This window comes from Ruegeria sp. SAZD011, assembly GCF_059612545.1.
On the sequence record NZ_JBXWQU010000029.1, the window covers coordinates 1 to 55,970 of the forward strand.

At 62.9% G+C, this 55,970-nt stretch carries 55 protein-coding genes, 2 tRNA genes and 1 pseudogene (1 of these 58 running past the window's edge); 46 read left to right on the forward strand and 12 right to left on the reverse strand.

What is annotated here, in order from left to right:
• Positions 1 to 96 precede the first annotated feature (96 nt).
• Positions 97 to 173 (forward strand) — tRNA-Met (locus tag AC2FLM_RS15125).
• Between the two features lie 114 nt (positions 174 to 287).
• The gene (locus AC2FLM_RS15130) at positions 288 to 542 is read left to right on the forward strand and encodes a hypothetical protein (RefSeq protein WP_496859114.1); all 255 of its coding nucleotides are present in this window, start codon (positions 288 to 290) and stop codon (positions 540 to 542) included.
• 194 nt (positions 543 to 736) lie between these two features.
• Here AC2FLM_RS15130 and AC2FLM_RS15135 read toward each other — a convergent pair whose 3' ends face one another.
• Positions 737 to 1,675 carry an alpha/beta hydrolase gene (locus AC2FLM_RS15135; protein WP_496858999.1) on the reverse strand — a complete coding sequence of 313 codons (939 nt, stop codon included), beginning with the start codon at positions 1,673 to 1,675 and terminating at the stop codon, positions 737 to 739.
• A 145-nt stretch (positions 1,676 to 1,820) separates the two neighbouring features.
• Here AC2FLM_RS15135 and AC2FLM_RS15140 point away from each other — a divergent pair, with 145 nt between their 5' ends.
• The 12 genes and pseudogenes from AC2FLM_RS15140 to AC2FLM_RS15195 form a co-directional block, all read left to right on the forward strand.
• A complete protein-coding gene (locus AC2FLM_RS15140) occupies positions 1,821 to 2,450 on the forward strand; it encodes a TetR/AcrR family transcriptional regulator (protein WP_496859000.1) in 630 nt (209 codons plus the stop codon).
• Between the two features lie 218 nt (positions 2,451 to 2,668).
• Positions 2,669 to 4,303: a flavin-containing monooxygenase gene (locus AC2FLM_RS15145; RefSeq protein ID WP_496859001.1), complete on the forward strand. Its 1,635-nt coding sequence runs from the start codon at positions 2,669 to 2,671 to the stop codon at positions 4,301 to 4,303.
• A complete protein-coding gene (locus AC2FLM_RS15150) occupies positions 4,296 to 5,186 on the forward strand; it encodes a 3-hydroxyacyl-CoA dehydrogenase family protein (RefSeq protein ID WP_496859002.1) in 891 nt (296 codons plus the stop codon). The genes AC2FLM_RS15145 and AC2FLM_RS15150 overlap by 8 nt, the downstream gene beginning before the upstream one ends.
• Before the next feature lie 9 nt (positions 5,187 to 5,195).
• Entirely contained in the window at positions 5,196 to 6,371 is a 1,176-nt protein-coding gene (locus AC2FLM_RS15155; protein ID WP_496859003.1) for an acyl-CoA dehydrogenase family protein, read from the forward strand.
• 26 nt (positions 6,372 to 6,397) lie between these two features.
• Positions 6,398 to 7,912: a long-chain-fatty-acid--CoA ligase gene (locus tag AC2FLM_RS15160; protein WP_496859004.1), complete on the forward strand. Its 1,515-nt coding sequence runs from the start codon at positions 6,398 to 6,400 to the stop codon at positions 7,910 to 7,912.
• Positions 7,909 to 8,685, forward strand: coding sequence for a hypothetical protein (locus tag AC2FLM_RS15165; protein WP_496859005.1), 777 nt, complete (start codon positions 7,909 to 7,911; stop codon positions 8,683 to 8,685). The genes AC2FLM_RS15160 and AC2FLM_RS15165 overlap by 4 nt, the downstream gene beginning before the upstream one ends.
• Positions 8,682 to 9,458, forward strand: coding sequence for a crotonase/enoyl-CoA hydratase family protein (locus AC2FLM_RS15170; RefSeq protein WP_234219824.1), 777 nt, complete (start codon positions 8,682 to 8,684; stop codon positions 9,456 to 9,458). Before AC2FLM_RS15165 ends, AC2FLM_RS15170 begins: the two co-directional genes overlap by 4 nt.
• A gap of 65 nt (positions 9,459 to 9,523) precedes the next feature.
• Complete coding sequence (locus tag AC2FLM_RS15175; protein WP_496859006.1) at positions 9,524 to 10,651, forward strand: C4-dicarboxylate TRAP transporter substrate-binding protein; 1,128 nt, start codon at positions 9,524 to 9,526, stop codon at positions 10,649 to 10,651.
• Positions 10,652 to 10,669: 18 nt separating this feature from the next.
• Complete coding sequence (locus AC2FLM_RS15180; RefSeq protein ID WP_496859007.1) at positions 10,670 to 11,227, forward strand: TRAP transporter small permease; 558 nt, start codon at positions 10,670 to 10,672, stop codon at positions 11,225 to 11,227.
• Entirely contained in the window at positions 11,220 to 12,524 is a 1,305-nt protein-coding gene (locus tag AC2FLM_RS15185) for a TRAP transporter large permease (RefSeq protein WP_496859008.1), read from the forward strand. The genes AC2FLM_RS15180 and AC2FLM_RS15185 overlap by 8 nt, the downstream gene beginning before the upstream one ends.
• 28 nt (positions 12,525 to 12,552) lie before the next feature.
• A complete protein-coding gene (locus AC2FLM_RS15190) occupies positions 12,553 to 13,737 on the forward strand; it encodes an acetyl-CoA C-acyltransferase (RefSeq protein ID WP_496859009.1) in 1,185 nt (394 codons plus the stop codon).
• A gap of 489 nt (positions 13,738 to 14,226) precedes the next feature.
• Positions 14,227 to 14,301, forward strand: a pseudogene (locus tag AC2FLM_RS15195) (electron transfer flavoprotein subunit alpha); the annotation flags it as partial.
• A gap of 60 nt (positions 14,302 to 14,361) precedes the next feature.
• Here AC2FLM_RS15195 and AC2FLM_RS15200 read toward each other — a convergent pair.
• Both AC2FLM_RS15200 and AC2FLM_RS15205 read right to left on the reverse strand, forming a co-directional pair.
• Positions 14,362 to 14,652, reverse strand: a complete 291-nt coding sequence (locus tag AC2FLM_RS15200) for a DUF6473 family protein (RefSeq protein ID WP_275671869.1) — start codon at positions 14,650 to 14,652, stop codon at positions 14,362 to 14,364.
• Between the two features lie 34 nt (positions 14,653 to 14,686).
• Positions 14,687 to 14,763: transfer RNA gene (locus AC2FLM_RS15205), tRNA-Arg, on the reverse strand.
• 116 nt (positions 14,764 to 14,879) lie between these two features.
• Here AC2FLM_RS15205 and AC2FLM_RS15210 point away from each other — a divergent pair.
• Both AC2FLM_RS15210 and AC2FLM_RS15215 read left to right on the forward strand, forming a co-directional pair.
• The gene (locus tag AC2FLM_RS15210; protein WP_011049362.1) at positions 14,880 to 15,905 is read left to right on the forward strand and encodes a LacI family DNA-binding transcriptional regulator; all 1,026 of its coding nucleotides are present in this window, start codon (positions 14,880 to 14,882) and stop codon (positions 15,903 to 15,905) included.
• 3 nt (positions 15,906 to 15,908) lie between these two features.
• Positions 15,909 to 17,123, forward strand: coding sequence for a winged helix-turn-helix domain-containing protein (locus AC2FLM_RS15215; protein ID WP_496859010.1), 1,215 nt, complete (start codon positions 15,909 to 15,911; stop codon positions 17,121 to 17,123).
• A gap of 89 nt (positions 17,124 to 17,212) precedes the next feature.
• Here the strand turns inward: AC2FLM_RS15215 and AC2FLM_RS15220 are convergent, their stop codons facing one another.
• The 3 genes from AC2FLM_RS15220 to hpaD form a co-directional block, all read right to left on the reverse strand.
• Positions 17,213 to 17,983: an HpcH/HpaI aldolase family protein gene (locus AC2FLM_RS15220; protein WP_496859011.1), complete on the reverse strand. Its 771-nt coding sequence runs from the start codon at positions 17,981 to 17,983 to the stop codon at positions 17,213 to 17,215.
• Between the two features lie 66 nt (positions 17,984 to 18,049).
• Entirely contained in the window at positions 18,050 to 19,459 is a 1,410-nt protein-coding gene (locus AC2FLM_RS15225) for a pyridoxal phosphate-dependent decarboxylase family protein (protein WP_496859012.1), read from the reverse strand.
• A 21-nt stretch (positions 19,460 to 19,480) separates the two neighbouring features.
• Positions 19,481 to 20,461 (reverse strand): 3,4-dihydroxyphenylacetate 2,3-dioxygenase, encoded by a 981-nt coding sequence (hpaD, locus tag AC2FLM_RS15230; protein ID WP_496859013.1) that lies wholly within the window; start codon positions 20,459 to 20,461, stop codon positions 19,481 to 19,483.
• Positions 20,462 to 20,604: 143 nt separating this feature from the next.
• On the opposite strand from hpaD, the gene hpaR reads away from it, so the two are divergent.
• The 20 genes from hpaR (at position 20,605) to AC2FLM_RS15330 (ending at position 42,456) form a co-directional block, all read left to right on the forward strand.
• A complete protein-coding gene (gene hpaR / locus AC2FLM_RS15235; RefSeq protein WP_234142314.1) occupies positions 20,605 to 21,042 on the forward strand; it encodes a homoprotocatechuate degradation operon regulator HpaR in 438 nt (145 codons plus the stop codon).
• A gap of 467 nt (positions 21,043 to 21,509) precedes the next feature.
• On the forward strand, positions 21,510 to 22,544 hold the full coding sequence (locus AC2FLM_RS15240) for a cupin domain-containing protein (RefSeq protein WP_496859014.1): 1,035 nt from the start codon (positions 21,510 to 21,512) through the stop codon (positions 22,542 to 22,544).
• On the forward strand, positions 22,541 to 23,239 hold the full coding sequence (locus AC2FLM_RS15245; protein ID WP_234219836.1) for a fumarylacetoacetate hydrolase family protein: 699 nt from the start codon (positions 22,541 to 22,543) through the stop codon (positions 23,237 to 23,239). The genes AC2FLM_RS15240 and AC2FLM_RS15245 overlap by 4 nt, the downstream gene beginning before the upstream one ends.
• Positions 23,240 to 23,561: 322 nt before the next feature.
• The gene (locus AC2FLM_RS15250; protein ID WP_496859015.1) at positions 23,562 to 24,620 is read left to right on the forward strand and encodes a TRAP transporter substrate-binding protein; all 1,059 of its coding nucleotides are present in this window, start codon (positions 23,562 to 23,564) and stop codon (positions 24,618 to 24,620) included.
• 73 nt (positions 24,621 to 24,693) lie between these two features.
• Entirely contained in the window at positions 24,694 to 25,278 is a 585-nt protein-coding gene (locus tag AC2FLM_RS15255) for a TRAP transporter small permease (protein WP_496859016.1), read from the forward strand.
• Positions 25,275 to 26,774 (forward strand): TRAP transporter large permease, encoded by a 1,500-nt coding sequence (locus AC2FLM_RS15260; protein ID WP_496859017.1) that lies wholly within the window; start codon positions 25,275 to 25,277, stop codon positions 26,772 to 26,774. Before AC2FLM_RS15255 ends, AC2FLM_RS15260 begins: the two co-directional genes overlap by 4 nt.
• A gap of 71 nt (positions 26,775 to 26,845) precedes the next feature.
• Positions 26,846 to 28,633, forward strand: a complete 1,788-nt coding sequence (locus tag AC2FLM_RS15265) for a feruloyl-CoA synthase (protein ID WP_496859018.1) — start codon at positions 26,846 to 26,848, stop codon at positions 28,631 to 28,633.
• A 146-nt stretch (positions 28,634 to 28,779) separates the two neighbouring features.
• Positions 28,780 to 30,309, forward strand: a complete 1,530-nt coding sequence (locus tag AC2FLM_RS15270; protein WP_496859019.1) for a benzoate-CoA ligase family protein — start codon at positions 28,780 to 28,782, stop codon at positions 30,307 to 30,309.
• A gap of 3 nt (positions 30,310 to 30,312) precedes the next feature.
• The gene (locus AC2FLM_RS15275) at positions 30,313 to 31,128 is read left to right on the forward strand and encodes an alpha/beta fold hydrolase (RefSeq protein ID WP_496859020.1); all 816 of its coding nucleotides are present in this window, start codon (positions 30,313 to 30,315) and stop codon (positions 31,126 to 31,128) included.
• A 3-nt stretch (positions 31,129 to 31,131) separates the two neighbouring features.
• The gene (locus tag AC2FLM_RS15280; RefSeq protein WP_496859021.1) at positions 31,132 to 31,569 is read left to right on the forward strand and encodes a DUF309 domain-containing protein; all 438 of its coding nucleotides are present in this window, start codon (positions 31,132 to 31,134) and stop codon (positions 31,567 to 31,569) included.
• Between the two features lie 155 nt (positions 31,570 to 31,724).
• On the forward strand, positions 31,725 to 33,386 hold the full coding sequence (boxC, locus tag AC2FLM_RS15285; protein WP_496859022.1) for a 2,3-epoxybenzoyl-CoA dihydrolase: 1,662 nt from the start codon (positions 31,725 to 31,727) through the stop codon (positions 33,384 to 33,386).
• Between the two features lie 74 nt (positions 33,387 to 33,460).
• On the forward strand, positions 33,461 to 34,912 hold the full coding sequence (boxB, locus tag AC2FLM_RS15290; protein ID WP_234137044.1) for a benzoyl-CoA 2,3-epoxidase subunit BoxB: 1,452 nt from the start codon (positions 33,461 to 33,463) through the stop codon (positions 34,910 to 34,912).
• A 76-nt stretch (positions 34,913 to 34,988) separates the two neighbouring features.
• Positions 34,989 to 35,210: a hypothetical protein gene (locus AC2FLM_RS15295; protein WP_234142322.1), complete on the forward strand. Its 222-nt coding sequence runs from the start codon at positions 34,989 to 34,991 to the stop codon at positions 35,208 to 35,210.
• A complete protein-coding gene (gene boxA / locus AC2FLM_RS15300) occupies positions 35,207 to 36,391 on the forward strand; it encodes a benzoyl-CoA 2,3-epoxidase subunit BoxA (protein WP_496859023.1) in 1,185 nt (394 codons plus the stop codon). Before AC2FLM_RS15295 ends, boxA begins: the two co-directional genes overlap by 4 nt.
• A gap of 85 nt (positions 36,392 to 36,476) precedes the next feature.
• Positions 36,477 to 37,394, forward strand: a complete 918-nt coding sequence (locus AC2FLM_RS15305) for a helix-turn-helix transcriptional regulator (RefSeq protein ID WP_496859024.1) — start codon at positions 36,477 to 36,479, stop codon at positions 37,392 to 37,394.
• A gap of 193 nt (positions 37,395 to 37,587) precedes the next feature.
• On the forward strand, positions 37,588 to 38,763 hold the full coding sequence (locus AC2FLM_RS15310) for a substrate-binding domain-containing protein (RefSeq protein ID WP_496859025.1): 1,176 nt from the start codon (positions 37,588 to 37,590) through the stop codon (positions 38,761 to 38,763).
• A 72-nt stretch (positions 38,764 to 38,835) separates the two neighbouring features.
• Complete coding sequence (locus AC2FLM_RS15315; protein ID WP_496859026.1) at positions 38,836 to 39,600, forward strand: ABC transporter ATP-binding protein; 765 nt, start codon at positions 38,836 to 38,838, stop codon at positions 39,598 to 39,600.
• Positions 39,593 to 40,315: an ABC transporter ATP-binding protein gene (locus AC2FLM_RS15320; RefSeq protein WP_496859027.1), complete on the forward strand. Its 723-nt coding sequence runs from the start codon at positions 39,593 to 39,595 to the stop codon at positions 40,313 to 40,315. Before AC2FLM_RS15315 ends, AC2FLM_RS15320 begins: the two co-directional genes overlap by 8 nt.
• A gap of 60 nt (positions 40,316 to 40,375) precedes the next feature.
• Positions 40,376 to 41,407: a branched-chain amino acid ABC transporter permease gene (locus AC2FLM_RS15325; protein ID WP_234162879.1), complete on the forward strand. Its 1,032-nt coding sequence runs from the start codon at positions 40,376 to 40,378 to the stop codon at positions 41,405 to 41,407.
• Complete coding sequence (locus AC2FLM_RS15330) at positions 41,404 to 42,456, forward strand: branched-chain amino acid ABC transporter permease (protein ID WP_496859028.1); 1,053 nt, start codon at positions 41,404 to 41,406, stop codon at positions 42,454 to 42,456. Before AC2FLM_RS15325 ends, AC2FLM_RS15330 begins: the two co-directional genes overlap by 4 nt.
• Here the strand turns inward: AC2FLM_RS15330 and AC2FLM_RS15335 are convergent.
• Positions 42,453 to 43,598: a DUF3095 domain-containing protein gene (locus AC2FLM_RS15335; protein WP_496859029.1), complete on the reverse strand. Its 1,146-nt coding sequence runs from the start codon at positions 43,596 to 43,598 to the stop codon at positions 42,453 to 42,455. The genes AC2FLM_RS15330 and AC2FLM_RS15335 overlap by 4 nt on opposite strands.
• 136 nt (positions 43,599 to 43,734) lie before the next feature.
• Here AC2FLM_RS15335 and AC2FLM_RS15340 point away from each other — a divergent pair, with 136 nt between their 5' ends.
• From AC2FLM_RS15340 to AC2FLM_RS15355, 4 genes are all read left to right on the forward strand, one after another.
• Complete coding sequence (locus AC2FLM_RS15340) at positions 43,735 to 44,907, forward strand: MFS transporter (RefSeq protein ID WP_496859030.1); 1,173 nt, start codon at positions 43,735 to 43,737, stop codon at positions 44,905 to 44,907.
• Between the two features lie 83 nt (positions 44,908 to 44,990).
• Entirely contained in the window at positions 44,991 to 46,013 is a 1,023-nt protein-coding gene (locus tag AC2FLM_RS15345) for an aspartate-semialdehyde dehydrogenase (protein ID WP_234137539.1), read from the forward strand.
• A 470-nt stretch (positions 46,014 to 46,483) separates the two neighbouring features.
• Positions 46,484 to 46,663 (forward strand): hypothetical protein, encoded by a 180-nt coding sequence (locus AC2FLM_RS15350; protein WP_234142331.1) that lies wholly within the window; start codon positions 46,484 to 46,486, stop codon positions 46,661 to 46,663.
• Positions 46,664 to 46,700: 37 nt separating this feature from the next.
• Positions 46,701 to 46,892 (forward strand): hypothetical protein, encoded by a 192-nt coding sequence (locus tag AC2FLM_RS15355; RefSeq protein WP_234142332.1) that lies wholly within the window; start codon positions 46,701 to 46,703, stop codon positions 46,890 to 46,892.
• 121 nt (positions 46,893 to 47,013) lie between these two features.
• On the opposite strand, the gene AC2FLM_RS15360 is transcribed toward AC2FLM_RS15355, so the two are convergent.
• A complete protein-coding gene (locus tag AC2FLM_RS15360; RefSeq protein ID WP_234137057.1) occupies positions 47,014 to 47,664 on the reverse strand; it encodes a carbonic anhydrase in 651 nt (216 codons plus the stop codon).
• 158 nt (positions 47,665 to 47,822) lie between these two features.
• Between AC2FLM_RS15360 and AC2FLM_RS15365 the strand changes: the two genes are divergently transcribed.
• From AC2FLM_RS15365 to AC2FLM_RS15385, 5 genes are all read left to right on the forward strand, one after another.
• Positions 47,823 to 48,206, forward strand: coding sequence for a hypothetical protein (locus AC2FLM_RS15365; protein ID WP_234142333.1), 384 nt, complete (start codon positions 47,823 to 47,825; stop codon positions 48,204 to 48,206).
• 75 nt (positions 48,207 to 48,281) lie between these two features.
• Positions 48,282 to 49,661, forward strand: a complete 1,380-nt coding sequence (locus AC2FLM_RS15370; RefSeq protein ID WP_496859031.1) for a leucyl aminopeptidase family protein — start codon at positions 48,282 to 48,284, stop codon at positions 49,659 to 49,661.
• The gene (locus AC2FLM_RS15375; RefSeq protein ID WP_496859032.1) at positions 49,658 to 50,407 is read left to right on the forward strand and encodes a C40 family peptidase; all 750 of its coding nucleotides are present in this window, start codon (positions 49,658 to 49,660) and stop codon (positions 50,405 to 50,407) included. The genes AC2FLM_RS15370 and AC2FLM_RS15375 overlap by 4 nt, the downstream gene beginning before the upstream one ends.
• 52 nt (positions 50,408 to 50,459) lie before the next feature.
• A complete protein-coding gene (gene sseA, locus AC2FLM_RS15380; protein ID WP_496859033.1) occupies positions 50,460 to 51,314 on the forward strand; it encodes a 3-mercaptopyruvate sulfurtransferase in 855 nt (284 codons plus the stop codon).
• Positions 51,314 to 52,498, forward strand: a complete 1,185-nt coding sequence (locus AC2FLM_RS15385) for an amino acid aminotransferase (RefSeq protein WP_496859034.1) — start codon at positions 51,314 to 51,316, stop codon at positions 52,496 to 52,498. The genes sseA and AC2FLM_RS15385 overlap by 1 nt, the downstream gene beginning before the upstream one ends.
• A 51-nt stretch (positions 52,499 to 52,549) precedes the next feature.
• Here the strand turns inward: AC2FLM_RS15385 and AC2FLM_RS15390 are convergent, their stop codons facing one another.
• From AC2FLM_RS15390 to AC2FLM_RS15405, 4 genes are all read right to left on the reverse strand, one after another.
• Positions 52,550 to 53,191 (reverse strand): hypothetical protein, encoded by a 642-nt coding sequence (locus AC2FLM_RS15390; protein WP_496859035.1) that lies wholly within the window; start codon positions 53,189 to 53,191, stop codon positions 52,550 to 52,552.
• A gap of 5 nt (positions 53,192 to 53,196) precedes the next feature.
• Positions 53,197 to 53,706 carry an RrF2 family transcriptional regulator gene (locus AC2FLM_RS15395; RefSeq protein ID WP_496859036.1) on the reverse strand — a complete coding sequence of 170 codons (510 nt, stop codon included), beginning with the start codon at positions 53,704 to 53,706 and terminating at the stop codon, positions 53,197 to 53,199.
• A gap of 106 nt (positions 53,707 to 53,812) precedes the next feature.
• Entirely contained in the window at positions 53,813 to 55,141 is a 1,329-nt protein-coding gene (locus AC2FLM_RS15400) for an ammonium transporter (RefSeq protein WP_496859037.1), read from the reverse strand.
• A 35-nt stretch (positions 55,142 to 55,176) separates the two neighbouring features.
• Positions 55,177 to 55,515 carry a P-II family nitrogen regulator gene (locus AC2FLM_RS15405; RefSeq protein WP_234137066.1) on the reverse strand — a complete coding sequence of 113 codons (339 nt, stop codon included), beginning with the start codon at positions 55,513 to 55,515 and terminating at the stop codon, positions 55,177 to 55,179.
• 255 nt (positions 55,516 to 55,770) lie between these two features.
• Between AC2FLM_RS15405 and AC2FLM_RS15410 the strand changes: the two genes are divergently transcribed.
• On the forward strand, positions 55,771 to 55,970 hold the 5' end (the start) of the coding sequence (locus AC2FLM_RS15410; protein ID WP_496859038.1) for a transglycosylase domain-containing protein. It continues 1,948 nt past the right edge of the window; the window shows 200 of its 2,148 coding nt (coding positions 1-200); it begins with the start codon at positions 55,771 to 55,773; its stop codon lies off the right edge, out of view.

Below are 55,970 nucleotides of genomic sequence, written 5' to 3' on the forward strand. Positions count from 1 at the left end.
GCGCCAATGGTACTCGGGCTAAAGCCCCGGGAGAGTAGGTCACCGCCAAACCTAATAAATACTCAATACTCTCTAAAGCGATTACGAAACAACCGGCGCGGGATGGAGCAGCCAGGTAGCTCGTCAGGCTCATAACCTGAAGGTCGTAGGTTCAAATCCTACTCCCGCAACCAATCTTCCAAAATATTACAATGCCTGGATGCGATGGTATTCCCATACCGCCCACCTTCCCGCGTCTACATCAACGCAACATCAACACCAAAACAGAAAAACCGCTCCGGGAGGTGATGGCTGAGCTGGATGGCGCGGACATGTTCACAATGGATGATGCCCTCGGATGCCACCACCAGCCGATCCGGATAAACCCGCTAGCTGACCGGGCGATTGAAGACGTCGAGGCTGGATCAATCGTCAGAATCGTGGATGCCGGTCGAATGATGGATATGGGAGAACTGGCCAGGACATCGGGTATATCGGATCTCGCGACCGATGCGGGTGATCACCTGCAACGCATTGCTTCAAGGCTGCGCGAGGAGCGCTAGCGCGAAGTCGGCGTAAACCAACAGGTCCATGAGCGGTCTCCATTTGGAGAAGGACGGGTGGCTGGCTCGCAATGCGTGTCGCTACAAAAGCCAGCGACCGCGTTCATCGCGCCGGACAGTGACGGGCGACTGCGTATGACGCATATCGACCTGCTCGATGGAACTCCGAGCGTACGGCTACTGGCACGAGATGTTCAACTCGGGCCCGCCCCGGTCTTGAATGTGGCGCGCAGGCGCTGGCACAGTCCATCCAAAGCCGCATCTATCCGGTGCGACGTCGCAGGTAACGACAGGAAGCCGTGGATCATGCCGCGATGACACGTCAATTCGGCGTCAACTCCTGCGTCGGTCAATCTTTTCGCGAAGTGCGCACCCTCATCGCGCAGGACATCGAATTCGGCGGTAGCGATGGTCGTCGGCGGGAAGCCGGACAGGTCGCGCAGATCGCCCGGCAAGGGCACATCTCCAGGAGGCTTGCCGGGACCAAGATAGCATGACCAGAACCATTCCATGGCGGCCCTCGTCAGAAGCGGACCGTCGGCAAAGGTGTGTTGGCTCGGAGAGTCACAGGCCGGGTCCAGGGCCGGGTAGAACAGCCCGAGGTGTCCAAGGGGCAGGCCAGTTTGTGCCGCCAAAGCCGCGACACTGACACATATCGCCCCGCCCGCGCTGTCGCCGCACAGGGCAAGGGCATCTGGATCGAAGTCGTCGTCATCGGCGCGCCCATGCACCGCCTCCAGTACGCGCAGAACATCGTCCACAGGTCCCGGGAAACGCGTTTCCGGGGCAAGGCGATAGCCGACGCTGAAGACCGTAGCACCGGTCTTGGCCGCAAGCCTTCGGCACAGTCCGTCGTGCGTTTCAATGCTTCCCCACACGAAACCCCCGCCGTGGCAGAACACGATTGTGGGCAGACGCCCCATTTCTTTGGGACGATATTGACGGACGGGGATTGCTCGCCCCTCGAAAGTGAATTCCAGATCGCGCACGGACGCTATCACCGGCAACACGCCTTGCACCATGGCACTGTCGGCCGCCAGCCGGACCTTTTGTAGGGGAACATGGTCCGGAGGTGGGCGCACGGTGTTGCGCGGATCCGACAGAAGTTCGGCGAAGCAGGGATCGACAGGCATCAGGCCCGAATCTTTTCTGGAAAGTAACTATTGATACCAATAAGTATGACATTGAACTCAATATGGGCAAGCCCGGAAGTCGGCATTTCCCGGGAACGGCTCCAGCCGGCTTCACGAACCGCCCGACACGCACAGGAACACCATCATGGTCGACGGACAACGAACCAAATCGAGCCTGCGCGCAGAAGTTGCCGCCCTGAAACGCAAGCGCACTCTCGATGCGGCCACGGATCTCTTCTACGAGAAGGGCTATACCAATACTACGCTTGACGATGTGGCGACGCTGCTGGGCGTTACGAAGCCGTTCATTTACACCAATTTCGGATCGAAACCGGATCTGCTGGTAGAGATTTGCCGCGTCGGTGTTGGCAGCGCGCTTGACGAGGTGGAACGTGTCTTGGCCCTCGGCGAGCCTGACGCGGATACGCTGAGGCGGTTCATTCCACGCTACGTTGATGCGGTGCTCAGGCGGCAGAAAAATATCGCCATCAACATTCGCGAGGAAAAGAACCTGCTTCCCGAACATGCCGCAGAGCTGGCTGAGCTGCGGCACAGCTTCATGGCGCGAATCGAGTTGTTGCTGACGAAGGCCTGCGCCGCAGCCGGACACAATCTGCCCGACCCCAATGTTACCGCCTTTGCCATCGTTGGCGCGATCAGTTGGTCGACATTCTGGTACAGCCCGCAAGGCCGTCTGAGCGCCCAGGACTTGTCCGAAAAGATGACCGAGATCGTGCTCAACCTCGTTACGCACGATAGGATGGCACCTCGGTAAAGTCACGATAAGTCACTGTTTTATAACAGGCGTGCGGTCGTCCCGACTGGTGCGAGGTGCCGTCTGACCGAGGCGCTGTCGCTCCCGGAAAAGATCCTTCCGCTCCTGGAGAATTTTTCGAGGTGCAAGATTTTTCTTGAAAGATACTGATCAGTAGATTTATGTATCTATCAGTATATCCACGCGACGCCGGGTGTGGATCATTGGGAGGACGACCGATGGCGCAAACCGAAACGCTGATTGTGGGGGCAGGGCTGGCTGGCTTGCGGGCGCTCTATGCGCTGCGTGAAAAGGGGATCTCGGCGGTTGTGCTCGAAGCCTCGGATGAAATCGGCGGGGTCTGGAACCACAACCGGTATCCCGGCGCACGGTGCGACGTGGAAAGCTTCGACTACTCTTACAGCTTCTCGAAGGACCTTGAGCAGGAGTGGCGCTGGTCCGAGCGATATCCGACCCAGCCAGAGATTCTTCGCTACATCAACCACGTCGCCGACCGGTTCGATCTGCGCCGCGATGTCGTGCTGAACGCCCGGGTCAACGAAGCGGTCTATGACGAGGATCGGGCCGTCTGGATGGCCACGACGTCGGACGGCCGCACCTGGACGGCGAACACGCTGATGCTGTGCCTCGGCCAGCTGTCCGCACCCAAGATCCCGTCCTACCCTGGACAGGAAGACTTCGGCGGAGAGGTCATCGTCTCTGCCATGTGGCCGCGCCGCAAGGTCGACTTTTCGGGCAAGCGCGTGGGCATCATTGGCACTGGTTCGTCCGGCATGCAAATGACGCCGGTAATTGCGCAAACCGCCGCGCACTTGACCGTCTTTCAGCGCACCGCAAACTATAGTCTGCCCGCCGCGAATGCGCCCCTGACCGACGAGGAAGACGCCCGCGTCAAGGCGAACTATGCCGCTCGGCGGGACCAGATCCGCAACTCGCCTACGGGTTTGGGCTTTCAGCCCGGCAAGGTGAAGACCCTCGACGTGTCGGACGAAGAGCGCGAGGCCGCGCTCGAGAAATCCTACCACCGGCTTGGCTTCGGTTTTGCCCTGACCTTCCCCGACATTCTTCTTGACGCAAAGGCCAATGCTGTCGCCAGCGACTTTCTGAAACGCAAAATGGGCGAACGGGTTGCGGATCCGGTCCTGCGCAAGAAGCTCGTGCCCAACGATCATGGTTTCGGCACGCGACGCCCCTCGGTCGATGGCGGATATTTCGAGGCCTTTGCCCGTGACAACGTCGAACTGTCCGATATCCGGGAACACCCGATCGTCGCGTTCACGCCCGAAGGCATCCGTACGGACGAAAAACTGCACGAGCTCGACATCGTCATATTCGCGACCGGGTTCGATGCACTCACGGGTGCGCTTCTCAAGCCGCGCATCGTCGGGCGCGACGGTCGGACCCTAGCCGAGAAATGGGCGGACGGGCCGCTTACGCAGCTTGGGCTTGCGACAGCGGGCTTTCCCAACATGGTGATTGTCGCGGGCCCGGGCAGCCCCTCGGTTCTGTCCAACGTGATCGTCTCGATCGAGGAACACGCCGACTGGTACGCCCGGATGCTCGCCACGTTCAGGGCGCAGGGCATTGTGGAATTCGAAGCGACCGAGGTCGCCGAAAAGACCTGGACGGACTACGTTCAGCAGCGCGCACAGGAGACGCTCTACGGCACGGCCAACAGCTTCTACAATGGCGGTGAGGTCGCGGGGAAACCGCGGGTTTTCATGCCCTTCTCCGGCGGCGTGCGGCATTACCGGCAACACCTGCAGAAATGCGCGGACGAAAACTATTCCGGCTTCGAAAAACGCAAGACACCGGCGGCGCAGAAATCGACCGAGGTGCATCGCCATGCCTGATCGCCTGGTCACAGAAGCAGGTCGCCTCGGCGTCGTGGGCGCCGGCACGATGGGCGTGGGTATCGCCTATGTCTTCGCGATGGCCGGGTTCGAAGTGTTCCTCGTCGAGCCTGGGGCAGAAGCGGCTTTGCGCGCTCAAGTCACCCTGAAAGAGACCGCCGCAGGTGCCGTTTCGCGGGCCAAGATGACCGCTGAAAAGGCCGATGGCTACCTTTCACAGGTTCGGATTATCAAGAGCGCGACCGAATTGCCGGTCGGACTCGATGTCGTGATCGAAACCGTACCGGAGCGCCTCGACCTGAAAAAGAAGGTTTTGGCCGATGTCGCGAACCGCGCGCCTCGACTGATTGCCACCAATACAAGCGCGATGTCGATCGACGATCTGGCTGGTGCCGTTAGGGACCCCGCATGCTTTCTGGGGATGCATTTCTTTAACCCTGTCTGGTCGTTGAAACTGGTCGAGGTGATCCGTGGCGCAAAAACCAGCGCCGACAGCGTGGAACGCGCCCAGGCGCTTGCCACAGCTATTGGCAAGACGACTGCGATTGTCGCCGACAGCCCCGGATTCGCGACAAGCCGCCTCGACCTCGTGCAGGCATTGGAGGCGATCCGTATGGTCGAAGAGGGTGTCGCAAGCCCCGAGGACATCGACCGCGCGATCACCATCGCCTATCGCCACCCGACCGGGCCGCTGCGCTTGAGCGACATGGTGGGGCTTGATGTCCGACTGGATATCGCGCGGCAACTGGCCGCCACGATTGGCCCCCGTTTTGCGCCTCCGAGGCTTTTACAGGACATGGTCGCACGCGGCGAGCTTGGTCAGAAATCCGGCAAGGGCTTCTACGACTGGGCGACAGAAACAACCAATAGCAACGCAGGATAGGCCCCGGACATGGCGCGTGTTTTCAATTCTACCCTGGTCGACACCGCGGAACATCACGCGATGCTGCGCGAAAGCGTCGGCAAGCTGGCCGGGGGTTTCGGCCGCAAGTACTTCCAGGACGTGACCAAGCGCAAGGCGAAGCCGGTCGAGCTGTGGAACGCGCTGGGCGAGGCCGGCTTCATCGGTGTCCACGTCGCGGAAGAATACGGCGGCGGCGGCGGCGGCATGGCTGACTACAACGTCATTGTCGAAGAAGTGGCGGCACAAGGGTGCCCGATCCTGTCGCTGGTCATCGGCTCGATCTGCGCCCCGATCATCCAGAACCATGCAAGCCAGGAGATGAAGGACGCCTGGCTGCCCGGCATCGCCACCGGCAAGAAGCGTCTCGCCTTTGCCATTACCGAGCCGGATGCCGGGTCGAACACCCACAAGGTTTCGACCATAGCCCGCAAGGACGGCAGCGGCTGGGTGCTGAACGGGAACAAGTATTGGACCTCGGCGGTGGACGAGGTCGACGCGATCATGGTGGTGGCGCGGGGCGAGGAGCTCGACGAGCGGGGGCGTGGAAAGCTTTCCCTCTTCCTGGTCCCCACGGACAGCCCAGGCATCAGCAAGACGCCGATCGAAACTGCGCTGCATGTCCCCGAAACCAGTTTCATGCTCTACTTCGACAACGTGAAGATGCCCGGATCCGCACTGGTCGGAAAAGAGGGCGACGGGCTCAAGCAGCTTTTTTCCGGGCTTAACCCCGAACGCATCTGTGCCTCTGCCATCAACAACGGTATTGCGCGATATGCCATTGAAAAGGCGTCGCTTCAGGCGGGCGAGCGAAAGGTCTGGGGAACGCCCATCGGCGCCCATCAGGGCGTGTCCCATCCGCTGGCCGCAGCCTACGTGGGCGTGCAGCAGGCACGCCTGATGACCGCCCGCGCCGCACAGCTTTACGACGAAGGTTCGCCCGAGGCCGGCGAGGTCTCGAACATGGCGAAATTCGCGGCGGCGGACTCGTCGCTGGTGGCCCTCGATCAGGCGATCCAGGTGCATGGCGGTAACGGCATGGCACTGGAATACGGCCTGGCCGACCTGTGGTTCATCGCGCGGCTCCACAAGACCGCGCCGGTCAGCCGGGAGATGGTCCTCAACTTCTTCGCGCAGCACTCGCTCGGGCTGCCGAAGAGCTACTGAGGCGGGATGGTCTTGGGAGGGGCCAGATGACCGACACATTCGCCAACATCCTGCGAGGTCACGCACGGCAGCGGCCAGACGCGCCGGCCCTGACCTTCCAGGGCCGCACGCAGACCTTCCTGAACCTCGATACAGGGAGTTCGCGCAGCGCCAATCTCCTTGCTGCACGGGGCGTGAACGCGGGCGACCGCGTGGCCATCCTGTCGAAGAACCGCGCGGACTATTTCGAGATCATCTATGCCGCCAACAAGATCGGCGCGACGGTGGTTTGCCTCAATTGGCGACTGTCCGCGCGCGAGATCGGGGACATTCTCGCTAATGCCGAGCCATCGCTTCTTCTTGTCGACGAGACCGGTGAGGGGCTGGTGCCCGAGGATTTCACCTTGTGCGACGTCCTGCATTTCGGCCCCGATTTCGATGCCAAGCGCGCAGCTCAACCCGACACCGACCCCGGCCACGAAGGCGCGCCGGACGAGGTCGCGCTGATCCTCTACACATCGGGCACCACCGGTTTGCCCAAGGGCGTGATGCTGACCAACGAGGGCATGTCGTACACCGCCGAACTGGCGAAGGCCTGGGGCATGAGCGAGCAGAGCGTCAACCTTGTGGCGATGCCGCTCTTTCATATCGGCGGCTGCGGCTATGGCAGCTCAACCATGCTCGCGGGCGGGCATACGGTGCTGATGGCCGATGTCGACATTTCCACCATTATCGATCTGATTCCGCGTTATTCGGTGACGCATACCTTCATGGTTCCCGCTGTGGTGCAGGCGCTGCTCAACGCGCCACAGGTGGCCGGCGCCGATATGTCGAGCCTCGAGCTGCTGATGTACGGCGCCTCACCCATGGGCGACGTGCTGCTGCGGCGCGCGATCGACACGCTGGGCTGCAACTTTATGCACGCCTATGGCATGACCGAAAGTTCCGGCACCGTCGTCTGCCTTGGTCCCGAATGGCACGACCCGGACGGGCCCAACAGCCATCTGCTGAAATCCTGCGGCACCGCGTTGCCCTGGGTCGAGTTGCGCGTGGTCGATCCGGCCACCGGCACCGACCGGCCTGCCGGGGAGGTGGGCGAGATCTGGCTGCGCAGCCCGATGCTGATGAAGGGGTACTGGCGCAACCCGAAAGCCACGGCCGAGGCCATCGTGGAGGACGGCTGGTTCTGTTCGGGCGACGCGGCCTATCTCGACGATGAAGGGCATGTGTTCCTGTTCGACCGCTACAAGGACATGATCATTTCCGGCGGCGAAAACATCTATCCGGCCGAGATCGAGAACGTCCTGAACGGACACCCGGCCGTGGCGCAGGTGGGCGTGATCGGGGTGCCGCATGCACGCTGGGGCGAAACCCCGCTGGCCGTGGTGGTACTGCGCGAAGGACAGACGGCGACCGAGGCCGAACTGATCGCACATACCCGCGCCGATCTTGCACATTACAAGTGCCCGACCCGGATCGCCTTTGCCGATGCCCTGCCGCGCAATGCCTCGGGCAAGCTGCTGAAGCCCGAGATGCGGCGACTGTACGGAGCGGGCGCATGACGACCGCGCTTGCCCTTCTGCGCCGCTGGGTGGTCGAGTACTTCAACGGCCACAACCCCGAGGCCGCGCGCGACTTCATCGCGCCCGACTACGCGCTTTCGATCGGTGACGTGGTCTTTGCGGGGCGCGACGAGGCCTGGCTTCCGGCCGTCGATGTCCAGATGAAGGCCTATCCGGGGCTTGGCATGACCGTCCACCAGACGCTGGCGGGTAAGGGCTGGGCGGCCGTCTGGTTCAGCGAACACGGGGCAACGGACGGGTGCGCCGCCGCGTGGTCGGGCGTGGGCATCTATCGTTCTAACGGAAAGGTTCTGACCGGCTGCGTGGCGCAGGAAGACTACATGACCCGCCGCCGCCAGCTGAAATCCGGTATCGCCGACCCGGTCGACCCGCCCGCCGTCGCTCCATGGGACGCCCCGCAGGACCCGAAAAACCCCGAAGCCGAGGCCGTGGTGCTCGACTGGCTGGCGCAGGGATGGCCCTGTGCCGAACACCAAGTCCGCAGCGACGATGACCATATCACCGGCACGCCCCTGGAATTCGACGTGGCGGAAACGAAGGTCGGCGAGTTGCTGTCCTCGGGTGACCATGTCGTGTTCAACGTTCGCCAGAGCGGAACCTATCGGGGCGGACTGCCCGCCCCGGCGGCCGGACCAAAGGCGGAAACACTGGATTGCAACGGGCTGGTGCGCGTTGAAAACGGGCGCGTCGTGTCGGGCCGGGTAATCCGTGACCGCATGGGACTCTGGTCTCGGATGAGGGTGGCGGCATGACCGGCGAAGCAACACAGAAGGTGCTCGTCACCCGCGAAGACGCCGTGCTCATCGTGACGATCAACCGTCCCGAAAGCCGGAACGCGATCGACCGCGAGACCTCGTTGGCTCTGGCCGAAGCGATGGATCAGCTGGACAGCGATCCCGCCCTGTCGCTCGCCATCCTCACCGGCGCGGGAGCGCATTTCTGTGCCGGGATGGACCTTAAAGCCTTCGTCGCCGGAGAGCGGGTGGAACTGCCCGGGCGTGGTCTCGCCGGAATGACCCAGTCACCTCCGACCAAGCCGCTGATTGCCGCCGTCGAGGGTTACGCGCTGGCCGGCGGGTTCGAGATCGCGCTGGCCTGTGACCTGATCGTTGCCTCCGAGACCGCCCGGTTCGGCCTGCCCGAGGCGAAACGCGGGCTGATCGCCGGCTCGGGCGGCCTCGTGCGCCTGCCTGAACGCATGCCGCGCCAGATCGCCATGGAATGCGCGCTGACCGGCCGGATGATCCCGGCCGTCGAGGCCGAGCGCTGGGGGCTGATAAACCGCCTTTCCGCGTCGGGCGCCGCGCTCGACACGGCCAAGAGTCTGGCTGCCGAAATCGCCCAGAATGCACCATTGTCGCTGGCCGCCAGCAAAGAGATCGTCGCCCAGGCTGGCCGCTGGCCGGAAGAGACGCTCTGGCCCCGGCAGAACGAAATTCTTGAAAGGGTCATCGCCTCGCAGGATGCGCGCGAGGGCGCGACCGCCTTTGCCGAGAAACGGCCCCCGGTCTGGAAAGGCCGGTAAGCGCCGCCCCGGCGGCTCACAACAACGATATGCCACTTCGGCATCTCACCTTAGGAGGACCTGAAATGAAACTCAAAGCAATGTTCCACAGGACCTGCGCGGTGGCGGCGATGGCCGTCATGGCCGCAACGGCCCAGGCGCGCGACGTCAAGATCGTGGTCGGCGTTCCGCCGGGCAGCGGTGCGCATTACGGTGTCGACGCCTTCGCGGCAGACCTGTCGGAACGCACCGGTGGCGAACTCAAGGTACGCGTCTTGCCCGCTTCGCTACTGGACCTTGTCCAGACCTTCGGCGGCATGAAGGACGGCGTCGTCGATGGCGGCTATCTAGTGCTCAACTACTTCCCGTCGGAACTGCCCGAGGCGACGCTGCCGATCGAACTGGCGATGCTGGGCAAGAACTCCTTCGCCATGGCCGGCGCGATGAGCGAATATATCCTGACCTGCGAACCCTGCATAGAGGAACGCCTGAAAAACAACCAGGTGCCGCTGGGCAACGCCTCGACCGGCGCCTACGCGATCATCGGAACCTCTCCGATGACGGCCGCCGATGAACTGGCCGGCAAGAAGATTCGCGCCGCCGGTGGATCATGGACCCGTTGGGCCGCTGCGGTGGGTGCGGTGGGCGTCAGCCTGCCGGGCAACGAAATCTTTGAGGCCATGTCGCAGGGCACGATCGACGGTGCGTTCAATGCGCCGTCGGAGCTGACTTCCATTCGGCTGATCGACGTGGCCACAGACGTGACCGTCAACATCCCCGGCGGCACCGTCCACGGCCTCGACGTGATGAGTGTCAACCGCGACTTCTGGAAATCGCTCAGCGACGAGGAGCGGCGCGCCTATCTCGATGCTGCCGCGCTTGGCAATGCCGCAACGACCTGGAAATTCGCCAGCGACGTGGCCGAGAACCTGAAACTGGCCAAGGAAAAGGGCATCAACATCCACGAAGCCTCGGCGGACATGGTCGCATTGTCCGACGCGGCCATCGAAGCGGACCTCGCCAATATCGCCAAGATCGCCAAGGAGACCCATGGCATCGAGGATGCGGACGCCAAGATCGCGCGCTTCGTGGAACTGGTGAAGAAGTGGGAGGGCCTCGTTCCGCTTGACCGCGACTGGACGCCCGGAGAGGTCGCCGACATCTACCGCGCCGAGATCTTCTCGAAGATCGACGCCGCGTCCTACGGCCTCTGAACAGAAGGATCAGAGTCCATGACCATTCAGGGAACAGCGGTTCTTGTCCGTGTCCTGGACCGGATCCTGATCGTCATCGCCACCATCGGTCTGGTGGCGATGATGCTCCACATCAGCCTTGATATCCTGCTGAGCCTGATCGTGAACGCACCGCTTGCCACCACCTCGGCCATCGTGACCAACTATTACATGATCGCGGTGGCCTTCCTTCCTATCCTGGCGGCCGAGTATCGCGGCAGCCATATCAGCGTGAGCCTGGCGACGGACAGGCTGCCGCCGCGTGCGCGCCATTTGCTCGAAACCGTGGTGCTGGCGATCACGGCGGCGGTCTACGGGATGCTCACTGCGCAATCCTGGCAACAGGCGAACGAGAAACTGGCAATCTCCGCCTATACGATCGAACAGACAAGCAAGATCTACGTCTGGCCATCGTTCTACATGCTGCCGGCCGCCTTCGGCGCGATGACGCTGCTTCTGACGCTGAAGGTCGTGCTGCGCATCACGGCCGGATCCGATCGCACCCTGCATGCGCCCGAGGGTGCGGGCATCGTTGCCGCGGAGACCGGCCATGACTGACGCCATGATCGGATCGCTCGGGATCCTGGCACTCCTGGTACTCATCGCCGCCAACATGCACATCGGGATTGCGCTGATCCTCGTCTCTTATGTCGGGCTGATCGCACTGGTGGGATCGCATGCCGCTTGGGGCATGCTTGAGGTCGTGCCTTATACCTTCATCTCGAACTGGACCCTGTCCTCGGTGCCAATGTTCGTTTTCATGGGCTACATCTGTTTCAGCGCCGATCTGACACGCGGTCTGTTTGACGCGGCCCGGCTCTGGCTGGCGCGGCTTCCGGGCGGGCTGGCGATTGCTTCGGTCTTTGGCTGTTCGGGTTTCGCGGCCGTCACCGGATCAAGCGTGGCATGCGCCGCAGCCATGGGCAAGGTCGCCGTGCCCGAGATGCTGCGCAACGGCTACGATGCCCGGCTTGCCTCGGGCACGGTCGCAGCCGCCGGAACCATTGGCGCGCTGATCCCGCCCAGCATCCTGCTGATCGTCTTCGGCGTGATTGCTCAGGTCTCGATCAACGACCTGTTCCTGGGCGGCATCGGCGCGGGCATAGCGACCGCCGTCACCTATGTCGCGGTGATCCTGATCCGGGTGAAGTTGAACCCGGCGCTTGCCCCCAATGTGGCGGAGCACGTGACCTGGACGCAGAAATTCAAAGCTCTGAAGGGGGCGTTGCCCGTCATACTGCTGATCGTTGGCGTGCTGGGAGGCCTCTTCGGCGGGCTTTTCACGGCAACGCAGGCCGGTGCGGTTGGTGCACTTCTGTCGATGGGCGTGGCGGCTGTGCATGGCCGGCTGACCCTTCCCGTTCTCAGACGATCCGTGGTCGATACCCTCACCACATGCGGCAGCCTTTTCATCGTGACCATCGGTGCCAGCATGCTGACGCGCTTCCTGACGCTTTCCGGCGTGGGCTACATGATCTCGGATGCTGTCGACTGGCTTGGCGCATCGCCGGCCTTGCTTCTGATCGTCATCGCGCTGGTCTACCTGATGCTCGGGATGTTCCTGGAGCCAATCGGCGCCATGCTGATCACGCTGCCTATCTTTCTGCCGCTGGTCGCAAATGCCGGAATCGAGGCGATCTGGTTCGGCGTTTTCGTCGCCAAACTGCTTGAGGTCGGTATGATCACGCCGCCCATCGGCATGAATGTCTTTGTCCTCAGTTCAACCGTCGGCAAGTCAGTTCCGACCGACATCGTCTTCCGCGGCGTCTTCTGGTTCTTCATGGCCGATATCATCCTGCTGGGTCTGCTGATCTGGTTCCCCTCCATCGTCACCTTCATCCCGTCCCTGATGTGACGGGCTCACCGAAAAAGAAAGGCATCTCATGAAAGACGCTGTCATCGTTTCCACCGCCCGCACCGGCATCGGCCGGGCCTTCAAGGGCGCGCTGAACGCCACGAAATCCCCGACAATGATGGGCCACGCCATCGCGCATGCCGTCGAACGTGCCGGGATCGATCCCGCCGAGATCGACGATGCCGTGATCGGCACCGTACTGGCCTCGGGCACAGCGGGGATGAACCTTGCACGCAACGCGGTCTTCGCGGCCGGACTGCCGGTGTCGGTGTCGGCCCAGACGATCGACCGGCAATGCGCCTCGGGGCTGATGGCGGTGGCCACAGCGGCCAAGCAGATCATGGTGGATGGCATGCAGATCGCCATCGCCGGCGGCCAGGACAACATCACTGCCGTCCAGGCCACGTATTTCGAGGGAGTCATGGCAGGCAAGGACCCGAACGTGACCGCGCATGTGGAACACGCCTATATGCCGATGCTGAAAACCGCCGAATTCGTCGCCAGCAAATACGATATCAGCCGCGAGGCGCAGGACGAATACGCGCTGAACTCGCAACAACGCACCGCCGCCGCCCAGGCGGCCGGCAGGTTCGACGCCGAGATCGTGCCCTTCAGTACAAAAACAGCGGTCAAGGACAAGGACAGCGGAGAGGTCGCGCTGCATGACATCACGCTGGACCGGGACGAGGGCAACCGACCCTCGACCACGCTCGAGTCGCTTCAAGGGCTGCAACCCGTGATCGAGGGCGGTTGCGTCACCGCCGGCAATGCCAGCCAGCTTTCGGACGGCGCAAGCGCGCTGGTGCTGATGGAGGGAGCCGAGGCTGCCCGCCGCGGCATCGCGCCGCTTGGCATCTATCGCGGCATGGCGGTCGCTGGTTGCGCGCCCGAGGAAATGGGGATCGGCCCGGTCTACGCCGTGCCGAAACTGCTGAAGCAGCACGGGCTGAGGGTTTCGGATATCGGGCTTTGGGAACTCAATGAAGCCTTTGCCTGTCAGGCGCTCTATTGCCGCGATCACCTCGGGATCGACCCGGAAATCTACAACGTGAACGGCGGCGCCATCTCGATCGGCCACCCCTATGGGATGACCGGCGCGCGTCTCACCGGCCATGCCTTGATCGAGGGCAAGCGGCGCGGCGTCAAATACGTCGTAGTGACGATGTGCGTCGGCGGCGGCATGGGGGCGGCTGGCCTGTTCGAAGTCGCTTAGAACCGTCGATCCACATCGCGGTGGTGTGACGGCACCGGGGGCGTAGGATGCACCACGTCCCCGGTGACAACAAACCCGGCGCCGTTAGAGCGGAGGCAGGGGCCGTTCCAACCCAGAAAGGATCCCGGCCATCGCCCGACGCTATATCGACCCATCGGTTCGGCAGTGTCAGAAGGATTTCGGCTGAGGCGGGCAGGGCGGGCTCGTAGCCTGTCGCCATGCCCGAACGTGACCCGTTCAAATGCTTCCACAGCAGCCCAGAGATCATACCTCTGGCCGTGATAGCTGGACATCAGATTTCCCCTGTCATCGCGCAATGTCGAGGATCTGCATCAGGAGTGCTGCCTCGCCAGCCGGCAGAAATCCAGACTCAACCGGGCCGCGCTCTGGCCGAGTGGCGCCGACTTGCTGCGCTATGGGCGGCAGAGTTATTGTCCAACAGGACCACACTGATTGTTTACCGGGTCACTTCTCAGCGGAAATCAACACATCGTCGCGATCAACAAGGACGAGGGGGCACCCATCTTCCAGGCAGTGCCGGAACTGACCGAGAAACTCCGTTGAGGCAGGGGACAAGATTTTTCGACGAAAAATCTTGAAAGACCCGCCAGAGGTCGAGCCATATCACGTCTCGATGTCCGGAAGCGCGCGATAGATCCGATCGGCAATGACGCGATGCATGACCTGCCCGAGGGAATGCTCTGCCGCCGGTTCCTGCAACATGCCAAAGATCATGTCGTCCAGTTCATCGGACTGACCCGCCATCTGTACTGACACATCGACGGTCGAGCGGACCCGCGGCGCCAGGGCTGCAACCATTCCGGGCGAGACCATCAGCGGTTCGGGGCCCAGAGCCTCGGCGGGATCGTCAGGCCGTTGGTGGTGATAGCGCTGTAAGTGCGGAAAATCATCCAGCCCGGGAAGGCAAAAAAATTGTGCAAAATATGCGTGGTGACCCCGACAGGATTCGAACCTGTAACCTGCCCCTTAGGAGGGGGCTGCTCTATCCAATTGAGCCACGGGGCCGCCGCCCCCTCTCTACCGAGGTTTGACAGGCTTGTCATCGGTCTATCGGTAGCAGTTGAACCTTGCTTGCCGTTCGCGCTAGCATCATCGCAAAACCCATTGAAGCAGGTGCCCCCTTGACAGCAGATACCAAACGCCCGCTCACCCTTCGCGATGTCTCCGAGGCGTCGGGGGTATCGGAAATGACCGTCAGCCGGGTGTTGCGTAACCGAGGCGACGTGTCAGACGCAACCCGCGCCCGGGTTCTCGCCGCGGCCAAGGAGCTGGGCTATGTCCCCAACAAGATAGCTGGCGCACTGGCCTCGAACCGGGTCAACCTGGTGGCGGTGATCATCCCGTCGCTGTCGAACATGGTGTTCCCCGAGGTGCTGACCGGCATCAACCAGGTTCTTGAAGATACCGAGTTGCAGCCGGTGGTGGGCGTCACCGATTATCTGCCCGAGAAAGAGGAAAAGGTGCTTTACGAGATGCTCTCGTGGCGCCCCTCGGGCGTGATCATCGCAGGGCTTGAGCATTCCGAGGCGGCGCGCGCCATGCTGGATGCGGCCGGGATCCCGGTGGTCGAGATCATGGACAGCGACGGCAAGCCGGTGGATGCGATGGTGGGGATTTCGCACCGCCGCGCCGGGCGCGAGATGGCGCAGGCGATCCTGAAGGCAGGCTATCGCCGGATCGGTTTCATGGGCACCAAGATGCCGCTCGACTATCGCGCCCGCAAACGGTTCGAAGGATTCACCGAGGTGCTGGGCAAGAACGGGGTCGAGATCGAGGATCGTGAATTTTATTCCGGCGGCTCGGCTCTGGCCAAGGGGCGCGAGATGACCCAGGCCATGCTGGAACGTTCGCCGGACCTCGATTTCCTCTATTACTCCAATGACATGATCGCGGCGGGCGGTCTGCTCTACCTGCTCGAACAGGGGATCGACATTCCCGGTCAGATCGGGCTGGCGGGCTTCAACAATGTGGAGCTTCTCCAGGGTTTGCCGCGCAAACTGGCCACGATGGATGCCTGCCGTCTGGAAATCGGGCGCAAGGCGGCCGAGATCATTGCCAAGCGGCTGGAGGATCCTGAGGCCGAGATCGAAACCCGGATCACGCTGGAGCCCAAGATCAGCTATGGCGACACGCTGAAACGGCGCTGAGGCGTGGCGCTGCAACGGCTCGACAACCGCGCGGCGCGGGCGCTGTTCCTGGATCGGCACGGGCTGGCGGAACAGCCCAGCGGCCCGGCGCGCGGGGCCGATCTGCTCGACCTGATCACCCGGCTCGGCTTTGTGCAACTCGACAGCATCAACACCGTGGCGCGGGCGCATGACCTGATCCTGTTCTCGCGCCGCCCCGCCTATCGCCCGCCCGATCTGAAACGGCTATACGAGCGGGACCGGGCGCTGTTCGAACATTGGACCCATGATGCCGCCGTCATTCCGATGGCCTTCTACCCGCATTGGCATATGCGGTTTGAGCGCGATGCCGAGATGCTGCGCGCAAGGTGGAAGAACTGGCGCCGCGACGGGTTCGAGGGCAAATTCGCCGCCGTGCTTGATCATATCCGCGATCATGGGCCTGTCAGCTCGTCAGATGTCGGCAAGGACGAAGAAAAGAAATCGGGCGGCTGGTGGGACTGGCACCCATCCAAGACCGCGCTGGAATATCTGTGGCGCTCGGGCGCGCTGACGGTGATCGGGCGCGAGGGGTTTCAGAAACGCTATGACCTGACCGAGCGGGTGATCGAAGAGCATCTGTGCCCCGGTGCGTTGGACCATGATCCCATGGCAACGGTGGATTGGCTGTGTAACGCCGCCCTTGATCGGCTGGGCTTTGCCACGACCGGCGAACTGGCGGCCTTCTGGGACAGCGCCAGCCCGGCCGAGGCCCGCGATTGGGCCGGAGCGGCCGAGGCGCGGGGCGAGGTTGAAACCATCGAGATCACCTGTGCCGATGGCAGCCTGCGCAAGGTGCTCGCCCGGCCTGATTCATTGGACCAAGCCACCGCCGCACCGCCTGCGCCGGGCCGCATCCGGGTGCTCAGCCCGTTCGACCCGGCGTTGCGCGACCGCAAACGTGCCGAGCGGCTCTTTGGCTTTCACTACCGGATCGAGGTCTTTGTACCCGAGCCGAAACGGGTCTATGGGTATTATGTCTTCCCGCTGCTCGAAGGCGACCGGCTGATCGGGCGGATCGACATGAAGGCGCATCGCGAGTGTGGCGAGCTTCGGGTGCGCGCGCTCTGGCCCGAACGCGGGCTGCGCTGGTCGCCCGCCCGCACCCGGCGGCTGGAGGCCGAATTGGATCGTGTCCGTCGCCTGGCCGGGGTAGATCAGGTCATCTTTGCCAAAGACTGGCTGCGTGACCCTCTCTGATAGTCTCGCCGCTGCTGCTTCTTTCTGGTCCGAAATACTCCCGCCGGAGGCATCCGGCAGGTCGGTATGTGCAAACGTCAGAGCAGAACTCAGGCGCTTTTCCAGCGTGCCGACAGCGCCCGTGCGGTCTGTGTCAGCAGCATGACATCCAGACCGACCGCCAGGAACTGGGCGCCCATCTCCAGATAGGCCTGGGTCGCCTCCTCATTGGTGCCCAGGATCCCCGGTGCCTTGCCTGCGGCGCGGATGCGGGTCATCGCATCGGCGATAACGGCACGCACCTCGGGGGCGGCGCTGTTGCCCTGAAAGCCCATGTCGGTGCTCAGATCGGCGGGGCCGATGAACACGCCGTCCACGCCCTCGACCTTCAGGATCTCGTCCAGTGCCGCCATGCCGGCGCGGTTCTCGACCTGTACCAGCAGGCAGATCTCCTGATCGGCGGTCTGGATGTACTCGCTGACGCCTCCGAACCGGGTGGCTCGGGCGGCGGTAGCACCCACGCCGCGCACACCGGTCGGCGGATAGCGGCAGGCGCGCACCAGCTGGCGGGCCTGATCGGCGCTTTCCACGATCGGAACCAGCACTGTCTGGGCGCCCGCATCCAGAACCTGCTTGATGATCCAGTCCTCGCCCACCGGCACCCGCACCACCGGATGCGAGGGGCTGGCCGCCAAAGCGGTAAGCTGATCCCGGATCGAGCGGATGTCGTTGGGCGCATGCTCACCATCCACCACCAGCCAGTCAAACCCGCATGTCCCCATGATTTCGGCCACGCTGGGTTCGGCAAAGCTCATCCAGCAACCGATCTGGCGCTTGCCCTCGGCAAGGGCCTGTTTGAACGGGTTCTTTGGCGCGGGCATGGCGGGTCTCCTATGGTCGGGTTTTTGGTGAAGAGCCTGCGTCAGCGCGCAGGCCCTGTCCAGCATTCATGGCAGCGCGCGGGCGATTTCGGTGATCACGTCAAAGGCCATCATCACATCGGCCTCGGTGGTTTCGAACTGGCCGGCCTGGAACCGGATCACCAGTGCGCCATCGACCCGGGTCTGGGTCAGATAGATGCGCCCGTCATCGTTGATCGCGTTGACCAGCCGCTGGTTCAATTCGTCCGGATCGACCCCGTCCCGCAGATAGCGAAAGGTCCAGAGCGACCACATCGGCGGTGTCACGATCTCGAAATCCGGCTGGGCGGCAAGCCGGTCATGCAATGCGCCCGACCAGGCGATATGGTTGCGCAGCCTCTGGCGCAGCCCTTCCATCCCAAAGCTGCGCATCAGGAACCACAGTTTCAGCGCCCGGAACCGGCGGCCCAGCGGCACCGACCATTCGGAATAGTTGATGATGCCGTCGCGCCCGTGGGTCTTGAGATACTCGGGCTGGATCGCCAGCGTGCGCACCAGCTCGTCGGGGTTCTTCAGGAAATGCGCCGAACAATCAAACTGAACACCCAGCCATTTATGCGGGTTGAACACGATACTGTCCGCGCGCGCGATGCCGGGCCAGTAATGGCGGAATTCGGGGCAGATCATCGCCGACCCGGCCCAGGCCGCGTCCACATGGGTGTAGAGACCGTATCTCTCGGCCACGTCCAGACAGCGATCCACCGGGTCGGTGGCCCCCGTACCGGTGCCACCCACGCACAGGATCAGGCCCGCGGGGTGCCGCCCCGCCGCGAGATCGGCCTTGATCGCGGCCTCCAGCGCGTCGGGGTCCATGCCACGCCAGTCGCCCTTGATCGGCACACGCACCAGATTGTCCTGCCCGATCCCGGCCACCCAGATGGCGCGGTCGACCGAGGTATGAACCTCGGACGAGCAATAGACCCGCAGCGATTTCTGGCCGAACAGCCCCTGCTGGTTCCCCTGCCAGTCCAGCGCCTTTTCCCTGAGCGTCAACACCGCCGCCAGCGTCGCCGACGAGGCGCTGTCCTGGATCACCCCGGCAAAGCCTTCGGGCAGGTCCAGCGCTTGGCGCAGCCAGTCCATCATACGCGTTTCCATCTCGGTCGCGGCGGGCGAGGTCTGCCACAACATGCATTGCGGCGCTATGGCCGAGGCCAGGAATTCGGCCAGCACCGAGGGGGCGGACGCGTTCGAGTTGAAATAGGCGAAAAAGCGCGGATGCTGCCAATGGGTGATGCCCGGCATCACGATATCCTCGAAATCGCGAAAGATATCCTCCATCGCTTCGGGCGCCTCGGGCGGCGTTTCGGGCAAAGCGTTCAGGATCGCGCCCGGTTCGGTCCGGGCGCGCACCGGGCGGTCGCCCACGGTCAGGTGATAATCTTGCGTCCAGTCGGCAACCCGGCGGCCCCAATCGGCGAATTCTTCCCACTTCATCTGTCGTATCCTCGTCTGCCGTCAGGGGGCGATGATCGGTTGCGCCTTGAGGGCGCTCGGTACCGGTTCAGTGCCTTCGAAGGTCGAGCCTTCCTCGAACCAGCTTTTCGGGGCGGGTGCCCCCCACAGAGTTTGGCGCTGCGGGTCGGTCAGCGACCAGCGGATCGGTTCCAGATCCGGATCGACGGTCTGATAGTCCGAGCAATAGATCTCGATCCGGTGCCCGTCGGGGTCGCGGACATACAGAAAGAAGGCGTTCGAGATCCCGTGCCGCCCCGGCCCGCGCTCGATATTGGCGACATAGCCGCTGGTGCTCATCAGATCGAGCAGGTCGATGATGTTGAGCGGGGTCGGCACCCAGAAGGCGGTGTGATGCAGGCGGGGACCCAGTCCGTTGGTAAAGGCCACGTCATGCACGCCGCCCTTGCGATGCATCCAAGCGGCCCAGAGACGGCCGCTTTCGTCATCTTCTGTGTACTCGGTGACGCGAAACCCCATCTCGCCATAAAAGGCCACGCTGGCATCCACATCGGCCGAGAACATGTTGAAATGATCGATCCTGAGCGGCTTCACCCCGTTATAGAGCCGGTAGTTCTGATGGATCGGTGGCAGTCGGTCCATCCGCACATAGAATTCCAGCGGAATGCCCCAAGGGTCGCGGGTGCGCAAAGTGCGGCCCATATGGGGCCGCTCGACCCAGGCGGTGGGCAAAGATTTTTCGGCGAAAAATCTTTCGGCCCGCTCCAGATCGGGTTCGTCATAAAGCTTGAAGCCCAGCACGCCTACATCCGCCGCATCGGCCTGAACCAGAACGATGCAGTGATGCCCGCGTTCTTCCATCGCGCGCAGATAGAGCCGCCCCTCTTCCTCCTGGGTGACCTGAAGGCCCAGGATGTCGACGTAGAAGGCTCGGCTGGCCGCCAGGTCCCGCACCCGGTATTCCACATGGCTGAGCCGCACGATGTTGAAGGGCGGGTAGAGATTTGGCGCGGGGACGGGCATTTCTTTCTCCTGATTGTCGGCGAGGGTGGCGACTGGTTTTTTATTAACATGTGAAATTAATCTGGATTTGTCAAACCTGCCTCTCTTGCGGGACGCGGGTAATCCTTCGTTGCGGGACGGAACGATTTCGGCGAAATTAGCCTATGAGTTCCGATTTGCCCAAAACATCCAGATCCTTACCCATCGCCCTGTTGCGCGCGCGTGAACGGGTTATGCGCCCGGTGCGGGCCATTCTGATGGATGTGGGTATCACCGAACAGCAATGGCGGGTCCTGCGCGTCCTCGAAGAAGAGGGGCCACAGGATCCGACCCGAATCGCCGACGGTGCCTGTCTACTGCTGCCCAGCCTGACCCGGATTCTGCAGAAGCTGGAAGAAAAGCAACTGATCTCGCGGCAGCCCGACCCGGATGACGGGCGCAAGCAGGTCGTCAGCATTACGCAGGCTGGTACCCAGATCATTCGCGACAATCTCGGCGCCAGCCAAGCCGTGTTCGAAGCCATCCAGGCGCAGATGGGGGCAGACAGATACGAGATGCTGCTCGATCTGTTGAACGAACTGCATCTCGACAAAACCGATTGATTGCAAAGTCATAGACCCAAGAGGGTCCCTGCCGGAGAGGAGGGGGTTCTCTCCGGCAGGGTGGCCAGGCCAGGTGTAGCTGCGCCGCCTGACCCTTCCAGCAGCCCCAGACGTGTTTGGTTACCGTCCGTAGCGCTGGTCACCGGAACGCGCGCGAGTTGGTAGGGGCAACTCATTGCAGTGCTGTGCGGGACTAGGGGGTTCAGCCCGACAGCGACGCGTTCCGAAGGCTTGAAGCCTCTAAGTAAATTTCTCTTCGTTCCCAGAAAGTCCTGCAATCTCTGGTGGTGCAATATGAATTGTAGCGCGTTGTGCGTCAATCGCAAGGATTGCGCAAGTTTATGCCGATGCAATCCGAAGTTGCGGGCGAAATGTCGCGTACCGGGGCGTTGCAGGGCGGTTAGATGCGGGAGTTGCCAGAACGGTCGCATCACCTAAGATGGCCAAGGGCATCGAGGGGGACATTGATGAGCGAACGGCTCGGGACGCTTGAAGAGCTACCGCAGGATTATCGCGATCAGATGGTGGCGGCGGGTGTCGCGCCGCTTTGGCCGATGATGCGCAATGTGTTGCCCCATGGGGCGCCGCAGCCGATGACCCGGGTGGGGCATTGGTCTTTTCCTGCGGTGCGGCCGCTTCTGCTGCGTGCCGGTGAACTGACTCCTGTGGAGAAGGCAGAGCGCCGGGTGCTTGTCCTCTCGGATCCAGGGCGTGGTTCGGGCGCGATGCAGGCGACCGCGACCATTTATCTGGGGCTGCAACTGCTGCTGCCAGGGGAGTCCGCGCCCGCGCATCGCCACACCCCGTCAGCGGTACGGATCGTGGTCGAGGGGCAGGGCGGCTATACGGTCGTGGATGGTGAGCGCCTGCCGATGGAGCCGGGCGATCTGGTGCTGACACCGGGCGGGGAATGGCACGACCACGGCCATGACGGGGACGAGCCGGTGATCTGGCTCGACGCGCTCGATTTGCCGCTGTTTGTGCAGCTTGAAGGGTCTTATGCGATCGAAGGTGATTTGCAGGCGCAGCGCAACCGCCCCGATGCCAGCCAGGTCGAGTACAGTGCTGCCGGGCTGGCGCCATCCCGGCGACCTGGACGCGGCACTCGGCGCTACCCGATGATGCGCTATCCTTGGGCCGCGACCGAGGCGGCGCTGCGCCAGATGGCGGCCTTTGGCGAGGGGATTGCCGAGCTGGACTATATCAACCCCGAAACGGGCGAGGATGTGCTGCCCGCGCTCGGCTTCACCGCGATGATGCTGAAGGCGGACCAGGTCGAAGCGCCGCCGCTGCGCTCTTGCTCTTCGGCCTTTCACGTGATCGCTGGTTCCGGGCGCAGCGAGATTGACGGGCAAGTCATCGAATGGGGTCCAAAGGATACCTTCACCGCCCCGGTCTTTGCCCGCATTCGGCACGAGGCAGAGAGCGAGGCATTTCTGGTCCGCATCCACGACCGGCCGCTGCAAGAGAAACTTGGTTACTACGAGGAACGCGCCAGATGAGCGACAGCCTGTTCACCCTTACCCCGATCCCCGGCATTCCGGTCCGTGGCGAAAGCGGCACATATCCGATCGGGCGCATTTTCTGCGTTGGTCGCAACTATGCCGCCCATGCCGCCGAGATGGGCAACGAAGTGGACCGTGAGGCGCCGTTCTATTTCACCAAATCGCCGGCCAATGCGATCCTGACCGGGGCCACCGTTCCTTATCCGCCAGGCACCGAGAATTTTCATTACGAGATGGAACTGGCCTTTGCCATCGGCAAGCCGGTGTTCCGCGCCAGCCGGGCCGAGGCCTGGGATGCCGTCTATGCCTATAGTTGCGCGCTCGACATGACCCGGCGCGACCAGCAGATTCGCGAGCGGGACAAGAAACGCCCCTGGGACCTGGGCAAGGATGTCGAGAACGCGGCGGTCTTTGCGCCCCTGACCCGGGTGGCCGACTGGTCGCCGCACGACAACACGCGCATTCATCTTGAGGTGAATGGTGTGATCAAACAGGATGCCACCCTGTCCGAGTTGATCTGGAAGATCGACGAGATCGTCAGTCATCTGTCGGGCTATTACCATCTGCGCCCGGGTGATCTGGTGATGACGGGCACACCTGCCGGGGTCGGCCCGGTCGTCGCCGGGGATGTGATCACCGGCGGTATCGACGGGCTGGACCCCATCGCGCTGACGCTTGGCCCGGCGGAATAACCCATGACTGCCGAGACCATTCCAACCAATGGCTTGGGCAGCGGCGGGCTGGCTGCGGAACCTGGCCTCTCTTCGACGGAGCCGGCTGAAGCACTTCGGTCTGTTAGCGACGATGATTGCCATCACCCGATTGGCGCCAATGCCGAGCTGCGCAATAGAATGATGAGCGCCATGGCGGCGCAAGAGTGCTACGATTCGATGAGTTGGTGTTACGGCGGTTCCGGTCTGGCCGGTACCATACGAGGGGAGATGTAAGCAATATATTGCAAACATATCTGATTTGCGCATTATATTGCTTAGAGAGGGTCAAAGGGAGGATATCATGACCTATCGCAGAAAGATTCTGGGCCTGATCGGCGGCGCCGCGGTGGCGGCTCTGGCGACCGGGTTCGGCGCCGGCACCGCGCTGGCGCAAGAGGTGACGCTGAAACTGCACCAGTTCCTGCCGGCACAGGCCAATGTGCCGAAACTGGTTCTGGACGTCTGGGCCGACGGCGTCGAAAAGGACTCGGGCGGCCGTATCAAGGTCGAGCGTTATCCCTCGATGCAGCTGGGCGGCAAGCCGCCGGAACTGATGGATCAGGCGATCGACGGCGTGGCCGATGTGGTCTGGACCGTGGTCGGCTATACGCCGGGCCGCTTCCCCTCGACCGAGGTGTTCGAACTGCCCTTCATGATGACCAACGCGCGTGCGGTCAGCCATGCGTATTGGGAAATGTTCGAAAAGCACATGAAGGACGACGAGTTCAAGGACGTGCATATCCTGGGCACCTGGGTGCACGGGCCGGGCATGATCCATACCGCCGATCCGGTGGAAACCCCGGCCGATTTGCAAGGGATGAAAATCCGCGGCGGCTCGCGCTCGGTCAACTCGCTGCTGACCAAGTTGGGGGCTACCCCCGTCGGTATGCCGGTGCCCGCGGTGCCCGAGGGGCTGAGCAAGGGCGTGATCGACGGCACCACCATCCCGTGGGAGGTGACGACGGCCCTCAAGGTGCCGGAACTGGTCGAGAACCATACCGAGTTCGAGGGCCGCGCGCTGTACACGCTGACCTTCGTGCTGGCGATGAACAAGGCCAAGTATGACAGTCTGCCCGACGATCTGAAGGCGGCGGTCGATAAGAATTCGGGCCTCGAATTCTCGGTCTTTGCCGGTGGGACACAGGCCGATTCCGATGGTCCGGCGCGTCAGGTGGCCGAGGATCTGGGCAACAACATCATCACCATCGATGCCGCAGGGGTCGCGGAATGGCGTGCCCTGGCCCAGCCCATTTATGACGAATGGCTGGCTGACATGGAATCCAAGGGCAAGGATGGCAAGGCGCTTCTCGAAGAGGCGCAGATGCTGATCGAGAAGTATACGCCGCAATACTCCAACTGATCCGGCAACTGCCAACGGATACGGCGCGCTCTGCGCCGTATCCGCCACGTGGCCCGAAACCGACCGAGGACCGATGCATAAACTGATGACGGGGTTGGCCAGAACGTTGGCCATCATCGGCGGGATCGTGCTGAGCCTTCTGATCCTGCTGACCTGCACCTCTATCCTGGGCCGTTTGCTGAACGGCTTCTTCCACGGTGACTTCATGCAATCTGTTGCCCCCGGTCTGGCCGATTGGGCCATCGGAATCGGCATCGGCCCGGTGAACGGCGATTTCGAACTGGTCGAGGCCGGAGTGGCCTTTGCCATCTTCTGCTTTCTGCCGCTCTGCCAGATCACTGCCGGGCATGCGTCGGTCGATATTCTGGCCAACTCGTTCAGCCGCCGGGTGAACCGCATCCTGCGGATGTTGACCGAATTGACCTTTGCCGCCGTACTCATCCTGATCGCGTGGAAACTGTTCGACGGCATGATGAGCAAACGCGCCTATGCCGAGACCACCTTTCTGCTGCAATTTCCCATCTGGTGGGCCTATGCACTCAGCTTTGTCGCGGCCTTCGCGGCGGCGCTGGTGGGAATCTATATGGGCGCGGTGCGCACCTATGAATGCTTTACCGGCCGTATCCTGGTCTGGGACGGGGTGGAGGCGACACAGTGAGCGCGCTTGAAATCGGTATTGCCTCGTTTCCTGCCCTGATGGTGCTGATCTTTCTCAGGGTGCCCATCGGTCTGGCCATGTTCCTGGTCGGGCTTTTGGGGCTGGTGCTGGTCACCGACGGCACCCAGGTCGCCTTTGCCCGGCTCAAGAACGAAACCTATACGACCTTTTCCAGCTATTCGCTGACCATCGTGCCAATGTTCCTGCTGATGGGGCATTTCGCGACGCTGGGCGGCATGTCGACCGCATTGTTCAAGGCTGCCGAGGGTTGGCTGGGCCATCGCAAGGGTGGCATCGCCATGGCCTCGATCGGGGCCTGCGCCGGTTTTGGTGCCATCTGCGGCTCGTCTCTGGCGACGGCGGCAACCATGGGCCGCGTCGCCCTGCCGGAACTGCGCCAATACGGCTATGCGGGCGGGTTTTCCACCGCGACGCTGGCGGCGGGCGGTACGCTGGGTATCCTGATCCCGCCCTCGGTGGTGCTGGTGATCTATGCGATCCTCACCGAACAGAATATCGCCAAGCTGTTCCTGGCCGCCTTCATCCCCGGCATCATGGCGGCGTTGGGCTATGTCATCGCCATCTCGGTCTATGTGCGGCTTTACCCCGACAGCGCCGGTACGCGCCCGCCGGTCCCCTATGCCGAACGGTTCGCAGCCCTGTTGCAGGTCTGGCCGGTGCTTCTGGTCTTTGGTCTGGTTGTAGGCGGCATCTATCTGGGTTGGTTCACCCCGACCGAAGGCGCCGCCGTGGGCGCGCTGGGCACGGGCGTGATTGCCTGGCTGAATGGTGGGCTGACCCGCGCCAGCCTCTCTGAGAGTTTTCTGGTCACGGCGCGTTCTACCGCGATGATCTTCTTCATCGTGCTCGGCGCCGCCTTCTACAACGGGTTCCTTGCCCTGACCCAGGTGCCACAGGAGCTGTCGAATTTCGTCGTTGCCCAGGGCTACAGCCCCTGGGTGGTGCTGGCGCTGATCCTCACCTTCTACCTTGTGTTCGGTTGTCTGATGGACAGCCTCAGCATGATCCTTTTGACGATCCCGATCTTCTTTCCGGTGATCTCGGCGATGGATTTCGATCTGGTGTCGCTGGCCGCGATGCAGGCTGATGCAGCAATGGAGGTGCTGAAGGCAGGCGTGCCCGAAGCGATGAGCGCCGAGACGCTGGCGGGCATCAAGGACGCCATTGCCAGCGGAGCCGAACTGACCCGCGAGCAGATGAAAGAGCTGGGTATCCGCGTGACGCGCGGCATGGCCAACCGGGCAGAGGCCGAACATGTGGCGATCTGGTTCGGCATTCTCGTGCTGATCGTGGTCGAGGTCGGGCTGATCACACCACCGGTGGGGATGAACCTGTTCATCATCAACGCGATGGACCGGACCACCCGCATGGCCGACACCTACAAGGCGGTGATGTTCTTTGTCGGTTCGGACATCGTGCGCGTGATCATTCTGGTCGCGTTCCCCGCGATCACGCTGTTTCTGCTGCCGGGATAGGCGCCACCGCCGCCCGGTCCGATGACCCGGTTCCCGGCGACCGCCGGGCAGGATGGCTTTGGGAGGAGAGCATGACGCGATACCTGGACCATGAGGTAGATGCCGAGCTGCGTGGGGATGGCACCATCCTGCTGCGCTCGGCCCATGCACCGGTAACCCCTACTGCGCGCACCACCGACTGGTTGCACCGCTGGGCAACCCAGACCCCGGACGCGGTGTTTCTGGCCGAACGCAGTGGAGGCGGATGGCGCGAGCAATCCTACGCCGAAACCCTGGGCAGGGTCCGGGCGCTGGCCACCGGGCTGCTGGCGCGTGGGCTGGTGCCGGGTGACCGTATCCTTGTCGTCTCGGGCAACAGCGTCGATCACGGTACACTGGCGCTGGCGGCGCAATATGTGGGGCTGGTGATCGTACCAGTTGCCGAGCAATACGCCCTGATCCCCGGCGCGCTGAAACAGCTGCACTATATTCTTGGCCTGATCGACCCGGCCATGGTCTATGCCGAGGACGGCGCGCAATTCGCCGCCGCTCTGGCGATGGAGGAGATGGCGGACCGCCGCATCGTCGTCGGGCGCAATCCCGCGTCGGGCATGACCCTGCTGGCAGAGCTGGAGCGCGAGAGCGGCGATATCTCGGCCGCTGCCGCTGCGGTCGGTCCCGACACGGTGGCCAAGATACTGATGACCTCTGGCTCGACCTCGCACCCCAAGGGAGTGCTGACCTCCCAACAGATGCTCTGCGCCAACCAGGCGCAATATGCCCGCGCCCTGCCATTCCTGACCGAACGTCCGCCCCGGCTGGTGGATTGGCTGCCATGGAACCATGTCTTTGGCGGGTCCAACAACTTCAACCAGATGCTGGCCTTTGGTGGCGCGCTCTATATCGACGGGGGCAAACCCGCCCCGGCGCTGATCGGCAAGACGTTCGAGAACAATCGCCTGATGAACGGCACCATCGCCTATAACGTGCCGGTGGGCTTTGCCCAGTTGCGTGACGAGATGCATCGCGACCCCGAGTTGAAGCACCATTTCTTCGCCGATCTGGACATGTTGTTCTATGCCGGGGCCTCGCTGTCGGCGGATGTCTGGCGCGACCTCAGCGAGATGGCCGCCGAGGTGCGTGATACCCAACCGCTGATCACTACCTGCTGGGGCATGACCGAGACCGCGCCGGCCTGCATTTTCCAGCACGTGCCCGCCAATCTGCCGGGTATCATCGGTGTGCCGCTGACCGGGGTGACCGCCAAACTGGTGCCGGCGGACGGTGGCCGGTACGAACTGCGTGTCGCGGGCCCCAATGTCTTTGCCGGATATTTTCGCGACCCCGAAAAGACCGCCGCCGCCTTTGATGACGAGGGGTATTTCTGCACTGGCGATGCGGTGGCGATGGTCGATGCGGATGACCTGTCGCAAGGGCTGCGGTTCGAGGGTCGTCTGGCCGAGGATTACAAGCTGGCAACCGGCATCTGGGTACGCGCCTCAGCGCTCCGGCTCGAGGTTCTGGCCGCGCTGGCGCCGCTGGCCGCCGATGTGGTTCTGACCGGCGAAGGTGAGGCCGAGATCGGCCTGCTGATCCTGCCCGCGCCCACCCTTGTCCAAGGGCTGGAGGCACGGGAGGGCGTTCTGCACCCCGGCCCGATGCGCGACGAAATCGCCGCGCGCCTGTCACGGTTGAATGTCGATCGCGGCAGTTCCGCCCGTATCGCGCGGGCGGTGATTCTTTCAGACCCGCCGTCGATGGCAGAGGGTGAAGTCACAGCCAAGGGTAATCTCAACTTCCGCAAAATGCTGGAAAGACGAGAAGAAATCGTGTCGCGCCTGTATGGGGACGATGAAGATGAAAGAATTATTGTGCATTAAGTTGCATAAATTTGCGACCCGATTTAGCAATATCTTGCATAAGTGGCTTTGGGGTGCATGATGGTGCCGCCGGAGAGAGGCGCGCGCGGGAGTGGGAGAGGAGGCCCGCCCGCGCGCTGCCCCGGCCATCACCGGGAGGAGGCAGAATGAGCGCAAACGCCGCGCATTACTTTGTAGATCGCCATGTCGAAGAAGGGCGCGGCGCGCGTCCCGCCTTTCGCGAAGCCGCCGGCGCTCGGCGCAGGCAGAGCTATGGCGAGCTGGCCCGCGACAGCGGTGCGGTTGCGGGTGCGCTCGCCCGTGCGGGCATCCCGCGCGAGGCGCGCGCGGCGATGCTGGTGCTGGACCAGCTGGAGTTTCCAGCCCTGTTCTGGGGTTGCCTCAAGGCGGGCGTGGTGCCGGTGCCGCTGAACACTTTGCTTGCCACCTCGGTTTATGATGTGATCCTGAACGACAGCCGCGCCTCGATCCTCTTTGTCTCGGAAGAGCTCTGGCCGGTGGTGCAGCCTGCAGCGCTGGCCTCGCCGCATCTGACCCGGATCGTGGTGATCGGCGCCGCGCCCGACGGCACCCAGAGCTATGCTGATTTCGTGCAGGGTGCCGATATCCTGCCTGCGGTCGAAACCTCGCCCGACGACGTGGCCTTTTGGCTCTATTCCTCGGGCTCCACCGGACAGCCCAAGGGGGTGCGGCATGTACATGCCAGCCTCAAGGCCACCGCCGACAGCTATGGCGCGCAGGTGCTGGGGATCGAACCGGATGACCTGGTGTTCTCGGCGGCCAAGCTGTTCTTTGCCTATGGGTTGGGGAATAGCATGACCTTTCCCATGTCGGTCGGGGCCGAGACCATCCTGTTCAACGGGCGCCCGACGCCGGATGGTGTGCGCGATATCATCGCCGCCGAGCGGCCAACCGTGTTCTGCGGGGTGCCGACGCTGTATGCCGCGATGGTTGCGATGCTCGACCGCGAGGGCGTGCCGGATGTAACGCTGCGCCGCTGCATCTCGGCAGGCGAGGCGCTGCCGGAAGAGATTGGCCGCTCTTGGCACCGGCAATGGGGGGTCGACATTCTGGACGGCGTCGGCTCGACCGAGATGCTCCATATCTTTCTGTCGAACGCGCCGGGCGACGTGGTCTATGGCACCTCTGGCCGTGCCGTGCCGGGATACGAGGTGCGGCTGGTCGATGAGAGTGGCGCCGATGTCGGACCCGGCGGGTTGGGAGAGCTTCTGGTGCGCGGCGCTTCGGCGGCGGACGGGTATTGGAACAAGCGCGACAAGAGCCGCGCCACCTTCGAGGGGGAATGGACCCGCACGGGTGACAAATACGAGCTGACGTCCGATGGCCGCTATGTCTATTGCGGGCGCACTGACGACATGTTCAAGGTCTCGGGCATCTGGCTGTCGCCGTTCGAGGTGGAGCAGGCGCTGGTCGCGCATCCCGCCGTTCTCGAAGCGGCGGTGGTGGCCGCGCGCGACGCTGACGGGTTGGAGAAACCCAAGGCCTTCATCGTGCTCAAGACGGCAGAGACCGAAGGGCTGGCCGACACGCTGCGCGATTTCGTCAAGGAGAAGGTGGGCAAGTGGAAATATCCCCGCTGGATCGAATTCGTCGAGGATTTGCCCAAGACCGCCACCGGCAAGATCCAGCGGTTCAAACTGCGCGAGGGAGGCTGAGCGATGGAGTGGAGTACAAATCCCGCCGACAAGCTACACATTGATGGCGTGGCATTGGAATATGCCTGTCACGGCCCGGTGCCCGGTGACGCGCCGACCCTTGTGCTGCTGCACGAGGGGCTGGGTTGCGTGGCGATGTGGCGGGATTTTCCCGCGCAGCTTGCCGCGCGCACCGGGCTGGGGGTGCTGGTCTATTCGCGTCAGGGCTATGGTGGTTCAGACCCGATTACCCGGCCCCGGCCGCTGGATTTCCAGACCCGCGAGGCGCTGGAGGTGCTGCCCGCCCTGCTGGATGCCGCCGGTATCCGGCAGGCGATCCTGCTTGGCCATTCCGACGGCGCTACCATCGCCGCGATCCATACCGGCAGTGTGGCTGGTCACCGGATACGCGGCGTGATCCTCGAGGCGCCGCATTTCTTTACCGAACCGGGCGGGCTGGCCTCGATCACAGAGGCGCGCGCGGCCTATGAAAGTGGCGATCTGAAACAGAAACTGGCGCGCTATCACGCCGATCCCGATGGTGCTTTTCTGGGCTGGAACGATGCCTGGCTGGACCCCGGTTTCGCCACCTGGAACGTGGCCGAGGTGATCGACTATATCCGGGTGCCGATCCTGGCCATTCAGGGGCGGCAGGACCAGTATGGCACGCTGGCCCAGATCGAAGAGATCGAGAACCGCGCCTATTGCCCGGTGGATACGCTGATCCTCGACTGTCGGCACGAACCGCATCGCGAATGCGCCGACCAGGTTTTGGACGAAGTCGCCGATTTTTGCGCAAGGCTGCTCCGTATCGAGACAGCCGATGTCGTCCCGGCCTGAGCGATGATACTGCCGCCTCTCTCGGCCCCCTATGTGCCCGGGATGACCGCGCGGCCGCCCGAAGGTCTTTTCGAGGCCCTGCACCAGAGCGTTCCCCGCCGGATGCCACCCGAGGATTTGACGACTTGCCCTGCTTGGGCCGCAGGCTGGACGTTGTTCGATCTGGGTTACTTCTGGGAGGCGCATGAGGTTTGGGAGCCGGTCTGGATGGCGCTGCCTCCCAACGGCGCTGCCCGTCACACGGTTCAGGCGGCCATTCAGTTGGCCAATGCGGCGCTGAAACTGCGCATGAGTCGACAGGGCGCGGCCCGGCGTCTTTGTGCCTTGGCGCGCGAGGCCGCAGCGCGGGCCGGTGGATCAGGGATGCTTGAGACATGGGAGGTTTCGTTCTGCGACCGCATCGCCAAGATTGAGGCGCGATTCGAGAGATATGCAATATAATACATTATCCCGATTGATATCGGAGATATTCTGCAAATCAGCAGATAATCTATTGATTTTTAAAGAGATCAAATGTGCATTATTATGCCGAAAATGACTTGCAAATTGACTGATGCGCACTAAAATGCATATCATCATAACTCTTGGAGCGAGGCATGACCCAGCGTATCGACTTTCAGACCGACCCGTCCCGCTATCGTCATTGGCGGGTCGCGTATGATGGAGAGATCGCCAATCTCTACATGGATGTGGATGAGCAGGGTGGTTTGTTCCCGGGCTACGAGCTGAAGCTCAATTCCTATGATCTTGGCGTTGATATCGAACTGGCCGATATCGTCCAGCGGATGCGGTTCGAGCATCCCGAGGTCAAGGTGGTGGTGATGCAATCCGGAAAGGACCGCGTGTTCTGTGCCGGGGCGAATATCCGGATGCTGGGCGGCGCCAGCCATGCGCACAAGGTCAATTTCTGCAAGTTCACCAACGAGACCCGCAACACGTTCGAGGCGGCCGAGGCCGATAGCGGCCAGAAATACATTGCGGCTGTCAAAGGTGCCTGCGCGGGCGGCGGGTACGAGTTGGCGCTGGCCTGCAACTATATCATGCTGACCAATGACAGTTCCTCTTCGGTGGCATTGCCCGAGGTGCCGCTGCTGGCGGTGCTGCCCGGCACCGGCGGGCTGACCCGGGTCACCGACAAGCGCAAGGTGCGCCGCGATCTGGCCGATGTGTTCTGCTCGGTCGAAGAGGGCGTGCGCGGCCAGCGCGCGGTCGATTGGCGGCTGGTGGACGAGATTGCCCCAAATTCGAAATTCGACGAGGTGGTGCAAGAGCGCGCGCGGGAATTTGCGAGCGCCAGCGCCAAACCCTCGGGCCTGACCGGGATCGCGCTCACCCCGCTTGACCGCCGCTTTGCCGAGGATGGCTCGGTCACCTATTCGACCGTTGAGGTTGTCGTAGAGCGCGAGGCGGGGCGGGCGACGCTGACGATCTCCGGTCCGACGGATGCCGCTCCCGATACGGTCGACGCGTTGCAGGCGCAGGGCGCGAATGCCTGGATCCTGCGCGCGGCGCGTGAGCTGGACGATGCCATCCTGCATCTGCGGCTGAACGAACGTCAGATCGGTACGCTGGTGATCCAGACGCAGGGCGATGGCGCCGCAGTTCTGGCGCATGAGGCATTGCTTCTCAACAATCGCGACCACTGGCTGGCCAATGAAATCCTGCAATACTGGAAGCGGGTGTTGAAGCGGGTTGACATGACCTCTCGCAGCCTGGTCGCCATTGTCGAACATGGATCCTGTTTCGCCGGGCCGCTGGCGGAACTGCTCTGGGCGGTGGACCGATCCTATATGATGCTCGAAGAGTTCGAAGGCGATAACCGCCCCTTGGCGGCCATCACGCTCAGCCCCGGCAACTTTGGCACATACCCGATGGGCAATGACCTGACCCGGCTTGCGACCCGGTTCCTGGGCACGCCCGAGGCGGTCGAAGCCGCCCGCGTGCGCATCGGCGAGGCGCTGGAAGCGGAAGAGGCCGAGGAGCTTGGTCTGGTGACCTATGTGCTGGACGATATCGACTGGGAAGATGAGGTGCGTGTTTTCCTGGAAGAGCGCGCCAGCTTTTCTCCCGATGCAATGACCGGGATGGAGGCGAACCTGCGTTTTGCCGGACCCGAGACGATGGAAACCCGCATTTTTGGCCGCCTTACCGCTTGGCAGAACTGGATTTTCCAGCGCCCCAACGCGGTGGGCCCCGACGGGGCACTGCAACGCTATGGCACCGGGGTGCGCGGCGATTACAACATGGAACGTGTGTAGAGGGGGCGCAGATTTTCGCAGAAAATCTGTAGAAAAATCTTGTGCAAGATTTTTCCCCGCCAAGGAGGAAAGCGATGCTTGATCTGATCAACGTAAGTTACGACACCCAGATCCCGAACAATGTGGGTTTGAGCCAGGACAAGAAGGTGCTGAAGGCGCTGGAAAAGTGGCACCCCGGTTACATCAACTGGTGGAACGACCTGATTCCGCAGAATTTCCAGGAATCGCTGGTCTATCTGCGCACCGCCGTCAGCGTCGATCCCAAGGGCTGGGCCAAGTTCGACTATGTGAAGATGCCCGAATACCGTTGGGGCGTGCTGCTGGCGCCGCAGGTCGAGAACCGCACCATCCCGTGTGGCGAGCATTACGGGCAACCCGCCTGGCAGGAAGTGCCGGGTGAATACCGCAACCTGCTCAAGCGTCTGATCGTCATTCAGGGCGATACCGAACCGGCCTCGGTCGAGCAGCAGCGCCTGCTGGCGCTGACCGCGCCCTCGCTCTACGACATGCGCAACCTGTTCCAGGTGAACGTGGAAGAGGGCCGCCACCTCTGGGCGATGGTCTATCTTCTGCACAAGTATTTCGGTCGCGACGGGCGCGAAGAGGCCGATGACTTGTTGCGCCGCCAGTCGGGCAGCGAAGAGGCCCCGCGCATGCTGGGCGCCTTCAATGAAGAGACACCGGACTGGCTGTCCTTCTTCATGTTCACCTATTTCACCGACCGCGACGGCAAGATGCAGCTGGAAAGTCTGGCGCAATCCGGCTTTGACCCGCTCAGCCGCACCTGTCGTTTCATGCTGACCGAAGAGGCGCACCACATGTTCGTGGGCGAAACCGGCGTGGGCCGTACTATCGAGCGCACCTGTCAGGTGATGAAGGAAAACGGCATTGACGACCCCTATGACACCGGCCGCATCCGCGACCTGGGGGTGATCGACCTGCCGCTGATCCAGAAAAAGCTGAACCTGCATTACACGCTGTCCCTCGACCTCTTCGGGCAGGAGGTGTCGACCAATGCCGCCAATGCGTTCAACGCGGGCATCAAGGGCCGTTACATGGAAAGCCGGTTGAGCGATGACCACCAGTTGCAGCAGGACACCTATACCGTCTGGGATTTCGAGGATGGCAAGGCAGTACAGAAGCAGGTACCGGCGCTGACCGCGATCAACATGCGCCTGCGCGACGACTATACCAAGGATGCCGCCGGCGGTGTCGGGCGCTGGAACAAGATCATCGAGAAACACGGCGTCGATTTCGAACTCTCGCTGCCGCACGAGGCATTCCATCGCAAGATCGGCGTCTTTGCCGACAAGCATTTCGACCCGTCGGGGCAGCCCGTCTCGGGGGCCGAATATGACGCCGGTCTGCCCAAATGGCTGCCGACGCACGCGGATGGCGATTTCATCCAGTCGCTGATGAAGCCCTGCTATGAGCCGGGTCAATACGCCCGCTGGATCGCCCCGCCCAAGGTGGGAATCGACAACCGCCCGGGCGACTTCGAATATGTGAAACTTCATATGGCCTGATGCCGGACAGGGGCCGGGTCCGGTGGGCGGTAACATTTTGTGACCCGCCCACGGATTGACGGAAGGGGTGACTCTCTTGTTCGCTGAACCCGGCCTGATCGGACAACACGAGGAACCGACCATGCAGATCGACCGTTCGAAACCCGATACGCCGCGGCTGCACGCTCTCTCGGGGCAGATATCCACCTTGCAGGGACCCTGCGTCGGCTGTTCCGACTGCGTAGGGCTTTGCAAGGAGTTGATCGACACGCTTGTGGTGCCCGACCTCATCCTGACCAGGAAACGCGAGACTTCATGAACCAGCCGTTAAAGCAGCATCTGATCGATCCCGAAATCTGTATCCGCTGCTACACCTGCGAAATGACCTGCCCCGAGCAGGCGATCGAACATGATGACCTGAATGTCGTGGTGGATGCCGCCAAATGCAATTTCTGCATGGACTGCATCCCGGTTTGTCCGACCGGTTCGATCGACAACTGGCGGGTGGTGGACACGCCCTATTCGCTTGAAGAGCAATACGGATGGATGGACCTGCCGCCACAGGAAGAGGTGGCGGGCGACGAGGCGGGGCTTGAGGCGCTGGACGATGCCATGGCGGCCCTGCTGGCCGAGGCGCACAAGGGCGCGGGGGGCAAATCGCGCGCCCCTGCCACGGCCTCGAAGCCGACGATCAATCTCTATACGCTGGGCAAACCGGCCGAGGCGCGGGTGACGGGCAACTACCGCCTGACCGCCGAAAGCAGCGACAGCGATGTGCGCCACATCATCCTGGATTTCGGCGGCCAACCCTTTCCGGTGCTCGAAGGGCAAAGCATCGGGATCATTCCGCCCGGCACCGACGAGGCGGGCAACCCGCATCTGCCCCGGCTGTATTCGGTCTCCAGCCCGCGCGACGGCGAGCGGCCGAATTTCAACAACCTGTCGCTGACGGTGAAACGCGAACCGCACGGGATCTGCTCGAACCATGTCTGCGATCTGAAACCCGGCGACACGGTGCGGGTTACCGGGCCCTTTGGCGCCACTTTCCTGATGCCTTCGGACCCGGCGGCGCATCTGCTGATGATCTGCACGGGTACTGGTTCCGCGCCCTTCCGGGCCTTTACCATGCGGCGGCAGCGCGAAAACCCCAAGCTGCGCAACAGCCTGACCCTGGTCTTTGGGGCGCGCAGGCCGCAGGAGCTGCCGTATTTCGGACCGCTCGCCAAGGTGCCCGAACAGTTCATGGCCAAGCATTTCGCCTTTTCCCGCCAGGATGGCGAGCCCAAGCACTATGTGCAGGACCGGTTGCGGGCCGAGGCGGATCGCGTGGGAGAGCTGCTGGCCGATCCCCAGACCCATATCTATGTCTGCGGTCTCAAGGCGATGGAACAGGGCGTGGAGGAGGCGTTCAAGGATATCGCCCGTGCACGGGGAGTCGACTGGTCCGATCTGCGCGACCGGATGCGCGACGAGGGGCGCTATCACGTCGAGACCTATTGAACCCGTTTCCGGCAGACAGCGCATTGCGCCACGGGCCGGGCTGTCCTAAGATTGCGCACTATTTTGCACATACCCTGCGGACCGCATGACCGAGATCACCAATTTCCGGGGCGAAAGCACGCCCAACAGTGCGCGCGACCAGGCCGAGGCCGACGTCACAGATCTGATTGCGCGGGTTGGCGAACGGGTGCGCGCTGCACGTCAGCGGCGTGGTATTCCGCGCCGGGTGCTGTCCGAGATCTCGGGTGTGTCGCCGCGCTATCTGGCACAGCTCGAAGCGGGAGAGGGCAATATCTCGATCGGGCTGTTGCAGCGGGTGGCGATCGCGCTGGATCATCGGATCGAATGGCTGGTGGGTGAGGATGATCCCTGGTCTTCGGACGCGATGCGGGTGGCCGATCTTTACCGGGTCGCGGGGATGGAAACCCAGGCAGAGGTGCTGCGGCTATTGAGCCCCGCGCCCTCGCTTGCGGCGAGGGCCGGGCGCATCTGCCTGGTGGGCCTGCGCGGGGCGGGAAAATCGACCTTGGGTCAGCGGTTGGGCGCGGCACTGGGCCTGCCTTTTGTGGAACTGAACGACGAGATCGAAGACCAGGCCGGAATGCCGGTGGCAGAGGTCATGGCGCTTTACGGTCAGGAAGGATATCGCAAGCTCGAGGCGCAGGCGGTGGCCCGGATCGTCGCCACCCATGACGCGCTGGTACTGGCGGTGGCAGGCGGGATCGTGGCCGAGCCCGAGACCTACAAGACCCTACTGGCGCATTTCCACACGGTATGGCTGCGCGCTTCGCCGGTGGAGCATATGGAACGGGTTCGCGCCCAGGGGGATGAGCGGCCGATGGCGGGCAATCCCGAGGCGATGGAAGAGTTGCGCTCGATCCTGACCAGCCGCGAGGCGCTTTACGGCAAGGCAGAGGCGCAGATCGACACCTCGGGTCAGAGCGTCGAGGCCTCGTTGGTCCAACTCACCCGCCTTGTGCGCGAGCGCGGTTACCTGGACTGACCGAGAGCCAGACGCCCCAAGATTTTTCGTCGAAAAATCTTGGCTTCCGGCGGGGATATTTCCAGCGAGAGGAAGGGGGCGGCGCGGGATACGTATTTCCTCATAATTGACCGAAACGGCGTGCCGACCTTAGCCTGAGGCGGTTAAGATTCAGACGCGCCGCAACCTATGGCGCATATCGGGGAGGAGAGACGTGAAACGCATTCTTTGCGCAGGGGCGGTGTCGGTACTGGCGCTGGCTTCCGCCGCGGCCGCCGACATCAAGATCGCCCATGTCTATGGCAAGACAGGTCCGTTCGAAGCCTATGCCAAACAGTCCCATGACGGGCTGATGCTGGGGCTGGAATATGCAACCGGCGGGTCGATGGAGATCAATGGCGAAAAGATCGTGGTGATCGAGAAGGACACCCAACTCAAGCCTGAAAACGGCAAGGCCCTGCTGGAAGAGGCCTATGGCGACGACGAGGTCGATCTGGCGGTGGGGCCGGTGAGTTCCGGCGTGGCGCTGGCGATGCTGCCGGTGGCCGAGGAATACGAAAAGGTGCTGATCGTCGAGCCGGCGGTGGCGGATTCGATCACCGGGGCCAACTGGAACCGCTATATCTTCCGCACCGGGCGCAACAGCAGTCAGGACGCGGTGTCGAACGCCATCGCACTGGCGGGCGAGAATGTGCATATCGCGACGCTGGCACAGGACTATGCCTTTGGCCGCGACGGCATCGCCGCGTTCAAGGAGGCGCTGGAGGGTGCGGGCTCGGGTATCGTGCACGAGGAATACGTGCCGACCGACACCACCGATTTCACCGCGGCGGCCGAGCGTATTTTTAACGCGATGAAGGACCTGGATGGCGAAAAGCGCCTGTTCATCATCTGGGCCGGGGGCGGCAACCCGATGGGCAAAATCCAGGCGATGGATCCCAGCCGTTTCGGCATCGAGATCGCGACCGGAGGCAATATCCTGGCGGCGATGGCGGCCTACAAGGATTTCCCGGGCATGCAGGGGGCGACCTATTACTATTACGAGATCCCGCAGAACCCTGTGAACGACTGGCTGGTCAAGACCCATCAGGACCGTTTCGGCACCCCGCCCGACTTCTTCACCGCGGGCGGCATGGCAGCAGGTATCGCCGTGGTCGAGGCCATCAAGAAGGCTGGCTCCACCGATACCGAGGCGCTGATCTCGGCCATGGAAGGCATGGAATGGGAGACACCAAAAGGCAAGATGATGTTCCGCCCCGAGGATCACCAGGCGCTGCAATCCATGTATCACTTCAAGATCAAGGTGGACCCGAATGTCGAATGGGCGATCCCGGAACTGGTGCGCGAGTTGACGATCGACGATCTGCCGATCCCGATCCGCAACAACTAACTCCCCGACCTGGCCGGTCCCGTGGCGCGTGACGCGCCGGGACCGGTCTTTTTGCAAGCGGAAGACAAAGCCATGACATCCCCCATCCTGGCGACCGAGGGGCTGACCGTGCGGTTTGGCGGCCATGTGGCCGTGGACGCGGTATCCTGCGCCTTTCACACCGGGGAACTCACCGCGATCGTGGGTCCGAACGGTGCCGGCAAGACCACCTATTTCAACCTGATCTCGGGCCAGATCCCGGTCAGCGCGGGCCGCGTCCTGCTGCGCGGGCGCGATATCTCGGGTCAGTCGGTGTCACAACGAACCCGCGCCGGGATCGGACGGGCGTTTCAGCTGACCAACCTGTTTCCCAATCTCAGCGTCTTGGAAAACGTGCGCCTGGTGGTGCAGTCCAAGGCCAAGCAAGGCATGAACCTGTGGTCCATGGCCAGCCGTCATGCGGAGCTGACCGAGGCGGCCGAAGCAATCCTGACCAGGGTGCGGTTGATCGACAACCGCGATCAGATCGTTTCGGAGTTGAGCCACGGCAATCAACGCAAACTGGAGGTCGCGCTGCTGATCGCGCTCGACCCGGCTGTATACATGTTCGACGAACCCACTGCCGGGATGAGCGTGGACGAGGCGCCCGTGGTGCTGGATCTGATTGCCGAGTTGAAGGAGCAGCGCGACCGGACCATCCTGCTGGTGGAACACAAGATGGACGTGATCCGCACGCTGGCCGACCGCATCATTGTCCTGCATAACGGTGCGCTGGCCGCTGATGGCGACCCGGCCACGGTGATGGCCTCGGACGTGGTGCAAGAGGCCTATATGGGCCGGGAGCTGGAAGATGTCTGATCCGATCCTGCGGCTGGAGGGCGTCTGTACCAACATCGCCCAGTATCACATCCTACAAGGCGTTGAACTTGAGGTGCCGCGCGGCGCGGTGACCATGCTGCTGGGGCGCAACGGGGTGGGCAAGACCACGACTTTGCGCACAATCATCGGCCACTGGCGTGCGCATCAGGGCAGGGTTCTTCTGGACGGGCAGGACATCACCCAGATGCCGACACCCGCCATCGCGCGGGCCGGTGTCGGGTTTGTGCCCGAGGATATGGGCATCTTTGCCAATCTCACGGTCGAGGAAAACATGGTGCTGGCCGCCGTATCGGGCCCCATCGACAGCGCGCGGCTCGACTGGGTGTTCCAGGCCTTTCCGCCGCTCAAGACCTTTTGGAAATCCGAGGCGGGCAACCTGTCAGGTGGGCAGAAACAGATGCTGTCGATCGCGCGCGCAATGGTCGAGGAACGCAGGCTCTACCTGATTGACGAGCCCACCAAGGGGCTGGCGCCCGCCATCGTGTCGACCATGGCCCGCGCGCTGCGCGAGCTGAAGGCGCAGGGCGCCTCGATCCTGCTGGTGGAACAGAACTTCTCGGTCGCGCGGGCGCTGGGCGACACCGCCTGTGTGATGGATGACGGGCGCATCGTCTGGTCTGGCGAAATGCGCGAACTGGCCACCGATGCAAGTTTGCAGGAGCGGTTGATGGGTCTGAGCATGGAGGCCCATTGAGATGCGCGTGGAGAGGTTGGAATTGAGTATTTTTGACCAGAAAGAAGCAGGAGGTCCGTCATGAGCATGGCCCCCGAACACGCGCCCACGATGGCGCGGCTCTCGCTGGCGCAGCGGCTGGCACCCTGGATGCCGGTGCTGCTGGTGCCACTGCTTGTCGTGGCCGGGCTGCTGGCGATCCCGAACACGTCGTCCTGGCTGACGCTGACGGTGTCGGGGCTGGCCATGGGCATGATGATCTTTCTGATGGCCTCGGGCCTGACGCTGGTGTTTGGCCTGATGGATGTCATCAATTTTGGCCATGGCGCGTTTGTCTCGGTGGGCGCCTTTGTCGGCGTTTCGGTGCTGCTTCTCTTGGGTGGCATGACCGGCGCGCCCTCGCTGGCGCTGAACCTTGCGGCGATGGGGCTCGCGGTGATCGGCGCGATGCTGGCCACCGGCGCCATGGGCTGGGCCTTTGAAAAGGTCATCGTCGAGCCGGTCTATGGTCATCACCTGAAACAGATCCTGGTCACCATGGGCGGGCTGATCGTGGTCGAGCAACTGATCATCGTGCTCTGGGGACCCGAGGAGATCTATATCTCGCGCCCCGAGGCGCTGAAGGGCGCGATCACATTCGCGGGCGCCGCGCTGGAGAAATACCGGCTGGTGGCGGTGGGTCTGGGCCTTGTGGTCTTTGCCGCCATGCGCTGGACGCTGAGGCGCACCAAGATCGGGCTGATCGTGCGCGCGGGCGTCGAGAATGGCGAGATGGTGCAGGCGCTGGGCTATCGGCTGCGGCTGGTCTTTGTCGGTGTGTTCATCGCCGGGTCCGCGCTGGCGGGGCTGGGGGGCGTCATGTGGGGGCTCTACCAGGAGGTCGTGAGTGCCCATATGGGCAATCAGGCGATGATCCTGATCTTTATCGTCGTCATCATCGGCGGGCTGGGCAGCGTCGAGGGCTGTTTCATCGGCGCCCTGTTGGTGGGACTGATGCAGAACTATGTCGCGTTTCTGGAACCCAAGGTGGCGCTGATTTCCAATATCGGCCTGATGGTCGCGATCCTGATGTGGCGCCCCATGGGCATGATCCCGGTGGTGAAGGCAAAATGATCAAAGCGGTTCTTTCGGGCGACATGCCCCGCTCATCGGTGCTGGCCCTGATCCTGGGGCTGATCCTGATCTGTCTGGCGCTGGCGCCCTTCCTGTTTCCCGGCGTGCGCACCGTCGATACGGCGGCACGGATCTGCGTGTTCATCGTGCTGGTGGCCAGCTACGATCTGCTCTTGGGCTATGGCGGCATCGTCAGTTTCGCCCATACCATGTTCTTTGGCATCGGCGCCTATGGGGTCGCACTGGCCCTGACCCATATGGGGCGCGGGTTCGACGCGATCCTTGTGGGCGCGGGTGCGGGTGCGCTGCTGGCGGCGGTGCTGGCCTTTGTCATCGGCCTCTTCAGCCTGCGGGTAAGGGCGATCTTCTTTGCCATGATCACGCTTGCGGTGGCCTCGGCGGTGGCCGTTCTGGTCAGCCAGCTGTCGGGCCTGACCGGGGGCGAGGATGGGCTGACCTTCAAGACGCCGCGCGCGCTGGGACCGGCGTTCAAATTCGGGGACGAGCTGTTCGGGGTGAAGCTGAACGGCAAGCTGCTCTCCTATTACGTCGTGTTCATCGGCAGTCTGATCCTGTTCCTGCTGATGCTGCGGGTGGTGAACTCACCCTTTGGGCGGGTGTTGCAGGCGATCCGCGAGAATGATTTCCGCGCCGAGGCGATCGGCTATCGGGTGGTCTACTACCGGGTCGCGGCGACTTGTCTCTCGGCGGCGGTGGCGGCGCTGGCGGGCAGCCTCTATGCGATCTGGCTGCGCTATGTCGGGCCGGATACCACGCTGAGCATGGAGATCATGATCGACATCCTGCTGATGGTGGTGATCGGTGGCATGGGCACCATGTATGGCGCGGTGATCGGGGCAACGCTGCTGGTCTTGGCGCAGAACTATCTGCAAAACCTGATGGGCGTTGCCGGGTCTCTGGTCGAGGGGGTGCCGGTGCTGCCGCAACTCTTGGATGCCGACCGCTGGCTCTTGTGGCTGGGCGTCCTGTTCATCCTCAGCGTCTATTTCTTCCCTACCGGAGTGGTGGGCCGGCTGCGGCGCAGTTAGGCGCGGCGGATGCGCTCGGCGGCGGCGGCATATCCACCTGCCGCCCCGTCGATGAAATGCACATGGTCGTCGCGCATGGCCGAGGGCACGAAACAGGTCATCATCGCCTCGTCCTGGGCAAAGAGACCATAGCGGATCTTGCCGCGTTGCCGGGCCTCTTCAAGGATTGCCTCTAACCGGGCGCGAGTCTCGCTATCGCAGTCGAGGGTCATCTTCAGCCCGTCATCGAATTTGCGGAAATCGGCGTTGCGGCTGACCATGCGGGCATAGTGACCGGGCTGAAAGTCGCCCAACCGCAGGCCGGTGCGGAACAGCAGCCAAATCAGCAGGTTCTGGCCCAGGAGCTTCAGCTTGTGCAGGCCCAGATTGCGGCCCTCGCGCGAGACATGTGCATCGAGTGACAGGCCCGGCGGCGGCCAGGTGACGCCCGGACCACCCGGAGGGACCGGGTGGCCGCCTCTCTCCAGCCCGTCGGCGGTGATGACGACGCGCCGGGCCAGATCGGCAAAGTCGCGCTCGCTTGCCCTGTCGGTCGGATGCACCACAAGAGAGACGATCTGCCCGTTCTGGGCACGCATGTTGGACCAGCGACAGGACAGGCCGGTCAGATCAGGCTGTGCACCGGGCGGGGCCGGGTCGACAGCGAAATCGCCAGCTTTCATCCGCGCCTCGGCCCAGGCCAGCCCGCGTCCCGAGAACATGGCGTAATCGACCCCCGGCGAGGCTGCGTAGCGTGCTACTCGCACATCGCGTCGGGCCGTGCGAATTTCAGCCACCGGAATCAGGGCAGCCCGCAAGGCGATGCCGAACTCCTCTTCCGCCCAGCGGCGCAGATCTGCCAGCACCGCGCGCACTTGCTCGGCCTTGTCACCTGGCACCGCGAAACCGGCGCCGTCGCCGCCAAACACATAGGGAAAGCGCAGGTCGCCCATTGCGTTGATCATGGCCGAGATCACCGCCGCACCCACCATGTTCACTGTCTTGTAGCGCCCGCGCGCGATCTCTCCGGTACTGTCCACGATATCGGCGGTACCCAGCACCCAGTCATCGGGAAGGGGCGTGAACCGGGACGGCTCGGAAAGCTCGGGGAAATCCATCACCGGGCGTAGGGATGCATAAAACGAATCCGGATCGTCAACCATGTGACCCTCATAACAATACCCTTCTACATAGCAGCTTGACGGCGAAATCCAGAGCCTTGCGGCATGACGGGCGCGCTTGTGCGCAGGCCGATAACATGGCAACCATCGCGCACGCGTTCATGTGGGAGGAAAGCGCATGCAGGCCGGTCTGATCATTCTGTGTCTGGCCTATGTGCTCAGCCAGTTCTTTCGTGCCTTTCTGGCGGTGCTGACCGCCGATCTGGCCCGTGATATCGGCGCGCAGCCCGACGACCTGGCCTTTGCCTCGGGTCTGTGGTTTCTCACCTTCGCCGCGATGCAGATCCCCGTTGGCTGGGCGCTGGACCGGATCGGCCCGCGCCGGACGGCCGCAGCGCTGCTGATGGTGGGTGGCGGTGGTGGCGCTGCATTGTTTGCCCTGGCCACGGCACCCCTGCATATCAGCGCGGCGATGGTACTGATTGGTGTGGGCTGTTCACCGGTGCTGATGGCCTCGTATTTCATCTTTGCGCGCGAATACCCGCCGGCGCGCTTTGCCACATTGGCTGCCGTGATGCTGGGTGTCGGGTCGGTGGGCAATCTGGTGGCCTCGTACCCGACCGCGCTGGCGGTCGAGCTGATGGGCTGGCGCGCGACGCTGGCCGGGCTGGCGGCGATCTCGGCGGCGGTTGCGGTTGGCATCTGGCTATCGGTGCGTGACCCCGAAATGGTGCAGCACGATACCAAAGGCTCGCTGCTCGACCTGTTGAAGCAGCCGCTTTTGTGGACGATCCTGCCGCTGATGCTGGTGGCCTATGCGCCCTCGGCGGCGCTGCGCGGGCTTTGGGCAGGACCCTACCTGCGCGATGTGTTCGGGCTTGAGACCAGCCAGATCGGGCAGGCGACGCTGATCATGGGGGCGGCGATGATTGCCGGCACCTTTGCCTATGGTCCGCTCGATCGGGTTCTCGGCTCTCGGAAATGGGTGGTGTTCGGAGGCAATCTGGGCGGCGCGCTGGCGCTGGGTCTGCTGGTTCTGTGGATCGACCTTGGTGTCTGGTCCTCGGTGGCGCTGATGGCGGCGATCGGCTTTCTGGGCGCCTCGTTTCCGGTGATCATGGCGCATGGCCGCGCCTTTATCCCTGCACATCTGGTTGGGCGGGGTGTGACGCTTCTCAACCTCTTTGGCATCGGCGGTGTCGGGTTGATGCAATTCGTCACCGGGCGCCTGCACGAAGGCTATGCCGCCGCCGGCCCGGCCGCGCCCTATACTGCGATCGTGACCTTTTTCGCGGTCTCGATGGCGGTTGGTCTGGTGATCTATCTGTTCAGCCGCGACAGTCTGGCCTGACAGGGGCCTTTCCTCGCCGCCACTTTCCCTGTATGGAACCGCCGCCGGTCAAGGCGACCGGGTATATCTGGAGAAACAAGAAAATGGGTTATCGCGTCGTCGTCGCTGGCGCCACGGGCAATGTGGGCCGCGAAATGCTGAACATACTGGCCGAGCGCCAGTTCCCCGTGGATGAGATTGCCGCGTTGGCAAGCCGTAAATCCCTGGGCACCGAAGTCAGCTTTGGCGACAAGACTATCAAGACCCAGGATCTGGACACTTTCGACTTCACCGGCTGGGACATGGCGCTGTTCGCCATCGGCTCGGACGCGACCAAGGTCTATGCGCCAAAGGCGGCGGCGGCTGGGTGCGTGGTGATCGACAACAGCTCGCTCTACCGCTACGACCCCGAGATTCCGCTGATCGTGCCCGAGTGCAACCCGCAGGCGGTGCACGGCTACAAGAACAAGATGATCATCGCCAATCCCAACTGCTCGACTGCACAGATGGTGGTGGCGCTGAAGCCTCTGCATGACCGCGCCAAGATCAAGCGCGTCGTCGTCTCGACCTATCAGTCGGTGTCGGGCGCGGGCAAGGAAGGCATGGACGAGCTGTGGGAACAGACCAAGGCGGTCTATAACCCGACCTCGGACGTGCCGCCGAAGAAGTTCCAGAAGGAGATCGCCTTCAACGTCATTCCCCATATCGACGTCTTCATGGAAGACGGCTCGACCAAGGAAGAATGGAAGATGGTCGCCGAAACCAAGAAGATCGTCGATCCCTCGATCAAGGTCACCGCGACCTGCGTGCGGGTGCCGGTCTTTGTCGGGCACTCCGAAGCGGTGAACATCGAGTTCGAGGAATTCCTGGACGAGGACGAGGCCCGCGACATCCTGCGCGAGGCGCCCGGTATCATGGTGATCGACAAGCGCGAGCCCGGTGGCTATGTCACGCCCAAGGAATGCGTTGGCGATTTCGCCACCTTCATCAGCCGCATCCGGCAGGACTCGACCGTCGAGAACGGTCTGAACCTGTGGTGCGTTTCGGATAACCTGCGCAAGGGCGCGGCGCTGAACGCGGTTCAGATCGCCGAATTGCTGGGCCGCGAGGTCCTGAAGAAGGGCTGACAACGCGCAAGGCACCCACTTACTGGCACCCTCGCCCGACCGGGCGGGGGTGTTTTTGATTGCTCTGTTAATTGAATCAACTCAAGGTGGTTTCACCGCGCGTTTTCGCACTGAAAATGCCCTGTTTCCGAATTCTCCAAAATCTGTCTAATTCATGGCCAATTTTGGCCAGATCGCGGACAAACTTTTGTTTTTAATGTGATTTATCACTTTTTTGACACAATCTTGCGCGATTCCCGACCGAATCGCGGCCAAACATTAAGTCATAAGGAAGTCGAACCTTCGGCGGACAAGGCAAGCGCCATCACCTGGTCATCATCGGTTAGATACCGGATGGGTTGTGTCCTGCACCCTGAGCCGTCGAAGCTGTGCCAAGCGTAAAGAGTCCGAAGCGCCGCCCTGCCGCGGTGCCACCCAACGGATCGAACATAACAAGGCGGTATCGCCTCTGGACAAAGAGGAAAACGAAAATGGCAACCATCATCACCTTCCCGCGTCGCGACATCCAAACCCCCGCTTCGGGCGTCGAGGCCAACGCCGACAATGTCTTGTCACTTGCCGACTGGCGGGCACGGGGCCGGGCGCTGCGTACCGCAAACGGCGTGTTCTTCGTTTCGAGCCCCTGGGGCAGTTCCGGCGACGCCGCCTGATCCAGACCGTTCAACACCATATTCAGGAGTGACAGAAATGACCCCCAATCTTGCCCAGAAAGCCCGCCAGAACCGTATCGCAGCACTGCAACATCTGCGCCTGACCCGACAGGGCGCCGAGATGGAGAGCGAGGTGATCAACCTGTTTGCCCACCGCGCGCGGCAAATGGCCAAACCGATCTTCAGTTCGGTGCGGGCCCGGGTCGAGGAGGAGCGGATCGCCGCCTGAGACCATATTCGGTTGGACGTGCAAAAGGCGCCCGCCGGGCGCCTTTTCTTTTCAACGTGTCGAGCGGAAAGGCCCGTTTGGCGACTGGTCGCTCAGTCGACACAGCTATGTTCAGGCCGCCTCAGACGGGTACGAAACGTTCCTCTGCCGGCTCGTAGCATTGCAGGCCACCTTCGCCGATATCGGTCCAGAGCCCGTGCAGGCTCAGGCTGCCTTCGTCGACCGCCGAGGCGATGAAGGGGAAGGTCATCAGGTTCTCCAGCGAGGCGACGACGGCGTGTTTTTCCAGTTGTCGGACCTGCTCGTCCTCGTCCTCGATCTTGGCCACATGATCGTATTTCGGCTTGAGGATATCCATCCAGCGCCCGACAAAGCTCTCTTTTGCTTCCAGTTGCGGGGCGTGGCCCTTGCACATGTCGAGGCACCCGCGCACGCCACCGCATTGCGAATGGCCCAGCACGATCAGGTGCGCGACCTTCAGCACCGTTACTGCATATTCCACTGCGGCGCTGGTGCCGTGGTGGTCGCCATCGGGCAGATAGGGCGGCACCAGATTGGCGACATTGCGGTGGATAAAGAACTCTCCCTGGTCGGCCCCGAAGATCGACGTCACATGCACCCGGCTGTCACAGCATGAGATCACCATGGCACGCGGCCGCTGGCCCTCGGTCGCGAGGCGTCGGTACCAAACCTGGTTCTCGGCATAGGTTGTCGCCTTCCAGCCGTGGTAGCGCTGGACCAGATAGTTGGGCAGAGGGCGGGCGAGTTTCATTCTTGTCTTTCCTGTCGCTGACCTGTCGTGACAGCCTCCTTTAGGCCAGTTTGAAAGAAAATTCGAGGTATTTCCCGTCGTAGCGGAAACCTTTTGAAAACCTCTCGCAGAACAGGATGTCGAACGTGTCGTGGGGGCACAAGACTTTGGGGTGAGATGTGGTGGTTGAAGTAATCACGCTTGTGCAAAGCGAATCCGTGCGGCTGGACCCGGATCGGCTGGGCGGGCTGTATCGGCAATTGGGAGATGCCGGTGCCGAGGATGTCGTGTGTCGTGCGATCGAGGAATTGGCCGTGAGGTTGACCAATTGCGAAAGGCTGTGGCGGGACCGCGATTGGAAAGCATTGCGCAAATGCGCCCGCTCGCTGATCGCGATATCCGAACAGATCGGCATGGTGGCGCTCGCTCGTGTCGCGCGTCTGCTCACCGATGCTATCGACAACGGCGACTATGTCGCCACCAGCGCCGTGCTCTACCGGCTGATCCGCGTGGGCGAGAAATCCCTGACCGAGGTCTGGGATCAGCAGGACCTGTCGATCTGAACCTGCTATCTGAGGGCTTGCAGGTCGCGGCAGGCCCGATAGTCTGGACCTGTCACCATGTTGGAAAGGTCGCAGATGCCCCTCAGTTTCGCCCCCGCCGACGCGGATGCGCTGCCACTTCATGTCATCGATCAGGCCGCTCTGGACGATTGGCTGCGCGGTCAACCGGCGCCGATCGTGACCTGGGTCAAGGCGAGCGGGTTTACCGGCGCCATTGGTCAGGCGCTGGCGGTCCCGAGCGAAACCGGGGCGCCCGTCATGGCGCTGGCGGGTTACGGCAGTGCCCAGACTCGCGCCCGCAAACGCTTTGTCCTGGCCGCCGCGGCCGAGAAGCTGCCCGAAGGTATCTGGCGCATCGCCTCGGGCTTGCCCGAGGCGCAGGCCGAGGCCGAGTGTTTCGGCTGGCTGATGACCGGATATGCGTTTGACCGGTACAAGGGTCAGTCGCCGGCCAAGGCGCGTCTGGTGGCCCCCGCCGGGGTTGACGCCGCCCGCATCGAGGCGATGGCTGCCGCCGAGGTGCTGACCCGCGACCTGATCAACACGCCGGCTCAGGACATGGGCCCCGATGCGCTGCAAGCGGCGGTCGAGGCGCTTGCGGATGAATTTGGCGCGACCTGCACCGCGATCGTCGGCGACGACCTGCTCAGCCACAACTTCCCGATGATCCATGCGGTCGGACGTGCCGCCGCCCGCGCGCCGCGATTGATCGAACTGCGCCGGGGCAAGAGCGGTCCGAAACTGACGCTGGTGGGCAAGGGGGTCTGTTTCGATACCGGCGGTCTGAACCTCAAGCCGGGCAACAGCATGGCTCTGATGAAAAAGGACATGGGCGGGGCGGCCAACGTCCTGGGCCTGGCGCGGATGATCATGGCGCTGGATCTGCCGGTGCAACTCAGGGTGCTGATCCCTGCGGTGGAAAACGCGGTGTCGGGCAATGCGTTGCGACCCGGCGATATTCTGACCTCGCGCAAGGGGCTGACGGTCGAGATCAACAATACCGATGCCGAGGGGCGGCTGGTGCTGGCTGATGCGCTGGCACTGGCGGACGAGGGCGCGCCCGATCTTGTGATCTCGATGGCAACGCTGACCGGTGCCGCGCGGGTCGCGGTTGGCCCCGATCTGGCGCCCTTCTACAGTGATGACGACAGCGCCGCGCAGGCCTTGGCCGAGGCGGCGGCAGGCGCGGCGGATCCGGTCTGGCGAATGCCGTTCCACCCCCCGTATGAAGAGATGATCGAGCCGGGCATCGCAGATCTGGACAACGCACCCGGCGGCGGTTTCGCCGGGTCGATCACCGCCGCGCTGTTCCTGCGCCGCTTTGTCGACGCGCGCTACATGCATTTCGATATCTATGGCTGGCAGCCGGTCAAGGCGCCGGGCCGTCCCAAGGGTGGCGTGGGTCAGGGTCCGCGAGCGCTGTTGGCGGCGCTGCCACGGATGCTGAACCTGTGAGCGGCCCCTGCATCCTGCGCCCGGTCGTCGACCTGTTGCGCCGCCCGGAGGGGCCGCGAGAACGGCAGGTTCTGCTGGGCGCACGGGTCGAGGTGCTGGAAACTCTGGGCGACTGGGCCCGTATCCGCGCCGAAAAGGACGGCTACGAGGGCTGGCTGCGCGCCGATACTCTGGGCGCAGAGGAGGCGCCGACCCATTGGGTCAGTGCGCCCGCAACCCATGCCTATGCCCGCGCCGACCTGAAAAGCCCCGACCTGATGGCGCTGAGTTTCGGGTCACGGGTCAGGGTGCGCGCGGTGTCTGACCGGTTTGCCGAAACGGCGCAAGGCCATATCCCGGTGCAGCACCTGACCCCGATGGGCGAGACGTTGACCGACCCCGTGGCGGTGGCCGAGCTGTTTCTGGGAACGCCTTATCTCTGGGGTGGGGACAGTCGCTGGGGTATCGACTGTTCGGGGTTGGTGCAGGCGGCGCTGCTGGCCTGTGGTCACCCTTGTCCCGGCGACAGCGGCCCGCAATCACGCGCCGTGGGCACCTTGCTGGCGCCTGGCACCCAGCCTCAGCGTGGCGATCTGCTGTTCTGGAGCGGTCACGTGGCGCTGGTCGCGGATGCCGACCGCATCCTGCACGCCAATGCCAATGACATGGCGGTCGCTTATGAGCCGACCGCTGCGGCAATCGCGCGTATCATCGCGCAGGGCGAAGGGCCAGTGACAGCGCATCGCAGGCCCGCCATCCCCGCTTGAACCCGTGTCTCGGGTTCGGTAGGGACAGAATGCGCGCAATCGGGAGGCATTTATGCAGGACGATCCGAAAACACTGGTTTCCACCGACTGGCTCGCCGCCCATCTGAAGGATCCCGATCTGCGGATTCTCGACGGGTCCTGGCACCTGCCGCATCTGGGACGTGACGCCAAGGCTGAATATGATGCCGCCCATATCCCCGGCGCGCGGTTCTTCGATATCGACGATATCTCGGACCACCGCTCGGACCTGCCGCATATGGTGCCACCGGTCGAGAAATTCATGTCGCGACTGCGGGCGATGGGCGTGGGCGATGGCCATCAGGTCGTGGTCTATGACACGCTTGGCCTGCAATCGGCGGCGCGCGTCTGGTGGTTGTTCAAGCTGATGGGGCAGGACAATATAGCGGTTCTGGATGGCGGTCTGCCGAAGTGGCAGGCCGAGGGACATCCGATCGAGGACCTGCCACCGGTGATCCGTGACCGGCACATGACTGTTCGCGTCCAGAACCACCTGCTGCGGGATGTCACCCAAGTGTCGGCGGCGGCCAAGCTCAATGATCACGAGATCGTCGATGCCCGCTCGGCCGGGCGCTTTGCCGGAACCGATCCCGAACCGCGCCCGGGTCTGCGTGGCGGCCATATCCCGGGGTCGAAGAACGTGCCTTTTGGCACGCTCTTGAACAAGAACGGCACGATGAAATCGCCCGCCGATTGCCGCGCCGTGTTCGAGGCCGCGGGCGTCGATCTGTCCAAGCCGGTGATCACCACCTGCGGTTCGGGTGTGACGGCGGCGATTCTCAGCCTGGCGCTTCAGCGCATGGGCAAGACCGATCACTCGCTTTATGACGGCTCCTGGGCTGAATGGGGTGCCTTCCCGACCCTGCCCGTCGCAACTGGAGAGAACTGATGTTCGAAAACCTCAAGGCGCAGCCTGCGGACAAGATCCTTGCATTGATGCAGATGTACAAGGACGATCCGCGCACCGACAAGATCGACCTGGGCGTTGGCGTCTACAAGAACGCCGAGGGCGTGACCCCGGTGATGCGCGCCGTGAAGGCCGCAGAAAAGATCGTGTGGGAGCAACAGGAGAGCAAATCCTATACCGGGTTGATTGGCGATCCGGCCTATTCGGATGCGATGATCAAGCTGATCCTGGGCGATGCCGTGCCGCGCGCCAATGTCGGCGCTGCGGCCACGCCGGGTGGCACCGGTGCCTGTCGGCAGGCGTTCGAGCTGATCAAGATGGCCAGCCCCGAGGCGCGGGTTTTCGTGTCGGACCCGACCTGGCCCAACCATATCTCGATCCTGAACTATCTGGGCATGACCATGGTGCCCTATCGCTATTTCGATGCCGAAAGCCGTGGGGTCGATTTCGAGGGTATGCTGGCCGATCTGGGTCAGGCGCGCGCGGGCGACGTGGTGCTGCTGCATGGCTGCTGCCACAACCCGACCGGCGCCAACCTGAACCTGAGCCAGTGGCAAGAGGTGGTGAAGCTGATCAACGCCAAGGGTCTGGTGGCGATGATCGACATCGCCTATCAGGGCTTTGGCGACGGGCTGGAGGAAGATGCGCAAGGTACCCGGCTGGTGGCCGCGTCGGTCAAGGAGTGCCTGATCGCGGCGTCCTGCTCGAAGAACTTCGGTGTCTATCGCGAGCGCACCGGCCTGTTGATGGCGGTGAGCCAGGACAGCGGCCAGACCGCGCTTAACCAGGCAACCCTGGCGTTTCTGAACCGTCAGAACTACTCCTTCCCGCCCGATCACGGGGCGCGGGTGGTGACGACGATCCTGAACGATGACGCGCTGCGCGCCGACTGGATGGCCGAGCTGGAGGAAATCCGCCTGTCGATGCTGGGTCTGCGTCAGCAATTGGCCGACGAGTTGCAGCGTCTGAGCGGCTCGGACCGGTTCGGCTTCATCGCGCAGCATCGCGGCATGTTCTCGCGCATCGGCGCGGCGCCCGAGCTGGTCGAGAAGTTGCGGACCGAATTCGGCATCTACATGGTGGGTGACAGCCGGATGAATATCGCCGGGCTGAACGCCAAGACGGTACCAATTCTGGCCAAGGCGATCATCGACGCCGGGATCTGAACCCCAGCGCCCAATGGCAAAGGCCGCCCCGACGGGCGGCCTTTTGTCGTTTCAGGGGGTAAAGCCCGGCACGAACTGGTGCAGATAGGCCAGCCATTCGGGCGGCAGCGTGATCTCGTAGAACGCCCCCAGCAACATCGCCACGATCAGCCAGGCGACGGTGATCCCTGCCAGCACGATGCCCCAGAACGCCGCGCGGGCCTGTCCCCGTACGCCCCAGCGCAGCAGGATCAGCCGCAAGGCACAACCCAGATGCACGAACAGGGCAATCACGCCGAGGCTGTAATAGGGGATGAAATACCAGGTGAAGGGCGCGCCGCTCATCACCGAGGCGGGCCAATAGAAATTGGTGTCCAGCCCATCGACCCAGCGCGCCAATACCAGCGCGATCAGGTGTTCGGTCATGAAATAGAGCACCATCCCGCCCGAAATGACCTGTGCCCGTGCCCAAGGCTCGCGTAACCCGCGCCGGACACGGGCAATCAGCAGCTTCAAGCCCAGTCCCATCTGCACCAGCGCCGAGGCCAGAACCAGCGGCTCGACCACCGGGTTGCGATAGATCAGGCGCAGTGCATCCTGGGTGGCGTTATAGGCGTTCACGCCCCATAGCCCGGACAGGTGGGTGATGAAATGCAGCAGCAGGAAAGCGGCAAACACCGCCCCGTTCCAGCGGTGAATCTTGCGGGCGATCATGGCGCCTACTCCTTGGCGGTCGTGTCTTGCGAAAGTTTGTCTTGGAACCAGGCCAGCGCCTTGGCGGCCTGTTCCGGTGGGGTGTCCTGCATCCCCATCTTCAGGATATCCGACAGCGTCACACCGGCCAGTTCGCGCCGCCACGCCGCCTCGGCCCGCCACATGGATCGGGCGATGCCGCAGGGGCGAAGGTATTTGTCATCGGCCACGCCGCTGGGCCCGCAGCGGCGGAGCTCGGTGCAGCGGAACTGGCGCTCGGGGCCGTCGATGGCCTGAACCATGTCGAGCAGGGTGATTTGCGCAGGTGGGCGGGCCAGCGCATAGCCGCCGCGCGGCCCGCGGCGGGTTTCGACAATGCCCGCCGCCGACAGTTTCTGCATCTGCTTGGCCAGATAGGGCTCGGGCAGGTCAAAGAATTCGGCCAGCAACCGCGCGGGCAGGGATGTATCGGGGGGCAGGGCGGCCAGCAGGCTACAGGCATGCGCCGCCCATTCCAGTCCTTCGGTGTGTTTCATAAATACGGATAAAGAGTATCCGTAATTGATTCGTCAAGTGTCGGGCACAAAAAAGACCCGGGCACGATGGCCCGGGCAAGGTCTCACCAATGGTGAGGAAGGAAGGTCAGCTTTTCGAGAATTCGGGATAGGCCTCCATGCCCAGTTCCGCCATGTCGAGACCGTTGATCTCTTCCTCTTCGCTGACACGGATGCCCATGACTGCTTTGAGGATGAACCAGACCACACCCGATACGACAAAGGTGAACACACCGACCACGATGATGGCATAAAGCTGGGTGCCCAGGCTTGCGTCGCCATTGGTCAGGCAGACCGCAAGCGTGCCCCAGATACCGGCCATCAGGTGCACCGGAATGGCGCCGACCACATCGTCGATCTTGAGCCGGTCGAGGAAGGGCACGGCGAACACGACGATCACGCCACCCACTGCACCGATCAGGGTGGCCGAGCCCAGGCCCGGGGTCAGCGGCTCGGCGGTGATCGACACCAGGCCAGCCAGCGCGCCGTTCAGCACCATGGTCAGGTCGACCTTCTTGTAGAGCAGCTGCGTCAGCAGCAGCGCCGCAATGGCCCCACCGGCAGCGGCGGTGTTGGTGTTGGCAAAGATGCGGCTGATATCGGCGACGTTCCCGGCGGTATCCATGTACAGCTGCGAGCCACCGTTGAAGCCGAACCAACCCAGCCACAGGATGAACGTGCCCAGCGTGGCCAGCGGCAGGTTCGAGCCCATGAAGGGGATCACGCGACCGTCCTTGTACTTGCCCAGACGCGGACCCAGGATCAGGGCACCGGCAAGCGCTGCCCAGCCACCGACCGAATGCACCACGGTCGAACCGGCGAAGTCGAGGAAACCCGCACCGTCAAGGAAGCCGCCGCCCCATTTCCACGACGCCTGGATGGGATAGATCAGCCCGGTCAGTACCAGCACGAAGATCAGGAAGGGCCACAACTTGATCCGTTCGGCCAGCGTGCCCGACACGATCGAAGCGGTGGTGGCGCAAAACATCAGCTGAAAGTAGAAATCCGATCCGACCGAGGCATAGGTCAGGTCGGTCTCGGTATCGGCAAGACCAACCGGTTCCATCGCGGCGGGCGAGAAGGCGCCCAGAACACCGTCGATCGACCAGCCATCGCCCGGATACATCAGGTTATAGCCGATCAGGAAATACATCAGCGCCGCCAGCGAAAACAGCGCGATATTCTTGGTCAGCTGCATGGTCACGTTCTTTTGCCGGACCAGCCCGGCCTCGAGCATGGTGAAGCCCGCGGCCATCCACATGACCAGAAAGCCCGAGACCAGGAACATGAAGGTGGTGAAGATATAGCCGATTTCCTCGTTCGGCGGGGTAGTGTCCGCTGCGGCCTCCTGGGTCAGGCCCAGCGTGGGCAGCACGATCAGCGCCGCCGCCGGAAGAAGTGTCTTGATAAGCGTCATGGCTTTGGTTCCCTTGGATGATTCTGACGGTCGGCTTACAGCGCGTCGTCGTCGGTTTCCCCGGTGCGCACGCGCAGGGCCTGCTCGACGTCGAGGACGAAAATCTTGCCATCACCGATCTTTCCGGTGCGGGCGGTGCGGGCGATGGTGTCGGCGATCTGCTCGGCCATCTGGTCGGCGACGACCAGTTCCAGCTTGATCTTGGGCACGAAGTTCACGGTGTATTCCGCGCCGCGATAAATCTCGGTATGGCCCGACTGGGTGCCGAAGCCCTTGATCTCGGTGACCATCATGCCGCGTATGCCGGCCTCGGTCAGCGCTTCGCGCACTTCGTCCAGCTTGAACGGTTTGATCGTTGCAATGATCAGTTTCACGTCTTTCCCCTTCGTTCAGCCGGCGTATCCGGCGTGTTTGCACTTGCAGAAAGACAGCGTCAGAGGCGGTTTCGGAACGAAATCTCGGCAAGATCGGGGTCGGAATCGTGGAATGTTGCACATTTTTTGCACATCTGCGCGCGAATGCACAAAAAATCATCGGCGATTAAAGGGGAAGATCGGGAAAAACACACCTCAACAGCCCTGCCCACCCGCGCTATGGTGCGGCACAGGCAAAGACCGGGCAGAATGGGCATGACGGATTCCAAGCGTCGCAAATCGCAGCTTGTCGCGGACAAGCGATATCAGACCAAGGGCAAACCGGCCGCCAAGACCGGGCCCAAGAGAAAACCCGCGCCCAAGCGCAAGGCGCCACCTCCCAAACGCCCCAGTCGCAGCGGCCCGCTGGGCTGGATCGGGCGGTTCTTTGGCTGGATCTTCGGCCTGATCTGGGG

What these genes read in the sequence shown, in the direction of transcription:
- AC2FLM_RS15340 (WP_496859030.1), top strand. Translation starts at nt 43,735, where the DNA reads ATGCAGGCCGGTCTGATCATTCTGTGTCTGGCCTATGTGCTCAGCCAG.
- AC2FLM_RS15150 (WP_496859002.1), top strand. Translation starts at nt 4,296, where the DNA reads ATGCCTGATCGCCTGGTCACAGAAGCAGGTCGCCTCGGCGTCGTGGGC.
- AC2FLM_RS15225 (WP_496859012.1), bottom strand. Translation starts at nt 19,459, where the DNA reads ATGAAGTGGGAAGAATTCGCCGATTGGGGCCGCCGGGTTGCCGACTGG.
- AC2FLM_RS15130 (WP_496859114.1), top strand. Translation starts at nt 288, where the DNA reads ATGGCTGAGCTGGATGGCGCGGACATGTTCACAATGGATGATGCCCTC.
- AC2FLM_RS15160 (WP_496859004.1), top strand. Translation starts at nt 6,398, where the DNA reads ATGACCGACACATTCGCCAACATCCTGCGAGGTCACGCACGGCAGCGG.
- AC2FLM_RS15170 (WP_234219824.1), top strand. Translation starts at nt 8,682, where the DNA reads ATGACCGGCGAAGCAACACAGAAGGTGCTCGTCACCCGCGAAGACGCC.
- AC2FLM_RS15135 (WP_496858999.1), bottom strand. Translation starts at nt 1,675, where the DNA reads ATGCCTGTCGATCCCTGCTTCGCCGAACTTCTGTCGGATCCGCGCAAC.
- AC2FLM_RS15265 (WP_496859018.1), top strand. Translation starts at nt 26,846, where the DNA reads ATGACGCGATACCTGGACCATGAGGTAGATGCCGAGCTGCGTGGGGAT.
- boxB (WP_234137044.1), top strand. Translation starts at nt 33,461, where the DNA reads ATGCTTGATCTGATCAACGTAAGTTACGACACCCAGATCCCGAACAAT.
- AC2FLM_RS15325 (WP_234162879.1), top strand. Translation starts at nt 40,376, where the DNA reads ATGAGCATGGCCCCCGAACACGCGCCCACGATGGCGCGGCTCTCGCTG.
- AC2FLM_RS15270 (WP_496859019.1), top strand. Translation starts at nt 28,780, where the DNA reads ATGAGCGCAAACGCCGCGCATTACTTTGTAGATCGCCATGTCGAAGAA.
- AC2FLM_RS15335 (WP_496859029.1), bottom strand. Translation starts at nt 43,598, where the DNA reads ATGGTTGACGATCCGGATTCGTTTTATGCATCCCTACGCCCGGTGATG.
- AC2FLM_RS15355 (WP_234142332.1), top strand. Translation starts at nt 46,701, where the DNA reads ATGACCCCCAATCTTGCCCAGAAAGCCCGCCAGAACCGTATCGCAGCA.
- AC2FLM_RS15145 (WP_496859001.1), top strand. Translation starts at nt 2,669, where the DNA reads ATGGCGCAAACCGAAACGCTGATTGTGGGGGCAGGGCTGGCTGGCTTG.
- AC2FLM_RS15305 (WP_496859024.1), top strand. Translation starts at nt 36,477, where the DNA reads ATGACCGAGATCACCAATTTCCGGGGCGAAAGCACGCCCAACAGTGCG.
- AC2FLM_RS15185 (WP_496859008.1), top strand. Translation starts at nt 11,220, where the DNA reads ATGACTGACGCCATGATCGGATCGCTCGGGATCCTGGCACTCCTGGTA.
- AC2FLM_RS15140 (WP_496859000.1), top strand. Translation starts at nt 1,821, where the DNA reads ATGGTCGACGGACAACGAACCAAATCGAGCCTGCGCGCAGAAGTTGCC.
- AC2FLM_RS15180 (WP_496859007.1), top strand. Translation starts at nt 10,670, where the DNA reads ATGACCATTCAGGGAACAGCGGTTCTTGTCCGTGTCCTGGACCGGATC.
- AC2FLM_RS15360 (WP_234137057.1), bottom strand. Translation starts at nt 47,664, where the DNA reads ATGAAACTCGCCCGCCCTCTGCCCAACTATCTGGTCCAGCGCTACCAC.
- AC2FLM_RS15240 (WP_496859014.1), top strand. Translation starts at nt 21,510, where the DNA reads ATGAGCGAACGGCTCGGGACGCTTGAAGAGCTACCGCAGGATTATCGC.
- AC2FLM_RS15390 (WP_496859035.1), bottom strand. Translation starts at nt 53,191, where the DNA reads ATGATCGCCCGCAAGATTCACCGCTGGAACGGGGCGGTGTTTGCCGCT.
- hpaR (WP_234142314.1), top strand. Translation starts at nt 20,605, where the DNA reads ATGAGTTCCGATTTGCCCAAAACATCCAGATCCTTACCCATCGCCCTG.
- AC2FLM_RS15385 (WP_496859034.1), top strand. Translation starts at nt 51,314, where the DNA reads ATGTTCGAAAACCTCAAGGCGCAGCCTGCGGACAAGATCCTTGCATTG.
- AC2FLM_RS15400 (WP_496859037.1), bottom strand. Translation starts at nt 55,141, where the DNA reads ATGACGCTTATCAAGACACTTCTTCCGGCGGCGGCGCTGATCGTGCTG.
- AC2FLM_RS15345 (WP_234137539.1), top strand. Translation starts at nt 44,991, where the DNA reads ATGGGTTATCGCGTCGTCGTCGCTGGCGCCACGGGCAATGTGGGCCGC.
- hpaD (WP_496859013.1), bottom strand. Translation starts at nt 20,461, where the DNA reads ATGCCCGTCCCCGCGCCAAATCTCTACCCGCCCTTCAACATCGTGCGG.
- AC2FLM_RS15220 (WP_496859011.1), bottom strand. Translation starts at nt 17,983, where the DNA reads ATGCCCGCGCCAAAGAACCCGTTCAAACAGGCCCTTGCCGAGGGCAAG.
- boxC (WP_496859022.1), top strand. Translation starts at nt 31,725, where the DNA reads ATGACCCAGCGTATCGACTTTCAGACCGACCCGTCCCGCTATCGTCAT.
- AC2FLM_RS15175 (WP_496859006.1), top strand. Translation starts at nt 9,524, where the DNA reads ATGAAACTCAAAGCAATGTTCCACAGGACCTGCGCGGTGGCGGCGATG.
- AC2FLM_RS15350 (WP_234142331.1), top strand. Translation starts at nt 46,484, where the DNA reads ATGGCAACCATCATCACCTTCCCGCGTCGCGACATCCAAACCCCCGCT.
- AC2FLM_RS15275 (WP_496859020.1), top strand. Translation starts at nt 30,313, where the DNA reads ATGGAGTGGAGTACAAATCCCGCCGACAAGCTACACATTGATGGCGTG.
- AC2FLM_RS15165 (WP_496859005.1), top strand. Translation starts at nt 7,909, where the DNA reads ATGACGACCGCGCTTGCCCTTCTGCGCCGCTGGGTGGTCGAGTACTTC.
- AC2FLM_RS15280 (WP_496859021.1), top strand. Translation starts at nt 31,132, where the DNA reads ATGATACTGCCGCCTCTCTCGGCCCCCTATGTGCCCGGGATGACCGCG.
- AC2FLM_RS15190 (WP_496859009.1), top strand. Translation starts at nt 12,553, where the DNA reads ATGAAAGACGCTGTCATCGTTTCCACCGCCCGCACCGGCATCGGCCGG.
- AC2FLM_RS15315 (WP_496859026.1), top strand. Translation starts at nt 38,836, where the DNA reads ATGACATCCCCCATCCTGGCGACCGAGGGGCTGACCGTGCGGTTTGGC.
- AC2FLM_RS15255 (WP_496859016.1), top strand. Translation starts at nt 24,694, where the DNA reads ATGCATAAACTGATGACGGGGTTGGCCAGAACGTTGGCCATCATCGGC.
- AC2FLM_RS15330 (WP_496859028.1), top strand. Translation starts at nt 41,404, where the DNA reads ATGATCAAAGCGGTTCTTTCGGGCGACATGCCCCGCTCATCGGTGCTG.
- AC2FLM_RS15250 (WP_496859015.1), top strand. Translation starts at nt 23,562, where the DNA reads ATGACCTATCGCAGAAAGATTCTGGGCCTGATCGGCGGCGCCGCGGTG.
- AC2FLM_RS15155 (WP_496859003.1), top strand. Translation starts at nt 5,196, where the DNA reads ATGGCGCGTGTTTTCAATTCTACCCTGGTCGACACCGCGGAACATCAC.
- AC2FLM_RS15320 (WP_496859027.1), top strand. Translation starts at nt 39,593, where the DNA reads ATGTCTGATCCGATCCTGCGGCTGGAGGGCGTCTGTACCAACATCGCC.
- sseA (WP_496859033.1), top strand. Translation starts at nt 50,460, where the DNA reads ATGCAGGACGATCCGAAAACACTGGTTTCCACCGACTGGCTCGCCGCC.
- AC2FLM_RS15395 (WP_496859036.1), bottom strand. Translation starts at nt 53,706, where the DNA reads ATGAAACACACCGAAGGACTGGAATGGGCGGCGCATGCCTGTAGCCTG.
- AC2FLM_RS15245 (WP_234219836.1), top strand. Translation starts at nt 22,541, where the DNA reads ATGAGCGACAGCCTGTTCACCCTTACCCCGATCCCCGGCATTCCGGTC.
- boxA (WP_496859023.1), top strand. Translation starts at nt 35,207, where the DNA reads ATGAACCAGCCGTTAAAGCAGCATCTGATCGATCCCGAAATCTGTATC.
- AC2FLM_RS15370 (WP_496859031.1), top strand. Translation starts at nt 48,282, where the DNA reads ATGCCCCTCAGTTTCGCCCCCGCCGACGCGGATGCGCTGCCACTTCAT.